We start from the raw sequence: 57,671 nt of genomic DNA, 5'->3' as shown, positions 1-57,671 counted from the left end.
TTGCCTCGGTCATGTTCGACCAGATTTTTACGAGCGGCTTTTTTCATGCCGATCCGCACCCGGGGAACATCTTTGTCACGCCGGTTGCCGATCCATCCACGGAGCGCCCATGGAAGCTGACATTCATCGACTTCGGCATGATGGGCGAGGTTCCGGCGAGCACACGCAGCGGTCTGCGGAAGCTGCTCATCGCCGCCGCTTCGCGTGACGGCAAAGGGTTGATGACCGCGATCAGCGACGTGGGGGTGTTGGTGCCCTCAGCCGACACGGTCGAGCTTGAGCGGGCGATGACGCACCTCTTTGCCCGCTTTGGCGGGATGGGCTTCGCCGAGCTTCGCGAGGTTGACCCCCGGGAGTTCCGTGATTTTGCGGTGGAGTTCGGTGACGTGGTCCGCTCGTTGCCGTTCCAGATGCCGGAGAACTTCCTGCTCATTATCCGGGCGATGTCACTGACGTCGGGTGTGTGCAGCTCGCTGGACGCCCGGTTCAATCTGTGGGACTCGGTCGAACCCTATGCGGCGCAGCTGCTGCGCGACGAGCGCGGCAACATCGTGCAGGACGTTGCCCAGCAGGCGCTCGATGCCGCCGGGATGGCGCTGGGTCTGCCGAAACGTCTGGATGGGCTGCTAACCCGGCTCGAGGACGGTTCACTGTCGGTAGCAAATCCGCGCCTTGAGCGGCAGCTGGGACGGCTTGACCGCACGGCGCAGCGATCGGCATCGGCGCTGATCTTCGGCGCCCTGCTGGTTTCCGGCTCCGTGGTCCGCGCGGATGACATGGTGCTCGGCAATGTCCTGATGATCGCGTCGGTGCTTCCGCTGCTGCATGGGCTGTGGGTGGGGCGCAGCGGCCGCTGATCGAGCCGGTGACGGGGGTTTTGTCGCGCCGGACCCCGTTGGGTTCCGCTGCCGGGGGATATCATCAAACCGTGAAGGAAGGCCAGCCTTTTCGTCCTGCGAACCCCACCGAAACCCCCGGCCCCGGCCCCACAGGGCTCAACCCCACTTCCTGGAAGTCCTCGATCCTGAACGGGAGCGGCGCTCTCGCGGCGGCCGCCCTGATAGTGGTCCCGCTCTGGATGCTGCTCAGCAACCCGGCCGTCCTCGGCGGCCACCCCGCCCTGCCAACTCTCCTGGTGGCCGCCGTCGCACTGGGGATTCTTTGGGCGCTGATTCTGGTCAGACGCTGGTGGTTCGGCGGCAAACAGCAGCGTAGCGGTGACATTTCCACCTGGCAGTTGGTCCGCGGGATCGCAGGCAGGCTCACGGTCCTCGGTTTCGTGGCGGCGCTGATGTGGCTTAGCCCGTTCCCCCACCAACCCGACCGGGAGAAGGCGGTCCCGGCCAATGGACCCACCGCGACCGCGCCAGCCGGGTCAAAGGCTGCAGATGACGCCACTTCGATTACCCTTGCCCCGGCGGGCAAAGCCACCACGGGTATCGTCTTCTACCCCGGCGCCAGGGTCGACGCGCACGCCTATCAGGAGCTGCTGCAGCCGCTCGCGGACGCGGGTCATCTAGTCGTCATCCTGAAACCACCCCTTGGCGTCTCCCTGCTGGACACCAACCAGGCCCGTGCAGCCATGGACCGGCATCCCGAAATCGCTTCCTGGGCCGTCGGTGGTCATTCGTTGGGCGGCGTGAGCGCATCATCCTTCGCGGCGGCGAATCACGACGTCTCCGGGCTGCTGCTCTTTGCTTCGTACCCCGCAGAGAACATGGCGGACGCGCAGGGCCTCTCGGTGCTCTCCATCTCCGGCTCAAACGATGGCCTGAGCACGCCGGACAAGATCGCGGCGTCGAGGTCCCTGCTCCCGCCAACCACCACCTACGCAACGGTTGTGGGCGGCGTGCACGCGTTCTTCGGTGACTACGGTGGGCAGCCCGGGGACGGCGAGCCGGGCATCAGCCGCAACGAGGCGCAGCAGCAGATAGTTGCCGAGTCGCTCCGCTTCATGGACCGGCTCAAGGCTTCCGGCTAGGAAGCGAGCATTCCTCAGCTCCACCGCTACGCACCGCCAACCGCTACCGGCCCGCGGCGTACCCTTGCGCACCGCGCGGATTTGCGGCAGCCTGCAGGATCCCGGTCTCAGGATCCCGCACGACGGCGGACAACCGCCCCAGCGCCCAGTCACCAGCCCGGCTGACCACATGCCCGCGGCGTTCCAGCCCCGCGATGACGTCCTCACCGAGCCGGTCCTCGACGACGGCGCCGCCGGGCTCCCAGGTGCGCGGCCAGAAGGACCCGGGCATCGACGTCGTATGGAACGTCGGTGCGTCGATGGCCTGCTGCGGCGAATACCCGCCCACGATGGTCCGCAGCAGGTACGGCAGCTGCCACTGGTCCTGCTGGTCGCCGCCGGGCGACCCCAGCGCGGTCACGGCGTGGCCGTCCCGCAGCACGAGCGTTGGCGTCAAGGTGGTGCGCGGGCGTTTGCCGGGCGTCAGAGTGGACGGCGTGCCGGGCTCCAGCCAGGTCATCTGCAGCCGGGTGCCCAAACAGAAGCCCAGCTCCGGTATCGCCGGGGAGGACTGCAGCCAGCCGCCGGACGGCGTGGCGGAGACCATGTTGCCCCAGCGGTCCACGACGTCGATATGGCAGGTATCGCCGCGGGTCACCCCCGCGGGTGTCACGGTGGGCTCGCCGACGCCGAGTCCGGCCGCGGAGGCATGGCCCGCGAGCGCCGGCACCGTGTAATTGGTGCGCAGTGGCGGCCTGTACGGCGCCAGCCCGGGCACGGTGCCAGGCCGGAAGTCGTGGGAGGCCCGTTCCGTGATCAACGCCCGGCGGCCGGCACAGTAGTCCTCCGACAAGAGGTAATCGAGCGGCACGTCCGTGTCGCCGTAGTACGCTTCCCGGTCCGCGAGCGCGAGCTTCTGCGCTTCCAGTACGGTGTGCGCCCCGAGCTCGGTGGACGGATCAAGGAACCGGTCCTCGAAGCCGGACAGAATGGCCAGGGTCTGCAGCAGCGCCGGCCCCTGGCCCCACGGCCCGGTCTTGGCGATCGTGTGGCCCCGGAACTCCACGGTGGCGGCCGCCTCATACCCGGCCTCGAATCCCGCGAGATCGTCCAGGGCGAGCACTCCGCGGTGATCCGTGCCCGAGGAATGCCGGTGCGGGGACTGAACCGACGCCACCATGGCGCGGGCCACGAACCCCTCCCGCCACTCGCGGCGGGCCGCATCAATTCCCGCCTCGCGGGTGGATTCCCTAACTCCGGCCTGCACGAGCCGTTCCAGGGTGCGGGCATAGGCCGGGTTCCACACCAGCTCGCCCTCAACCGGGATTCGGCCGCCCGGCATCCACAGCTCAGCGGACGTGGGCCAGTGCGCCTCGAACAGCGCGGACACGGCCGCGATGGTGGTTCCGACCCGGCCGAGCATCGGGTGCCCGTCCCGCGCGTAGCCGATCGCGAAGTCCAGGACCGCGTCCAGCTCCCACGTCCCGTGGTCACGCAGCAGCAGGAGCCAGGCGTCGACGGCGGCAGGCACCGCGGCGGCCAGGGCACCCGATCCCGGAACGAGGTCCAGGCCTTCGGCCACGTAGTGCTGCACGGTGGCCCCGGCCGGCGCCGGGCCCTGCCCCATCAGGACTATGGGCTGCTCCGGCCGGTCCGCGGTGACGAAGATCCCGGTCATGTCTCCGCCGGGCCCGTTGAGGTGCGGTTCCACCACGTGGAGCACGAACGCTCCCGCCACCGCGGCATCGAAGGCGTTCCCGCCGCGCTCCAACACGGACTGGGCCGCCGCCGTCGCAAGCCAATGCGTGGACGCGCTCATCCCAAACGTGCCCTGCAGCGTGGGGCGGGTGGTGAACGCCTCCGGGCGTGTGAACGGCACACTCACCGCGCGCGAACTACCACCGAAGACTTCTGCCACCACGGTGTCAGCCAAACAGGGCCGCCACGCGGGTGAGGGTCTCATAGACGCCATACGCGAGCGGCACGCCGACAAGCCCCCAAGCGATGACCAACCTCCCGGTGGACGGTGTGACCGAACTCTGTGCAGTACTCATTTCAGCCCTCCAAGGCAGGTTCTTCGGCCCGGACGCGGCCAGGACGTGGTTCGTGGAATCGTGCGTCCACCGGCGTGACCAAGAGGTTCGCCACGAAACCGATCACCAGCAGCCCCACCATGGTCAGCAAGGCGGGCTGGTAGGACGCGGCGTTGAGCGCGCCGGGCTTGCCCTGCGCGTCCAGGAAAGCGTTGACGATCAGCGGCCCGGCGATGCCCGCCGCGGACCAGGCCGTCAGGAGCCGGCCGTGGATGGCTCCGACCTGGAACGTGCCGAAGAGGTCGCGCAGGTAGGCGGGGGCCGTCGCGAACCCGCCGCCGTAGAAGGAGATGATGACGAACGCGAGGGCCACGTAGAGGACGGTGGACGTAGAGCCGGCCAGCGCCAGCACGGTGTAGAGCACGGCGCCGACGCCGAGGTAGACCATGTAGATGCGCTTGCGGCCTGTGACATCGGAGGTGGCGGACCAGGCAAAGCGGCCGGACATGTTGCCGATCGAGAGCAGCCCCACGAAGCCCGCGGCCACTGCGGCGCTGGCCAGGGACGTGCCGTCGGGCTGGCGGAAGAAGTCCTGGATCATCGGAGCGGCCTGCTCAAGGATGCCGATCCCTGCCGTGACATTGCAGAACAGGGCGATCCAGACGAGCCAGAACTGCCTGGTCTTGACCGCGTTCCGGGCGGAGACGTTGTCCGTGGTGACCAGCGAGGCGGCCTTGACCTTTGCGGGGTCGAAACCTGCCGGTTTCCAGCCCTCGGCCGGAACTCTGATGGTGAACGCGCCGAACATCATGTAGGCCAGATAGACGACGGCGAGGGTCAGGAAGAGCTTGCCCACCGACTCACCACTGGCCACCCAGCCCTTGGCCCCGGAGTTGGGATCGTACATTTTCAGCAGGGCCGTGGAGACCGGGCTGGCGATCAGGGCGCCGCCGCCGAACCCCATGATCGCCATGCCCGTGGCCAGTCCGGGCCGGTCCGGGAACCATTTGATCAGGGTGGAGACCGGGGAGATGTAACCGATCCCCAGTCCGATGCCGCCGACGACGCCGTAGCCGAGGTAGACGAGCCAGAGCTGGTGGCTGAAGATGCCCAGGGAGCCGATCAGGAAGCCGCTCGCCCAGAACGCGGCGGAGGTGAACATCGCCTTGCGGGGCCCGTTCCTGTCCACCCAGGTGCCCATGATGGCGGCCGAGAGGCCCAGCATCACGATCGCAACGGAGAAGATCACGCCGATCTCGGTCAGGCTCGCGCCGAAGTGCTTCACCAGCGCGGTCTTGTAGACGCTCGTCGCGTAGGCCTGGCCGATGCACAGGTGCACCGCGAGGGCTGCCGGGGGGACGAGCCACCGGTTAAATCCCGGCGGGGCGATGGTTCGTTCGCGGTCCAGCCAACCCATAAGTACTCCCCCTGCTCGTCAACGGACATCGGTGTCCAGCACATTGCGGAAACGGCCCTCTGCCAGGGCCTCTGACCGAGCTTCCGGTAGAGGGCCGTTGCCTCCGGCAATCATGGTGCAGATCGTCAGCAAACGTACTACTTATGCGCCAAGCGGTAGGGAATCCGCGACGAACGGTGGTGCGGCAGCCGCACCGGGCGCTACTTGCCCAGGCCGGCCTTCCGGAGAGCCTCGGCCATCGCGGTGTCGACCGGCGACGGCGTGGGGGTCGGCCTCTGCGGTTGCCTGCCCGGCGTCCGGCGGTCGGCTGCCGGTTTCCCGGACGGCTGCCTTCCGGACGGTTGATTCGACGGCTGGGTCGACGGCTGGGTCGACGACTGGGTCGACTGCGCCTGCGACGCCGGCTGCCGCGGACGTTCCGGCCGCACGTCCGCACGACCGCCAGCGGGGCGGTCTCCGGCACTGCGGCCGCCCGCCGCGCGACCGCCGGACGAGGCCGGTTCGTCGTCGAGCCTGAGGGTGAGCGAGATGCGCTTCCGCTCCGGATCCGCCTCCAGCACCTTGACCCGGACCACCTGCCCGGACTTCACCACCTCACGGGGATCGGAGACAAAGCGGTTGGCCAGGGCCGAGACGTGCACAAGCCCGTCCTGGTGCACCCCGACGTCGACGAACGCGCCGAACGCGGCCACGTTGGTCACCGTTCCCTCCAGCACCATGCCGGGCCTGAGGTCCGAGATCTTCTCGATGCCTTCAGAAAACGCTGCCGCCGCGAAGGCCGGACGCGGGTCACGGCCGGGCTTCTCGAGCTCGGCGATGATGTCCTGCACGGTGGGCAGGCCGAAGGAGCCGTCCACGAAGTCCTGCGGGTTCAGCGCCGCAAAGCTTCCCGCAGCGGGCGCTTTGCCGGCGGCCGCCTTGATTTTCCGCGCCACCGGGTAGGCCTCGGGGTGCACGCTGGAGGCATCGAGCGGTTCCGCTCCCCCGGTGATCCGCAGGAAGCCGGCGCACTGCTCAAACGCTTTGGCACCGAGCCGCGGGACCTTCTTCAGCTCGCTGCGCTTGGCGAAGGGCCCGTGCTCGTTCCGGTACGCCACAATGTTCTCGCTCAGCAGCGGCCCGACCCCGGCCACCCGGCTCAACAGTGCGGGCGAGGCGGTGTTGACGTCCACGCCCACCGCGTTCACGCAGTCCTCGACCACCGCGTCCAGGCTGCGGTCCAGCTTCGCGGCCGTGACGTCGTGCTGGTACTGCCCGACGCCGATCGACTTCGGCTCAATCTTCACCAGCTCCGCGAGCGGGTCCTGCAGCCGCCGGGCGATCGAGACGGCGCCGCGCAGGGACACATCCATGCCGGGCAGCTCCGCCGCGGCGAGCGCCGACGCCGAATACACCGACGCCCCGGCCTCGGACACCACAATTTTCTGCGGCTTGTTTTCCGGCCCGGAGGAGAGCTGCTTGAGCAGTTCGGCGGCGAGCTTGTCCGTCTCCCTCGACGCGGTGCCGTTGCCGATCGCGACGAGTTCGACCCCGTGCTTCGTGGCGAGGCCCACGAGGGTCCGCAGCGCCTCGTCCCATTTCCGGGCCGGGGCGTGCGGGTAGACGGTGTCCGTCGCGACCACCTTGCCGGTGCCATCCACCACGGCGACCTTGACGCCGGTGCGCAGTCCCGGGTCCAGGCCCAGGGTGGCGCGGTTCCCCGCCGGCGCGGCGAGCAGCACATCGCGCAGGTTCGCGGCGAACACACGCACGGCCTCGTCCTCGGCGGCGGCGAACATCCGGCTGCGCAGGTCTGCCGTCAGCCGCGCCAGGACGCGCGAGCGCCAGGCCAGCTGGGCGGTCTGCAGCAGCCAGGCATCGGCGGGCCGGCCGCGGTCGGCAACCCCGAGGAACCTGGCCACGGCAGCCTCGTACCGGCCGCGGGCGGCGGTGAGGGCGGCGTCGTCGTTCGGATCAGCCTCGGCGAGGTCCAGCTCCAGCGCGCCGTCCTTTTCTCCGCGCAGCAGCGCCAGGACGCGGTGCGAGGGCATTCCGGCCGGCTGCTGGGAGAACTCGAAGTAGTCCTTGAATTTCTGGCCTTCGGCTTCCTTGCCTTTCTTCACCCGGGACACCATCCGGCCCTGGGTCCACAGCCGTTCCCGGAGCGTGGCGGCCAGGTCGGCGTCCTGCGCTACGCGTTCCACCAGGATGGAGCGGGCACCGGCGAGCGCCGCGGCCGGGTCCCCGATCGAGTGTTCGGCGTTGAGGTACTTGGCCGCCTCGCGCTCCGGGTCCAGTTCGGGGCGCTTGAGCAGGGCGTCGGCGAGCGGCTCCAGTCCGGCTTCGCGGGCGATCTGCGCCTTGGTGCGCCGCTTGGTTTTGAACGGGAGGTAGATGTCCTCCAGCCGCGACTTAGTGTCGGCGCCGACGACGGCGGCCTGCAATTCCGGGGTCAGCGCGCCCTGGGCGGCAATCGCCTCGAGGATACTCCGGCGGCGGTCCTCGAGCTCGCGCAGGTAGCGCAGCCGCTCCTCCAGCTCGCGGAGCTGGGTATCGTCCAGGGTGCCGGTCGCTTCCTTCCGGTAGCGGGCGATGAAGGGCACGGTGGACCCGGCGTCGAGCAGATCCACGGCGGCCTTGACCTGCCACGGCAGGACGCCGAGCTCGCCGGCGATCTGGGCGGCGATGCCGGACTCCTGGGTGTGCGGCGTGCCGGTCTGTGGTGAGCCGGTCTTCGCGGACGGACCGGAGGCGGGCGAGGCGGGTGAGGCGGGGCGCTGCGGGTGTTGGGTCACCAAACCATTTTGCCTTACCCCGGTCAGCGGCCGGGCTCGCCCGGAGGAGTAAAGGGTTCCTGCACGTCCTGAACAACCTCGTTGCGGCGCAGGAACCACGGCTTGAACGGCGGATCAAAACGGGCGAATCGTGGCGGCCCCACAGGCTTCAGCCCGGCTAGCTTCAGTGCCTCCTGGAGGCCATCGTTTCGCCGTACAAAGGCCGCCTCCGACCCGCTGCCTGAGAACCGAAGGGCGGCTGCCAGGGAACCTGGCTGGGCCCGGACTCTAACGTCGGGGTTCGCCGGGACCGGCGCCGTCTCCGCCGTCACCCCAACGGGGAGCACAAAGGCCACGATGAAATCAGCGGGCTCTGAACTTCCCGGCAGCGGGCCGCTTTGCAGAACCGGCGCGGTCATCGCCAGCTTTTGCGACTGCCCGGGCCCCTGGATCACCGGGGCCGTCATCGCCAGCTTCCGTTGCGCCGTGTTGCTGCCGCTGATGTAGTTGAACAGGTGCCGGAAAGCGGCATTCCCGGCGCGGTCGAAGGTCGCTTTGACCTCTATTTCCGCTACGGCGTACGCGGGATAGCGGCGCAGCTCGAAGTGCGCGTAGCGCTGGACCAGCTCATACGGTTGCTGTTCGGTCATAGTCCTCAGACCCTACGCCGGTCCTGCGACAGGAACCAGAGGACATTGCCTGGTTCCGGTCCCGTGTTTGACTGTCAGAGGGCTTTGATAGCTTGAATAGCGGAGGCACCAACAACGGGGCACCAGCAACGGGGGCACAGTGTTTTTTCTTGAACCTGAGGTACCGGGCTCATCACCGGATCTGGTCTATTCCGCGAGCGACCTCGTGGTGGCAGCGAGTTGCGAGTATCAGCTGCTGCGCAAACTCGACGAGAAGCTGGGCCGGTCCCCCAGGGCTACCTTCGAAGACGACGAGATGCTCAAGCATGCAGCGGTGTTGGGTGACCTCCACGAGCGCAAGGTCCTCGGCGGTTTCGTGGCGGAGTTTGGCCACTGGGATCCGGCCACCGGGCACGGAGTGTACGACGTCGTCCCGGCCGAGGCCATGGACCGCGCCACGCTGGCGGCCAAGCACGCCGAGTCCATTGGGGCGCTGCGCGAGGGAGCCGACGTCGTCTTCCAGGCCGCCTTCTTCGACGGCCAGTTCCACGGCCGCTCCGACTTCCTCGTGCGGCAGTCCGACGGCAGCTACGCCGTGTTCGACACCAAGCTCGCCCGCCACGCAAAGGTGACGGCCCTGCTCCAGCTGGCCGCCTACGGCGACCAGCTGCTGAAGGCCGGGATCCCGGTGGACCCGGCGGTGACACTCGTCCTTGGCTCGACGGTGCAGCTGCCCGGCGGCGGATTCGACTACGTGCGAAGCCACCACAAACTCTCCGAGATCCTGCCGGTTTTCCGCGAGCGCCGCGAGCGTTTCCTCGCGCTGACCGCCGCGCACATCGCACAGCCGGGACCAGTGGGCTGGGGCGCGCCCGGGCTGACCGCCTGTGGCCGCTGCGATTACTGCCAGGAGCAAGTCAAAGCCACCGACGATCTCCTCCTCGTGGCCCGGATGAACTCCGCGCAGCGCAAGAACCTCCACGAACGTGGGATTCGTTCAGTCACTGACCTGGCGCAAGCGGCCCTCACCAAGCCCACCCCTACGCTCCTGCGCCTGCAGGAACAGGCGCGGATGCAGAGCGGCGTTGGCCCTGCCGACGGCGAAGTCTGCTACCGCAAGGACGGCGAAGAGCACACCATCCGCTACGGCGTCCTGCCCGGGAACACCTTGGCCGAGCTGCCCCCACCGAGCCGGGGCGATATTTTCTTCGACTTCGAAGGCGATCCGCTGTGGCAGGACCGCGCCACGGGAGTGTGGGGGCTCGAGTACCTGTTCGGCGTGATTGAGGCGCCCACCGAGCCCGGCAGTCCGGGGATTTTCCGGCCATTCTGGGCCCACAGCCGGGAGGCGGAGAAGCAGGCGTTCCTCGATTTCCTTGACTATGTCGAGAAACGCCGACGGGACCACCCGGACATGCACGTCTACCACTACGCACCGTATGAAAAAACGGCGCTACGAAAACTCTCGGTGATGCACGTTGCCGGGGAGGACATCGTGGACGAGTGGCTCCGCGAAGGCCTGCTGGTGGACCTGTACCAAACGGTCCGGAACAGCATCAGGATCTCCGAAAACTCTTACAGCATCAAGAAGCTCGAGCCGCTCTACATGGGGGCGAACCTTCGAACTGGCGAAGTGAAGGACGCCGGCGCCTCCGTGATTGCCTATGCACGGTTCTGCGACGCGAGGGACAATGAGCGGCCCGACGAAGCGGCCACAATCCTCGCCGGGATCTCCGACTACAACGAATACGACTGCCTCTCCACGCTGGAGCTCCGGAACTGGCTGCTCGGGCTGGCCAAGGAACGCCGGCCGGAGCCGCACGGCGCGGAGGCGGGCGCGGCGTCCGGCGCGGAGGCGGGCGCGGCGTCCGGCGCGGAGGCGGGCTTAGAGGACGGCCCCGACGACGACGGCTCGGCACGAGCCGATGCCGCGCTGGCCCCGGCTGAGCTGGCACTGATGGAATTTGCTGAGCCGGGCGGCGGCTTGTCCGAGGACGACCGTAAGGCCGTCGCCATGCTGGCCGCGGCCGTGAGCTACCACCGCCGGGAGCGCAAGTCGTTCTGGTGGTCGCACTTCGACCGGTGTGAGCACGGTCCGGACACGCACGAACGGGACCGGAACGTTTTCCTCGTCGAATCCGCGGAACTCCTCGACGACTGGCAACAGGCGGGGACCAAACTTCCGGAGCGGCGGGTCAAGCTGACCGGCTCCGTGAGTCCCGGGTCGGACCTCCGCGAGGGCAGCAAGTGGTTCCGCATGTACGAGCTGCCTCTTCCCGCCGGACTGGAGGGTACCGGCAAGAACGGAACCGGGCGGAGCGGATGGTTCGGCACGGAGGTCCTGGAGCTGGGGCATGAGGACGGCAAGGACACCGTCATCATCCGGGACCGGCTGCACCGGAAGATACCGCCCTACAATGACCTCCCCATTGCGCTGACGGAAGACCAGCCCCTCGCCACCAAGAGCCTCGAGCAAGCACTGGCAGCCCTCACTGACACGGTGGTCGCCGGCCTGGGGTCCGGCTCCCTCCTCCGCCATCCTGCGCTTGACCTCGTCCGGCGTCAGCCGCCGAGGCTGGCCGCCGGAGCTTCACTGCCGCAGCCTGGTGCCGGACCGGACCGCTTCATTGAAGCCATCACGGCGGCCGTGCTGGCCCTTGACCACTCCTACCTGGCGGTGCAGGGTCCGCCCGGAACGGGCAAGACCCATGTGGGGTCCCACGTCATCGCCCGGCTCGTGGCCCGCGGCTGGAAAATCGGCGTCGTCGGCCAGTCGCACGCGGTGGTGGAGAACCTGCTGAAGACCGCCGTCACGAAGGCCGGGGTCGACCCGGCGCGCGTGGCCAAAGACGTGAAGCACAACGACGCCCTGCCGTGGGCCCGGCGCACCGGCAAGGACGTTGCGGAGCTGCTGGGTGCGCCTGGAGGCGCCCTCGTCGGTGGCACGGCGTGGACCATGACCGGCGCCACCGTCCCGGCCGGCTCCCTGGACCTCCTGGTGATTGACGAGGCCGGCCAGTTCTCGCTGGCCAACACCCTTGCCGTGGCCCAGGCCAGCAGCCGGCTCCTCTTGCTCGGCGACCCGCAGCAGCTGCCGCAGGTCAGCCAGGGCAGGCACCCCGAGCCGGTCGACGAGTCGGCCCTGGGCTGGATTTCCGCAGGCCACGCCACGCTGCCGCCCGAGCTTGGCTACTTCTTGGCCGACTCGTGGCGGATGAACTCAGGGCTGTGCCTGGCCGTCTCGGAGTTGTCCTACGAAGGCCGGTTACGTTCCGCCCCGCCCGCGGATCTGCGCCGTCTGGAGGGTGCGCCCGCGGGGATTGAGACGGTGATGGTGCCGCACAGCGGGAACACGACGTCGTCGGCCGAGGAGGCTGCCGAGGTCGTCGGGCAGGTGCGCCGCCATTTGGGCCTTTCCTGGCACACCGCAGACGGAGCCCGGCCATTGGAGGCGGCCGACATCCTGGTGGTGGCTGCCTACAACGCACAGGTCAACGTCATTCGCGATGCCCTGGACGCCGCGAATCTCGCCGGCGTGCGGGTGGGGACCGTGGATAAGTTCCAGGGCCAGGAGGCCGCGGTCGTGATTGTGTCCATGGCATGTTCTGCGGTGGCCGAGGCTCCGCGGGGCATGGAGTTCCTGCTCTCGCGGAACCGGATCAATGTGGCGGTGTCCCGCGGCCAATGGCGTGCCGTGATCGTCCGCGCGCCCGAACTGACCAACTACCTCCCCGCCCACCCCGAAGGTCTGGAGCAGCTGGGCGGCTTCATCGGCCTGTGCCAGAGGTCAGTCCGCGCCTAACTGTCTTTGCCGCACCGTCCGGCGAGGGACATGCCCATTCTTCGGTGGCCTCAGCCTGGGACATGCCCATTCTTGCCCCCGACCAGTGGACATCTAGGCATCATGCCCGTCGCACGCCGCCAAGGCCGGACATGTCCACTCTTCGCTGCCCACCCAACGGAACATGCCCATTCTTCGATGGCCACAGCATGGGACATGCTCATTCTTGCCCTCGACCAAGGGACATCTAGGCATCATGCCCGTCGCACGCGGCCAGGGCCGGACATGTTCACTCTTTGCTGCCCACTCCACGGAACATGCCCATTCTTCGGTGGCCCGCACCCTCCAACGAGGGACATGCCCATTCCTCGCCAGCCACAGCGTGGGACATGCCCATTTTTCGCCGCGGCCAAGGGACATCTAGGCATCATGCCCGTCGCACGCGGTCAGGGCTGGACATGTCCCGCGGTGGCGGGGTCCGTCGCGGGGAGGCCCTCGGCCAGCAGGAGTGCCTCATCCAGCACGGCGCCGAAATTCACGGGGTCGTGTGCAAACCGGCCCAGGAACAGGCCCGAGAGACCCTCAAGCGTGGGCAGCAGTCCGGGCTTGGCCGATCCGCCGTAGATGACCGGCAGCCCCGGCACGCCGGCGGCGGTGAGCTGGTCCCGGAGCCGGCTGACGACGTCGGACACGTACGCGGCGGCGGCGGGCTCGGCCGCGCCGATGGCCCAGACCGGTTCGTAGGCCACCACCAGGCGGCCGGCGAGGTCCCAGTCGCCGTCGACAGCCGACTCGATCTGGCGGAACACAAAGTCCGCCGCGGCCGCCGGCTGCCCGCCGTCGCGCTCCCCCACGCACAGCAGCGGGGTGAGCCCGGCGTCGTCCGCGGCCCGGACCTTGAGGGCCACCATGGCGTCGTCCTCGCCGAAGTGCTGCCGGCGTTCGGCGTGGCCGATCTCCACGAGCCGGACGCCGAGTTCCGCGAGCATGGACGGGGCTACTTCCCCGGTCCATGGCCCGTCCGACCAGCCGCAGTTCTGCGCACCGAGCAGCAGCGGTGAACCCGCCAGGAGCCGGGCCGCCGCGGGCAGGACGGGGAAGGACGGGATGACAAACGGGACAACCCGCCCGGCCGCGAGGGCCGGGCGGGTGTCCACTTCGTGTTGCAGCCGCTCGAGCCAGTCCAGGCTGTCCCGGTAGCCGAGGTACATCTTGGTGCTGACCCCCACCAGGATGCGGGTGTTGGAGGTCTGGCTGCCGGGGCTCTGCTGCATGTGTTGGTGCTTTCTGCTGGATCCAGTGGATGGGCGCTGGACGTCGTGCTGGAAGTGAGGCCGGGAGCCTTTACTGCTCCAGCAGCTCGTCGGCCTTGTTCTTGAAGCGGCGGGTCGCGAACATCATGGCCGCTGCCAGGAACGGGAGCACGCCGAGGGCATAGACGCCCATGGTCCCGGTCTCCGAGGCGGTCATCTGGTTGACCGAGGTGCGCAGGATCGGCGCCACGAAGCCGCCGAGGTTTCCGAGCGAGTTGATCAGGCCGATCCCCGCGGCCGCGGCGGTTCCGGTGAGGAACGCCGTCGGGTAGGACCACGCGATGGGGCCGATGGAGAGGAACGAGCACACGGCGAGGGTGATGAAGATGATGCCGAGCGCCGGAATGTGGTTGGCGCCGGCCCACGCGGAGCCGAAGATGCAGAGTCCGGTGGAGATGAACAGCCCGGTGCCCCAGACCCGGCGGCGGATCACGGTGTTCGCGGCCTTGCCAATGAAGTAGCAGGCGAAGATGCCGAAGAACCACGGGATGGCTGCCATCAGGCCGACGGCGATGCCCACCTTCTGGCCGGTCAGCTGTGCGACCTGCTGCGGCAAGTAGAAGGTGACGCCGTAGACGGCGATCTGCAGGCAGAAGTAGATGACGGTGAAGTACCAGACCTTGCCGTTCTTCATGGCCGCCAGGACGCCGCGCGGCCCGGACTCTTCCTTGACGGTGTCCTCGAGCGCCATGACCTCCAGGAGGGCGTTCTTCTCGTCCTTGTCCAGGAACTTGGCGTCCTGCGGGCTGTTGATCAGGAAGAAGTACGCGGCGACGCCGGCGACGACCGCCAGCATTCCCTCGACGAAGAACATGACCTGCCAGCCCTGGACGCCGGGGACCTGGTCGCCGATGTTGATCAGCCAGCCGGAGAGCGGGGCGCCCAGCATCTGGGAGAACGGCTGGGCCAGGTAGAAGATGGCGAACATTTTGACGCGGACCTTGTTGGGGAACCACGCGGCCAGGAACATGATGACGCCGGGGAACAGCCCGGCTTCGGTGACACCCAGCAGGAACCGCAGGATGATGAAGGACGTCTCACCCTGCACGAACGCGAAGCAGGCCGAGACGATGCCCCACGTGATGGCGATGCGGGCCAGCCATACCTTGGCGCCGAATTTGGTCAGGAGCAGGTTGCTCGGGATCTCGAACAGGGCGTAGCCGATGAAGAAGATCCCGGCGCCCAGGGCGAAGGCGCCGGCGCTAATGCCCTTGTCCACGCCCAGGGCAGCTTCGGAGAAGCCGACGTTGGTGCGGTCCAGGAAGGCGACCACATACAGGATCACCAGCATGGGCATCAGCCGGCGGGAGGCCTTGGAGATGGCCGATTTTAGGACCGGTGTCTCCAGTAGGTCCCGGGTGGACGTTGTTGTTACGGTCATCAAAAAACTCCTCGTCGAGCAATCAGTGGTGTAACTCAGGGGGGTGAATCAGTTGCATGAAAGTGGCCGGATGAGGCCAGTCCAAAACGAGCCAGGCCGGCTCCGGCTGGAGAAAACTAGCGCGAAAAAACCATCATCAGGACGCCGGCCGCGCAGGCCAGGATCCCGACGGCGAGGTAGATCTTCCGTCCTTTGCTCCAGGCTGCGAATCCGGACGCGGGGGTTTGGCTGTGTTGTGCCACGAGGCTTCTTCCTTAGTGCATGTAGAGTCCGCCATCCACATTCAGCGTCTGGCCGGAGATGTAGCCGGCGTCCTCGCTGATGAGGAAGGCGATGGCTGCTGCGATGTCCCGGGTGGAGCCGACCCGGTTGACCACGAGGTCTTTGGTGAGTTCGTCCTTGCGTTCCTCGCTGAGGGTGCCGCCCATGATGTCGGTGTCGATGGGCCCGGGTGAGATGGCGTTGACCGTGATGTCGTATTCGCCCAGTTCACGGGCCGTGGCCCGGGTCAGGCCGATCACGCCGGCTTTCGCCACGGAGTACGGCGTCTTGGAGAAGGTGCCGCCGCCACGCTGCGCGGAGACAGAGGAGATGTTCACGATGCGCCCGATCCTGTTCTTCACCATGGATTCCGCGACGCGGCGGGTGGCGTAGTGGACGCCGTTGAGGTTGATGTTCAGCACCCGGTCCCATTCGGCGGCGTCGAGTTCCAGGTAGGGCACCGGAGAGCTGACGCCGGCCACGTTGGCGAGCGCAACGATCTGCGGCAGTTCCGCCTCGATGGCGTCGATTGCCGCGCGGACCGAGCCTTCGTCGGAAACGTTGGCGCCGGCGCCGAAGGCCTTGACGCCGTGCTCGGCTGCCAGTTCCTTGGCCGCCGCCTTGCAGAGTGCGTCATCGAGGTCGATGATGCCGATGTTCCAGCCCTGTGCGGCCAGGTAGCTGGCGGTGGCGCGGCCGATGCCGCGCTCGGACACGGCGCCGGTGATGATGGCGGTGCGTTCTGTTGGGAAAGTGCTCATGGGAAGGCTCCTGAAGTGAAAGAGGAAGATGCGGAATCAGCTGATGGGGGCGGGGCCGAGCTCGTCGATGAGCTTCTGCATGGCCACGTACGCCTTGTTCCGGTAGGCGATCAGTTCCGGCGTGCGCTCCGCCGGGACGTTCAGGAAGCCCGCGCCGGTCTTGGTGCCCAGCTTTCCGGCCTCCACCAGGTCGGTGAGGATCTTCGGCGTCGCGAACCGTTCCGGGAAATCGGTCTGGAGGGACTTGTAGCAGAAGTTGTAGACGTCCAGCCCGGCCATGTCGGCTATGGCGAAGGGCCCGAAGAACGGCAGCCGGAAGCCGAAGGTGGTGCGGACCAGGGTGTCGACGTCCTCCGCGGTCGCGATCTCCTGCTCCACCAGCTGGGCGGCCTCGTGGAACAGCGCGTACTGGAGCCGGTTGAGCACGAAGCCGGTGACGTCCTTGACGACGGCGGTCTGCTTGTTGGCCGCGTGCACGAGGTCGCGGACGGTGCCGACCGTCGCGGCCGAGGTGCCGGCATGGGGGATGATTTCCACGCCCGGGATGAACGGGGACGGGTTGGAGAAGTGCACGCCCAGGAAGCGTTCCGGGTTGGTGACCGGCTCGGACAGGTCCGCGATGGAAATCGTGGACGTGTTGGACCCGATGATGGCGTCCGGGCGGGCGGCCGCGCTGATGCGGGCGAGAGTCTGGTGCTTGATCTCGATGACCTCGGGGACGGCTTCTTCGATGAAGTCGGCGTCCGCCACGGCCTCCTCGATGTCCTTGGCGGGCCAGAGGTTTTCCTTCAGGATTGCGGTGGCGCCTTCCGGGAAGAGCCCGGCGGCAACGAATTCGTCGGATTCGGCCAGGAGCCGCTCGTAATTCTTCTGGGCCACTTCCGCGGACACATCCGCGAGCGCCACCCGGGCGCCACCGAGTGCCAGGACCTGTGCGATCCCGCCACCCATGTAGCCGGAGCCGACGACGGCGATCTTGCGGGCGGCGTTGATGGCGGCTGCGGTTGCTGTTGATTCGGTCATGTTCAGACTGCCTTCGTGTATTCGGGTTCGTACGAGCAGATGGCGTCCACCTTCGCGGCGGAGGAGGAGTTTTCGTCGAAGCGGTGGCTCAGCCATTCGCCCACGAGCTTCTTGGCCAGTTCCAGCCCGATGACGCGCTGCCCCAGCGTGAGCACCTGGGCGTTGTTGCTCAGGACGGACCGCTCCACGGAGTAGCTGTCGTGGGCCGTGACGGCGCGGATGCCGGGGACCTTGTTGGCCGCGATCGCCACGCCCAGGCCGGTGCCGCAGATCAGCAGCGCCCGGTCGGCGTCGCCGTCGGCGATCTTGCGGGCCGCGTCGACGGCGACGTGCGGATAGGCGGTGGAGTCATTGGCGCCGACTCCCACGTCCTGCACGGACGCCACGCGGGGGTCGGCTTCGAGGAGCGCCTTCAGCGCGTTCTTGTATTCGACGCCGGCCTCATCGTTGCCGATGACCACCCGCCAGCCTGTTGCTGTGCTCATGCTTGTGCTCCTTGTTCCGCCGGCTCGGGGGTGCCGGGCCGGGATCCTGTGTCTGTGGTGTGGGTGGATATCCGGGTCGCGATGAGGGCGAAGGACACCGCTCCGGGGTCGGGGTGGCCGAGGCTCTTCTCGGCGAGCGGGCGGGCCCGGCCTTTGAGCGGACGCAGCCCGGCGGTCCGCTCTGCGGCGGCTGTGGCGGCGGCCGCCGCCGCCGCGAGGGAACCGGCCACTGGTGTGCCGGCGTCGAACGCGGTGAGGAACGCGTCCTGGAACGGCAAGAGTGCGTCCACCATGGTCTTGTCCCCCGGCTCGGCCTTGCCGAGCGCGGTGATCGCATCCACGAAGGCCGTGACCGCGGCGGCCGCGTCCTCGCCGCTGTAGCTGTCCTGGTTGCCCAGGGCCTGTCCGGCGGCGATGATCGCCGAGCCCCAGAGCGCACCCGAGGTGCCGCCGGCGCGTTCGCTCCAGGCCTCCCCCGCAGCGGTCAGGACCCGCGACGGCGAGGCGCCGCCGTCGTTCGAGGCAGCCTGTTCGGCCGCGGCGACTGCCGCGTCCACGCCGCGGCGCATGCCGATCCCGTGGTCGCCGTCGCCGGCGACGGCGTCCAGACGGCCCAGTTCTTCCTCATGCTCGACCACCACGTCCCGCGCCTGGCCGAGGAAGTCGGCGGCCAGCCGGCCGAGGGCTGCCGCCGCGGCGGTGGGCCGTTCGACGTCGGCGGTCTCTTCGGCGTCCGGACCGGCGAGTTCGCGGCGGGCACGGGGTGCCAGGTTTCCCTTGCGGAACGCCGGGGTGTCGGCCGGGGCGGCCCAGTACTGCTCGAGTTCCTCGTCCAGCCACAGCAGGGTCAGGGACAGGCCGGACATGTCCAGGCTCGTGACGAGCTCGCCGCATTCGGGTTCGACGACGGTGAGCCCGGCGGCGGTGAGGAGCTTCTCGATCTTGCCGAACAGCAGGAAGAGTTCGTCGTACTTGACCGTGCCAAGGCCGTTGACGATTGCGACCACGCGGGTGCCGGCGTCGTCCGGTTTGTCGGCCAGGAGCCGGCTGACCAGGAGTTCGGCCAGTTCGGAGGCGGTGGGCATGGGGTGGTCGGAGATGCCCGGTTCGCCGTGGATGCCCAGGCCCAGGGACATGTGCCCGGCGGGGACAGAGAACAGCGGGGCCTCCGCGCCGGGCAGCGTGCAGCCGTCGAAGGCCACGCCGAGGGACCGGGTGCGGTAGTTGGTCCGGATGGCCAGCCGTTCGACGTCGTCCAGGCTCAGTCCCGCCTCTGCGGCGGCGCCGGCGATCTTGAAGACCGTCAGGTCCCCGGCGATGCCGCGGCGCTTCTCGATCTGCTCCAGCGGGGCGCTGGCGATGTCGTCGGTGACCAGGACAGTGCGGGTTTCGATGCCTTCGGCGTTGAGGCGCAGCTGGGCCTGGCCGAAGTGCAGGACGTCGCCGGCGTAGTTGCCGTAGCTCAGCAGCACGCCGCCGCCGGCGTTGGCCGTCTTGGCCACGCGGTAGACCTGGCCGGCCGCGGGCGAGGCGAACATGTTGCCGCAGGCCGAGGCGGTGGCCAGTCCGGGCCCGACGAGGCCGGCGAAGGCCGGGTAGTGCCCGGAGCCGCCGCCGACCACCAGGGCCACCTGCCCGGAGGGGACTTCGGTGGAGCGGACGACGCCGCCGTCGACTCGGGCCACGTAGCCGCGGTTGGCCGCAACGAAGCCGTCCAGTGCCTCATCCGCGAAATCAGCGGGATTGTCGAAGATCTGGGTCATGGTTCCTCATTGAATCCGTGTTGGAGAACTGATGGTGTGGGTAGAGAGGTGGGGTGGTGCGGCCGCCCCCCAAGTGGCTTGACGGCCGCACCACGCGCCGGTGTCGGCGCCCGTTCAGGCGCTGAGTTCAGAAGCTGGCTTCAGGCGCCCGTTCAGGCGCTGGCGAGTGCCGTGGCCGCCGGCAGCTGCCGGCCCTGGGCCACCTGGCTCGTGCCGAGGGCGTAGCCGTCGGCCTTCGGCAGGACCTGGCGGCGGAGGTAGTCCTGGTTGCTGGCCGTGACGCTGAGGCCGTCGCCGCCGTAGTGCTCGGTGCACAGGATGCCCTGGAAGCCGACGGAGAGCGCGGTCTTGAACGCCTCGCGGTAGTTGATGAGGCCGCTTTCCATCGGGGCCGGCATCGCCACGTAGGTGTCCCGGGCGACGTCCTCGTCGCGGATGTAGTTCTTCATGTGCCAGTAGTTGGAGTACGGGAGGGTCTTGGCGACCATCTCGCGCCAGTCCTCGATCGGGCGGTGCAGCCGGATGAGGTTGCCGATGTCCGGGTTGATGCCGACGTTGGCCAGGCCGATGTCCTGGACCAGCTGAACGGAGGAATCCGCGGTGCCGAGGTACGTGTCCTCGTACATTTCGAGCGAGAGCAGGACACCGACCTCGGCCGCGTGCTGGCCGAGTTCGCGCAGGCGGCTGACAGCCTTGCCCCACGTTTCCTTGTCCCCTACCGGGTCCTTGTACCCTTCGACGGTCCAGAACCAGAGCTGCTTCTGCTGCTCGGCGGTGATGGCCTGGTGCAGTCCGAACGAGACGACCTCGCAGCCCAGCTCGGCGGCGGCGTCGATGGTGCGGTGGCTGTACGCCAGGTTGGCTTCCCAGTTGCCTTCCTCGATCACGCTGCGGCGGATGGCCGAGATGACGGGGATGCCGATGCCGACGTTGTCCGCGGTCTGCTTGAACTCGGCAAGCCGCGGAGAGCTCAGGTCGCCGGGGCGGACCCAGCTGTCCGTGAGGTCGGCATTGGCAAAGCCGGCGTCCTTGACCTCACTGAGGACCTCGGCCCAGGCGGAGGCGTCGGCGTCGTTGATGTGGCTGCCCTGCGCGTCGGTCCCCGGGAACTGCAGGAGCGCTGCTGTGATGGGCCAGTTTTCGGCTGTATAGGCCATGGGTTCACTCCTTCGTGGAATCCTGTTTCCTATAGGATTTACTATCTATAGGGATGTTGTCAAGGTCACACCCCCGGGTTACGGGCGCTTCGCGGCGAAGGCCGCGGTCGCGAAGACCTCCGGATTCAGGACGTTGGCAGGGCGCTCCCCTGCCGCGACCGCCAGGATTGACCCAATGGCGCTGGCAGCGACGTCCCGCGTGAAGTCCTCGGTCCAGCACAGGGAATGCGGGGAAAGCACCACGTTGTCCAAGGTCAGGAGCTCGTCGTCGGGAAGCAGGGGTTCCGGCTCAAAGACGTCCAGGCCGGCACCGGCGATCCGGGCGTCCCGCAGGGCGTCCCGGAGGGCATCCGTGTCCACGAGCTTTCCGCGGCCGATATTGATCAAGTAGGCGCTTGGCTTCATCCGCGCCAACGCGGCCGCGCCGATCAATTTTTCGGTCGCCGGTGTCAGCGCGGCGCAGAGCACAACGTAATCCGAGCGCTCCAGGAGCTCGTTCAGGCCCAGCAGCTCAACGCCGAGTCCGGCGGCCTCCGCGTGGCGGCCGCTGCGGTTGTTGCCCACGACCTTCACCCCGAGCGGGGCCAGGAGGCGGGCGAGCTCAGCGCCCACGCTGCCGAAGCCCACGATGCCGACCGTCTGGCCCACCAGCGGCGCGCCGCGGTAATGCTCGCGCTGCGCCCAGTCAGAGGTCCGGGTCAGCCTGTCCTTGGCCAGGAGCTTGTGCGAGAGCGCCAGGAGCAGCGTCAGTCCCGCCACCGCCAACGGCCGCCGGATGGCATCCGGGGTGTTGGTGACAACGATGCCGGCGCGGGTGCAGGCGTCCAAGTCGATGGTTTCGTAGCCGGCCCCGAACCGGGCAATCAGCCTCAGGTCCGGGGCGTGGTCCACGGTGCGTGAATCGAAGGCGATGTGCCCCAGGGACAGCACGGCCCGGACCCCGGCGAGGTCGGCCAGCGGAACCGGGTCTGTGTAACTGGGCAGGACGCTCCAGCTGATGCCATGCTCGCTGAGCCGCTGCAGCCCCAGATCCCCGTGAATGGAGCTTCCGTCCGGCCGCGCGGCGTCGGCCGTGACGGCCACGGTGAACGGCGAGCGGGAGGTGCCCGCAGTGGTGGTTCCCGCCGCCGGGGCGGCCGCCGTGAGGGCGACCGCCGTCGTCGTCAATGCATTTGCTGCTGTGCTCATGCGTCGGTTCGGCTTTCTGTCTGCGTTGCTGCGGCCTTGTCCTTGATGGGTTCGCGGACCAGCACGGTGTATGCCACTGCGGCCAGGGCGGCGATGACGCCGCCGATCACGAACGACGGCGCGTAGGAGCCGGTGGCATCGGCGATCACACCGGTCAGCAGAGGGGCAAAGGCGCCGCCGAAGTAGCCGCCGAAGTTCTGGATGGCACCGACGGAGGCAACCTGTGAGTTGTCCACGATGTCGCCGGGCATGGCCCACGCGGCCGCCTGCATGGTGGCGACGAAGCCCAGTGCCACGGTCATGACAGCGATGGCGAGCGGGAGGGAATCTACGAACGGGATGAGGCAGATCAAGATGCCGGCGGCAATCGCTGCAATGGACATCACGTGGCGCTTGGCCAGCAACGGATCGCGGCCGGCCTTCTTCGCGTAGCGCGTCATGACCCAGCCGCCGGTGATGCCGAGGATGGCTGCGCCGAGGTACGGAACAGCCGCAAGCCAGCCGGAGCTGGCGATGCTGGCACCGCGTTCTTCCTGCAGGTAGAGCGGCAGGAAGACGATGAAGATGTTCCAGATCCAGATGACGCAGAAGAATCCGGCCATCATGCCCCAGATTTGGCGGTGCTTAAAGAGTCCGAGCCACGATACCTTCTTGGCAGTCAGGAGCTGGGTGGTGCGCTGGCTTTCAATGTAATCCAGTTCCTTCGCGCTGATGCGCTTGTGCTCTTCGGGAGCGCGGTAGTAAAGGAAGAAGGCCAATGCCAGCACGATGCCTGCGACGCCGAGGAAGAGGAAGATGGCCTGCCAGCCGAACGCGAGCATGATGGCGGTCAGGACGGGCGGCGCGATGGCGGGTCCCCACTTGGAACCGCTGTCCCAGATGGCGGTGGCCTGTCCGCGCTCGGCCCGGGGGAACCAGTCAGCGGTGAGCTTTGCCGACGCCGGCCCGTTGGGGGCCTCGGTGATGCCGAGCAGGACGCGGAAGGTGACGAATTGCCACATCTTGGTGCCGACGGCCATCAGCGCGGTTGCGATGCTCCAGCCCGCGATTGCGAGGAAGTACATCCGTCGGGCGCCCAGCTTGTCCACGAGCCAGCCAGCGGGCAGCTGGGCAAAAGCGTAGGTCCAGGAGAACACGGTGCCCAGGAGGCCAATGTCCGTCCGGGTCATGCCGAAGTCTTTGATCAGTTGCGGCGCGGCGATGGAGATTGCACTGCGGTCCATGTAGTTGATGATGCCGGCGGCCAGCGCCCAGCCGAGAATCCACCACCGCAGATTCTTGATGGTGCGGCGTGTTGCGGACTCCTTGGGCCCTGCGGCCAAAGTTTCTGTTTGCACTCTTCACTCCCTTGTGACTCCCCATGCCGGCACCGTAGCCGTCACAATCGAAGATCCTATAGGGTCTTCGATCAGCTGTGAAGGGGGTCACAAAAAGAGGGCTCAGAAGCCGGGCGCGGCGCGCTGTTACGCGGTGTTGGGCCCGCGTGCGTCAGCCTGGGAAGTGAGTCTTATTCCGCGGGGGCGTCCGCTATGGCGCGGCCGCGCACCTTTTGCACGTGCTCGGCCATGGCGGCTGCGGCCTTCTCCGGATCGCCCGTCGCCAAGGCATCCAGGACGGCCTGATGTTCGGCGATCGCGTGGTCGGCGTCGGTGATGCCCACTCCCCCGAACAGGCGGAAGCGCTGAATCTGTCCGCCGAGAGCGGCATAAGCTGCCACCATGAACTGGTTGCCTGTCTGCTCCGCGATCAGCCGATGGAACCGTTCGTCGGCCTCGAGGTAGCCGCGGAATTCGGCAAAGGAAGGCCCGCGCGGCGCGTCCTTGAGATCGGTGACGGCCTGCGCCAGTTCGGCCAGGTGGCCGGGCGTCAGCCGTGCACACGCCAGGCGGGCGTTCACGGGCTCGATCGCGAGCCGGGCTTCCATGAGCTCGGCGAAGTCTTCCCGGGTGAACACCGGAGCAACCCGGTAGCCCTTAAGGGCCACGCGGCGCACCATCCCGGTGTGTTCCAGCCTGGCGAGCGCCTCCCGCACGGGGGTGGGCGAGACGTCGAGTTCCCGGGCGGTCCCGTCGATGCTGACCGCGGTTCCGGGTTCCAGCCGGCCGTCCATCAGCGACGCCAGAAGTTCTTCATAAACGTGGTCCGCCAGGACCTGCCGGTTGACGGGGCGGCCCGCGGGGCGCCCCTCAGAATGGCTGCCGGTGGAAGCTAATTGCATCTTCAGATCCTATAGGACTAGGCACGGCGAGGCCCCCTCCGGGACATGCCCATTTGCCGCCCCCACCGCTGGACATGCACCTCGCTCCGCACCATGGGCCCACGGGGGACATGCCCAATCCCGGCGCCAGCCACGGGACATGTCCAGTGGCCAATTCGTAGAGGGAACATGTCCCGGCGGCCCCGATGTGCAGGACGGGACATGCCCAGCCACACATGTCACCGCGGAGCATGTTCAGTGTCGGACCTGCCCTGCGAGGGACATGCTCATTGTTAGATGCGACCAGTGGGCAGAATGGCATTCTGCCCACTGGTCGTGGCGGCCGCTGGGCATGCCCCATGGCCATGATGCGCCGCGAGGAACATGCTCTCTCTTGCAGATCATCGCGGCACATGTCCGGCAGCGGGTGCGGCCCTGTGACTCGCGCATTCAGTCTCGGACCTGCCCTGCGAGGGACATGCTCATTGTTAAATGCGATCAGTGGGCAGAATGGCACTCTGCCCACTGATCGTGGCTGCGGCTGAGCATGACCAACCGAGCGTGTCCTGCGCGGCGCGTGCGGCGCCGCCGGAGTCACCGCGCCCGCAGTTGGCCCTAGTTCTGGTAGGCCGGGTAGTCGGTGTAGCCCTCGGCGCCGTCGGTGTAGAACGTGGCCGGATTAGCCTCGTTGACCGGCAGGCCTTCGCGCCAGCGGCGGACCAGGTCCGGGTTGGCGATGGCGGGGCGTCCGACGACGACGGCGTCAGCGTGGCCGTCCGCGACCAGCGCCTTGGCTTCGTCGCGCGTGGTGACGATGCCGAAGCCCGTGTTGATCAGGAATGTCCCGTTGAACCGTGCGCGCAGGTCCTGGACAAGCTCGCTGGTGGGGTCCTTGTGCAGGATGCTGAGGTAGGCCAGCTTCAGCGGAGCCAGCGCGTCCACGAGGTGGGCGTAGGTGGCCCGGACGTCAGCCGCATCGAGTTCGAGGGCACCCTGGACATTGTGCTCCGGCGAGATGCGGATGCCAACACGGTCCGCGCCGACGGCGTCCACCACTGCCTGGGTAACTTCAATCACGAAACGAGCCCGGTTCTCCGGAGAGCCGCCGTAGACGTCGTCGCGCTGGTTGGCGGCCGGAGTGAGGAACTCGTGCAGCAGGTAACCGTTGGCCGAGTGAAGTTCGACGCCGTCGAATCCTGCCTCAACCGCCTTGCGGGATGCCGTCACGAATTCGTCGACAATGCCCGGCAGTTCCTCTGTGGTCAGGGCGCGCGGGACGGGGAACGCCTGCTTGCCCTCGTACGTGCGGGTCTCGCCGTCGATGGCAATGGCGCTGGGTGCGACTACTTCGTAGCCACCGGTAGTGTCCTGGTGAGTGACGCGGCCGGCGTGCATGACCTGGGCGAAAATGCGGCCGCCCTCGGCGTGCACGGCGGCTGTGACGTTGGCCCAGCCCGCGAGCTGCTCGTCGGTCACGAGGCCGGGCTGGCCCGGGAAGCCGCGGCCTGTGTGGCTGGGGTATGTGCCTTCACTGACGATCAGGCCGAGCGAGGCGCGCTGACGGTAGTGTTCGACCACCAACGGGCCGGGGATTCCTTCTTTGCCGGAGCGGACGCGGGTAAGCGGCGCCATGACGAGCCGGTTGGGTAGTTCCAGCTCGCCGAGGGTCATCGGGGAAAACAGCATGCGCAGTTCCTTTCGCAAGGGGTTGGTTCATTGGCGGCAACTGCGAGGCGTCTGCAACTATTCCCGCGTGAGACTCGGATCACTACGGGTGGACGATGATCTTCACCGCGGTGTCGTTGTGGTTGATCAGCGTGTCGAACCCCTTGTCCACCAAGTCGTCCAAGGCGATCCGCCCCGTGATGAAGGGTTTCAGGTCCACTTTTCCTTCCTGGACGAGCTTGATCGCGGCTTCGTGGTCGCCGCAGTAGGCGATGGTGCCGCGCAGGTCAATTTCCTTCAGCACCACTTTCTGCATGTCGACCGTGGCCGGGTGCCCCCAGATCGAGACGTTGACGACGACGCCGGCGGGCCTCACGACGTCGAGCATGGTGTCCAGCACCGCATTCACACCGGCACATTCAAACGCCGCATCGGCCCCCGCACCGTTGGTCAGTTCCAGCACGCGCGCCTTGATGTCCTGGGCACTCGGATCGAGCACGTGATCCGCGACCCCGGACGAAGTCGCCTTGTCTTTGCGGGCGGCAGACAGCTCGGTAACGATCGTGGTGACGCCGATGCCTTTGAGGACCGCGGCGGTCAGCAGGCCGATAGGTCCGGCACCGCCGACGACGGCGACGTCCCCGGCTTTGACGCCGCTCCGGCCGACGGCGTGATACGCCACCGCAAGGGGTTCGATCAGTGCGGCTTCGTCCAAGGGGATGTCGCCGACAGGGTGCACCCACCGGGTGTCGACGACAATCTTCTCGCTCAAGCCGCCACCGCCGCCCGCCAGGCCGATGAAGCCCAACTTGGTGCACAGGTTGTAGTGGCCGCTGAGGCAGGGACCGCATTCATTGCAGACGTAGTACGGCTCCACGACGACGTTGTCTCCAACGGCCAGACCGCTGACGCCTTCCCCCAGTTCCTCGACGGTGCCGGAGAACTCGTGGCCGAGGGTGACCGGGGCGGCCTCGTGGGTGAGCCCGTGGGGGTGGCCGGGCGGCGGGGTGAAAATGGGTCCTTCCAGGAATTCATGGAGGTCGGTGCCGCAGATACCGCACCAGGCCACGGCGATCTTCACCGTTCCCGGTCGCAGCTCCGGCTCTTGAATGTCTTCGATCCGGAGATCCTCGCGGGCGTGGAATCGTGCTGCTTTCATGGTGTTTCACCTTCGCAGTCCAGGACCGTGGATGCGCCCGGTCAGGCGCATCCACGGAATAAAAGTTGGATTTTCACAGCGGGGCCGTAGCCCCAGTCTGGTGGCCGTGCCTGAGATTGTCACGACCCCGTGAGTCGGCGCGTGCGGTTAGCGCGCGTGATGCGTGGGCTGCAGCTCGAAGACCGGCGTCGGCAGTCCTTCCATCCTGGCCTTGAGCTGCAGGGCAAGATAGTTCGAATAGTGCCGGCTCTGGTGCAGATTGCCGCCGTGGATCCACAGGTTCTCGACGTTGGTGGGCTTCCACATGTTGCGCAGTTCCCCCTCCCACGGCCCCGGATCCTTCGGCGTATCCGATCCGAACCCCCAGCACTTGCCGACGGCGTCTGCCACCTCGGGCGAGACCAGATCAGTCAGCCAGCCGTTCATCGACCCATACCCGGTGGCGTAAATAATGACGTCGGCATCCAGCTCCGTTCCGTTGGCCATCACGACGGAGTTGCCGGTGATCTTGCTGACCTGGCCATTGGCCAGCTTGACCCGGCCGTCGATGATCAGCTGCGAGGCGCCGACGTCGATGTAGTAGCCGGAGCCGCGCCTCAGGTACTTCAGGAACAAGCCGGAGCCGTCAACGCCGAAGTCCAGGTCAAAGCCGGCAGCCTCGAGCTGGGAGTAGAACTCCGCGTCCCGGCGGGCCATCTCCGCATAAACCGGGATCTGGGCTTCGGGCAGAATCCGGTACGGCAAGGAGGCAAACAGCAGGTCGGCTTTCTCCGTGGTGACGCCGTTGGCCAGTGCCTCTTCGGAGTACAGCCCGCCGAGAGCGAGGTCCATGAGGGATTCACTGCGGGCAATATGCGTCGAGGACCGCTGGACCATGGTGACGTCCGCGCCGTGTTCCCAAAGGTCGGCGCAGATATCGTGGGCCGAATTGTTGGAGCCGATGACCACGGCTTTCTTGCCGGTCCAGTCGCCACCGCCCGGGTGCTTGGACGAGTGGTACTGGTCCCCCAGGAAGGACTCGGCGCCGTCGAACGTGGGGACGCTCGGGTACCCCGATACACCCAGGGCGAAGACGAGCTGCTTCGGGCGCAGGGTGACCGGTTCGCCGTCGCGCATCACCTCCACCACCCACTCCTGGGACGTTTCGTCGAAGCGGGCGTTGGTGCACTCGGTCTTGGACCAGTAGTTCAGTTCCATGATCCGTGTGTAGTTTTCCAGCCAGTCGCCGATCTTGTCCTTGGCCGCGAAAACCGGCCAGTCGTCGGGGAACTTCATGTAGGGCAGGTGGTCGTACCAGACCGGATCGTGCAGGTGGAGGGACTTGTAGCGGTTCCGCCAGGAGTCACCCGCACGCTCATTCTTTTCGATGATGATGGTGGGCACTCCGAGCCTCCGCAGCCGCGCGCCCAGCCCGATCCCGCCCTGGCCGCCGCCGATGATTACGGTGTAGGGCTGGTCTTCGTAGCCGAGCCTCGCCTCCTGCTCCTCCTTCAGTTCCAGCCAGGATTTGCGTCCTTTGGTGATCTCGTGGGCCACCCCCTTGTCCCGGTTGGGGCCCTTCTTTTCCTCAAAGCCCTTCAGTTCCTGCATGGTGGTGAGCAGGGTCCAGCATTTGCCGTTCCGGAGGCGCAGATGGGCGTAGCCCCGGGCCTGGGCGGTCTCGAAGTTCACCCAGGCCTCGGCATTGGCGGCGTCCCCGGTGGCGTCCTCGGCTAGGGTCCAGTTGCTGGGCTTCACGTCGCCCAGGGTCGCCTCGAGCATGCGCCGGATGTCCTCTTTGCCCTCCAGCGTCTTGAGGTTCCAGGTGAAGGAGACGAAATCGCGCCAGTACGAGTCGTCGTCAAAAAGTTCCAGTGCGGCGTCCGTGTTGTGGCTGCGCAGTGCCTCATCGAACTGCGCCAGCCACGCCCCGACGACGCCGTTTGGTGTCTCAGGCATGTTTCCTCTTTCCATTGCTGACAGGGGGCCGCTCCCGTTGCGTGGCGCATAGACCACGCAGTGACCCGCATCACAAGTAAAAGTCGCAGGGGGTTACAATCGGGTTACACGGAGCTCTCAAGCTGTCGGCGGGCGCGCAGGTTGGCCGACGGCGGCAGGGACCCAGCCGGGTGCGACGATTCGAGGGCGAGTTGAGAGAATGAGCATGCGGCAGGGCAACGGCCCCATCACGCATCCCTCGGACCTCAGGTTTTCTGCACCGGCGGAATACGCCCGAATTCTCCGGGCGGCGCACGAGACCACGATTTCTGGCACTCCGGATCCGCACCTCTCGCCGTCGCTTATCAAGTCCTGGCAGCGTTCCCTGGCTCTGGGCATCAATCCGGACAAGCACCGGCCCCTGCACCGGCATGAAGTCTCCGAAGCGCGATCCCTCAGCGCCGGCCATCGGCTGGCTGCGGTGATGCCGGCGCTGTCACAGCTTCTGGCCGATGAGACCGTGACCGGACGCCATCTGCTGATCGTCACCGACCACGAGGGCGAAGTGCTGTGGCGCGTCGGCAGCAAGCAGGCCTTGCGGCTCGCGGACTCGCTGGAGTTCGTGGAGGGCGCCGACTGGTCCGAATCAGGGGTGGGCACGAACGCCATCAGCGAGGCCTTGGTGACCGGTGCGCCGGCGCAACTTTTCTCGGCCGAGCACCTCGTGCGGACCCACCATGACTGGGCTTGCACCGCATCCCCCATTCGCGACCCTTTGACCGGCGACATCGTCGGCGTCCTGGACGTCTCTGGCCCGTTCGAATCGGTCACGCCGGACAGCCTGCGGCTGGTGCGTTGCGGAGTGCGGCTCGCAGAGGAGCTGCTGAAGTCGGCCCCGTTTCCCGACGGCGGCGTCGGGCGCTCGGGGCAGCGGTCCCCGGGTGGCGAGCGGGCAGTGCGCGACGGCGGCGCCCGACCCCAGCTCGTGCTGCGGCTCCTGGGGGACGCGCCATCCGCGGCGGTCGACGGCGGCATCAGCCGTCCGCTGACTGTGCGCCGCGCCGAGATCCTGGCCCTGCTGGCCTCGCGTGATCAGGGCTGGAGTGCCGAAGAATTGGCGTACGAGATCCATGGCGATGCGGGCACCGGTGCGGCGATCCGGACCGAGATGCACCGGATCCGCGCCATTCTGGGCGATGTCCTGGAAGCGAACCCCTACCGATTCTCTTCAACCCTTAACGTCGTGACCGACGTTTCCGACGTGGCCGGTCATCTGCGGGACGGTCGGGTTGCCGAGGCGTTCGCGGCGTATCCGGCAAAACTGCTCACCCGTTCGGTCAATCTGGCGCTCGGGTTCATGCGCGACGAGCTCAACACGGCCGTGGGAGCTTCCGTCCGGTCAAGCGGTGATGCCCGGCTGATGCTGCAGTGGTGCACGAGCGACATGGGGTCCTTCGATACGGCGACTGCGGCTGCCGTGGCTGCCCTTATGGGGCCGGACGACCCGCGTTGCCAGCTCGTGAATGCCCGGATGGAACGGGTGGACCGGGAATTGCGAGCCTAGCCACGGATTAGGGCGGCGGCGGGGCGACCCCCGGGCAGCCTTGGCCTTGGGGATTCTGCAGGCACGTGTCTGCGTAGTTCCTGGTGATCGTCCGCCAGACACTGACGGTCTGTTGCGGCGAGCTGAATTGCCCTTGGCCGGGGATGGGCAGCGGCGGTCCGCCATTGACGGAGTAGGTTCCCTGGAAATGCGTCGTCAAAACCACCGGGAAGTCGCCGGTCTGGGTGTACACGTGACTCGTCAGGGTCTTCTCGCCCCAGCGATCCTGTGGAAGCGGTCCGCCGGCCACCGCTTGCGGGCCGAGCGAGGAGCCGTCGCCATAGCTCCAGGAGTACTGCACCGGCTTAGCGGTGACGTGGACGGCCTGGGCCAGGATTGTGATGTCGAACTGCTGATCTGCGGCGCTGGCGAAGAAATTGGTCTCGGCGCCCCGGAGCGTGTTGGGGCTGGGTTGGGCCGTAGACAGTCCCGCAGTTATGGGAAGCCGCTGGAACTCCCTCTGGATCATTGCGGCAATTCTGGGCAGCAAGTCCGCCGGCCGGGGGTCGAAGAGGCACGTTGGGCCGGAGTGAAATGACCATGTCGGGTTCGCGATTCCAGCTGGCGCCTTCAGCCAAACGACCGGAATACCTTCTTTGCCGTCGGGGCCGTTCTTGCAATCGACGAGGACTGCAAGACAATCCGCATCAAAGTCGCCTCCGCCCAGATGGCATTGGAGTTCGTATTTGTATTGGAAGGGGTCTGAATTCTGAACTCCAGCCTGGGTTCGAACGAAGTCATTCAATGCTGGGTCCCAAGCCCAACCTCCTACATGCGCGTCCTTGTGCCCCCACCCACCCGAAATAGAAGGGTCCCCCGCTCCGTCCGCAGAGGCTGGGGGAGCCGATGCGCACACCAAGAGGAACACCGCTAGGAGTGCGCGCCCAAGACGGTGAGGTCGAAGAGTCCTCATTGCTTACCGACAATGTTTCCGACATCATCAACATGCCAAGCGTTGTTGCGGTATGCAACGAGGAGAAGGTTGCCCGTATCGTCTCTTTGCTCTCCCTTCTGCGCGACACTCCCGTCGGCCCTGACGTATGTCAACGGGACTTGATGAACCTGGACAGCAACCTTGTAAAGCCCGTCGGCTCCAGCTGAAAATGTCGTTTCCACAGCAGGAGTGGTGATCTGACCACCTATCAGCCAGCGTCCGTCTTGATGCCAAGGGATGATGTCGCGCTTGGCCTCTCCGCATGGAGAGCATGCGGTAGAGGTGACGCTTTCCAGGGGGCCCACGTCGCCGGTCTCGTACCCGTAGCTGAGGAGTTTGAACCAGTACCGCGCAAACGCCTCCAGTCCTTCCTTCGTCTCCGCCTTCGCAGCTTCCGGCAACTCGGGTACTGGGACGTTCTGCGCCTTGCCGGTCGCGTCGGCGGGCTTGTAGCTGGCAGTAGGTGTCGGAGTTGCGCTCGGGGTGGCCGGCTCTGAGGGACTCTGCGAAGCAGCCGGTGGAGATCCGGGAGGCGGCGTTCCACCCTCGCTGCACGCTGTGGCCGACATCAGGGAGATCGACACCCAAGCGACCGCACAGGCTCGCCAGGGACCGGAAAGCGAAGTGCGAGATGTCATGGTCAGCTACTCCCCCGATAGAAAATCAAGACGATTGAAGCCAATTTGTGGCTTAAGGGTAACCGAGATCACATTTTGCCGGTCAAAATTATCCACAGGCGGCATGTGCCCGCCCATCGGACCGGCAGAACACCCCGGCAGTGCCTTGCCAGTCCTTTAGCCCCTAGCCAGCGACGGTCTGATTCAGAACAATGAACCCATGATGTTCGAACACGAAGACGGCAATCCGATCCTCACACTTGACGACGACCAAGCCTGGACATTGATTGAGGGCACAAAGCACGGCAGGCTCGTGGTCACCGTGGCCGGAGAACCCGACATTTTCCCGGTGAACTACGCGGCCAGCGGCCGGAAACTATTCCTCCGCACCGCCCCGGGAAACAAACTGGCCGAGCTCACCATCAACTCGAAGGTGCTCTTCGAAACCGACGGAATCCTGTCCGACGAAGCATGGTCAGTAGTCCTGCGCGGCACTGCGCGCGTGCTCGACCAATCGGCGGATATCGCCGACGCTGAGGCCCTCGGGCTGAAACCGTGGGTTCCGACGTTGAAGGACTTCTACGTCGAAATTACGCCGACGTCGCTCAGCGGACGCCACTTCCAGTTCGGCGAACACCCGGAGCGGGAAATCTAACGCCCGACGGCGGCTACCGCCCGCAGTTCCCCGTCCCCGCACCGCCGCCCCCGGTCCGCTTCAGACCCGCACCCCGAGGCTGCTGCCCGACGGCTGCTGCCCGACGGCTGTTGCCCGGCGCCAAGACTTGGCACCCGCCTAGACTTAAACAATGGCGGACAAGCTGACTCCGGAGCGGCGCAGCTGGAATATGTCCAGGATCCGGGGCAAGAACACCAAGCCGGAAATGCTGGTCCGCAGGCTGCTGCACGCGAAGGGATACCGCTACCGCCTGCACGGCACCGCGGGCGGCGGCAAACTTCCGGGCAACCCCGATCTCGTCTTCGCCGGCCGCCGCAAAGTCATCTTCGTCAACGGCTGTTTCTGGCATTTCCACGACTGCCGGGTGGGCCAGCACGCACCCCAGGCAAACGCCGAGTTCTGGGAAACCAAGCGCACGCGCACCCGGAACCGCGACGCCGCCCAGCGGCTTCAGCTCGAACTCGATGGCTGGGAAGTCCTCACCGTGTGGGAGTGCGAACTGAAGGACCGATCGGCGTTGGAGCTCCGCCTCGATGCCTTCCTCCAGGGCCCTCCCCTCCACAGTCCTTTCCTGCACAGCCCGGCCCGGGACGAGCCCTCCTGAGGATCTTCGCTGAGCAGCAACGCCCCGCGTGTCGCGCGGCCCACCTCCAGTGCAGGCTGAACGACCTCAGCTAATATTCGACTCCGGGGGCGATAGGCATTATTCGGTCAGTACCAACGCGTACTGCAAACACGGGAGAGCGCACGATGCCGCACTTGCTGATGTCCAACGACCAGCCCGAAACGGCTGCTGCGCCAACAGATTCCAGTCCCACAGATTCCAGCCCCACGGATTCAGACCCCACAGTTCTGCCGTTCCGTCGCCTCGGCCACACGAGGCTCCACGGCTTCCGGCCCCGCCCGCTCCGCGGAGCGAACCCGGATCTGGAGCCGCTGCGCCGGCAGGCGGCCTCGATCATTGATGAGGTTCTGGCTGGCACCAACCCGGAAGAAGCTGACGTACGGGAGAAACTCCAGTGGCACGTCGCCAACAACCCGGGCCAGCCGGAAAAGGCGCTCCTGGAACATTTGCGGACAGTGGCCGACCAGCAGGAATCCGCCTAGCCGGCGGACCTGTCGATACTGGCCTGCCGGAGCACTTCGCCCCACGACTGCTGGGCAAGATCTGCCACGGCGGCCAGGATTTCCGACGGCGGTAGCGACAGATCCAGCGGGAACTCAACAATGTCGATGTCGGTATTGAGAATTCGGCGCAGCTTGATTTCCCCGGCTCCCGGGTAAACGATCCACGCCGTCGGCACCCGCAAGGATGTGCAGTAGGCCAGCATCCGGTAATGGTCGCCCGAAAGGGACGCGCCGACGTCGGCCGCGGCCTTGTACTTGGCGTCGTACACCATCACGGGCCGGCCGCCGAGGAAGTGGACGGCACCGGGCTGCACCACAATGCGGTCCGAGTCGCGGACGGCCTCGTTCAGCAAGGCGTTGTAGCGCAACCGCATTTCTCCGGGGTAGGCGGCCATGGCTTCGCGCAGGGCTGTTCCCACGAAGTCCTCGAACACCCTTGCCATGTCCACCACGAACGACGCCGACTGCTGCTTTCCGTCGCCGGCCTCCGCCGACGCGTTCCGCAGGATCAGTTCGGCGAGCCGAAGAGCGGCGTGGTAGCGGGTGTTCATCCGGCTGGGCCGCCACTGCGGCAGCGGCGCGCCGGACTGAAGGCGCGTCACGGCGTCGAGCTTTCCCTTGAGCTGGCGCAGGCGGCTCAGGACTTCCGGCCGAACCCGCGGCACCTGGGACATCCGTTCCAGTGCGGCGCGCAGAATCCGGTTCTCCGCGATGTCCTCGGTGAACTCGTCGTAGGAGACTTCCAGCGGAACCAGCATGCCGGGCCGGCGGGAAATCTGGTCCGACATCCGGATCCGGCCCTTGACGGTCCGGAGGGATTCTTCCACCATGAGATACCCCTGCAGCACGCCGCGGCTCAGCGCCCGGTCTGCGAGCTGCGCCAGGGATTCGGCCAGGGCGCTCCAAAGGTCGGTGTGCTCCACCGCGGCGACAGAATCGTCCCGGAACCCCTGGTCCCCCGCGTAGCCGAGCAGGAACAGCAAACGGCTCAGACCGAGCCGATCTTTCGGTCGCACCTCCAGCTGCACGGCGGGAGTGCGCACCGAGCCGACGGTCCCCACCGGTTCGACCCGGTACAGGCCCATGCCCATCGGCGAGGCCTTCGCCAGGCCGCTGGCGTTGACGTAGGCGGCAGTGTCCGGATCAAGCCGCTCCACGACGCCGACGGAGAGTTCGTCGAGGACAATGTGCCGGCAGGCCTCCGCCCCGCCGCGTCCGGATGAACCGCGACCTGATGAACCGCGCCCGGCCGGACCGGCTCCGGATGAACCCCGGTGGTCCGAGGCCTTGCGGTCCGACGAACTGCGGTCCAGCGCTATGGCGTCTCCGGCCAGCCTAGGCATGCGCCAGGCGGCCCAGGAGTTGTTCCAGTCCGAACCGTTCCTCGAGCTGGGCGCGGTTGAGCTGGCCGTGGTAATGCTCCTCCAGCAGCGGCATGAGCTCGTATTTCCAGATCCTGCGCAAGCCCTTAGGCGTCTGCGCAGACTTCTTCATGAAGTAGGAGGGCCCGATCATGAGGTCGCGGTCCCATTCGTCGATCGCGTCGTTCAAAGCGTCAAGCAGCAGGGCCGGGGTCGTGTCCAGGTCACGGGCCTGGAGGAAGCGCAGCAGCGAGCCCTTCACCGGTTCCGTCTTCGGGTGCAGCTCGATGAAGGAGAAACGCCGCCGGATGGCCGCGTCCATCATCGCGATGGAACGGTCCGCGGTGTTCATGGTGCCGATGATGTAAAGGTTGTCCGGCAGGGTGAACGGCTCGTTGGGGCTGTACTGAAGGTAAATCCGGTCGTCACGGTATTCGAGCAGGAAGTACAGCTCGCCGAACACCTTTGCCAGGTTGGCCCGGTTCATCTCGTCGATGATCAGGAAGTACGGTTTGCTCTCGTTCCCGGGCTTGGCCGCTTCCTCGGCGAGCCGGCGCAGAGGTCCTGCCACGAGCTTGAAGGACACCTGTCCCTCGTCCGTCTTGTCCGGGCGGAAGCCCTCGAAGAAATCCTCATAGGCGTACGACGGGTGGAACTGGACCAGCTTGACCCGCTCGTCCGTGGTGTCGCCGGCGAGCTCGGCGGCGAGGTGTTTGGCGAGGTACGTCTTGCCGGTTCCCGGCGGACCGTAGAGCACCAGCTGCCGGTTCTCCTCGAGGAGTTCGGCGATTTCCTGCAGCGGCTCCAGGTCCATGTGCAGGGACGCGGCGAACTCCGGCGTCAGCGGCCGGAACCCGTCACAGGCCGGTTCGACGGCGGCATCCGGCGCGGCGCCGTCGCCGTCCTCGGCTTCCGCTTCAGCCGGCAGCAGCGCCTCAAGCGCCTGGATCACGCGGGTGATGTCCACGATGTTGCCGGAAGTGGTCAGCTGGCGCTGCACGTGGCGGGGCAGCCCGGTGGCGTCGTGTTCCTCATCGAACCAGCGGACCTTGCGGCGGAGCTGGCGGTTGTCTTTGGCATGCTCCGGTTCCCCGAGGACCACGCCGATCCGGACCTTGCCCGAGCTCTGGTAGAGCGCAAGGTCACCCGGCTTCATGACGGTCAGGAAGGCGAAGACTGCGGTCTTGGTGTCCTCACGCTCCACGTAGCCGAGGTGCTTGTAGTCCTCGTCAACGGCATTCTGGACCAGCCCCGCGGAGACGCCGGGGTCCAGCAGGCGGAGGTGTTCGACGTCGAGCGTCACCGCTTCCTCGTCCCGCCACTCCCCCAGCAGCTCGGCGTTGTCGTGGTGGGTGCGCAGGAGCCAGGCGCGGCGGCCGGGGTCGCCGACCTTCCGCCACTGGCTCACCAGCTGGCGTGAGTACCAGTCGATCCGCTGCCCGGCCTGCTGGTCCAGGTGCAGGCGGATCCGGTGGATGTCCGCCGAAATGTCCTCGTCGCTGTCCCCCTTGGCACCGCCCACGAGGGAAGCGAAAGCGTCACGGATCTCCTGCCGTTCGACATCGGCCACCACGGGTTCGAAATAGCTGGGCCAGACCAGGAACTCAATGCTGCGGCGGATGGCCGGCTGGTCATCCGGGGTGCCGGCGACCAGCCGGTGGAAGGCCAGCGGATCCTTGACCGCGGCCTGGACGACGTGGGCCGGCCGCTGTGCGACATGCTGCACGAAGCGGCAGAGCCATTTCAGGTGGTCCCAGATGGTCCAGTTGAATTCCGCGGTGCGGTCCCGGATCACGCCGTGGTCCGTCATGCCCGCGTAGAGCTCGTCGGGGAGCTCCAGCGCAGGCTCCAGCCAGGATGCCGCCTCGGCGACGCGGGCCCGCTTGACCTTCAGCGACTTGACCTCGTGGGCCAGCGGCAGGGACTGGAGGAAGAGTAGCTCCACGGCCAGTTGCTTCGCCCCGCGGGTGGCGTCTTCCAGATTCTGGCGCAGGTTAGTCATCATCGGCGCCTTGGGATCCGGAACGCCCCGTTCGAGGCGTTCCAGCAACTCCGCGGCAGCCTGGACGGACCACGTTTTGGTGCGGCCGTCCAGTGGGGACGCCTTGCCGAGCAACCCCGGGCCCAGCACAAACCACGCCGCGTCTTCAATCTCCTTGGAGATACCGAGGGCGCGGTGCAGGGCAGGCTTCTTGGTTGGGGTCATACGTTCAATTTACAGGCTTAAACTGAACGCGCCCATTTAACGCCGCCCCTAAACTACCGGCCAGTAGATTATGGACGGGCGGGCAGCAGACCCGATTTCGCGCCGGGCCGGCGCTTCACGCCGAAGGTGAAATACGTGGCCGGACCGATGAAATTCACCAGCGTGGCGAGCCGCCACATGGCCTTGCTGCCGCGGATCTGCGCAGCCGGGCGTCGGCTGATGTCCGTCTGGGCTGCGACCAGCAGCGAGAGTTGGACGATGCCAGCCGAGATGGTTCCGAACCGTGCCATCGGCGAGAGTTCGTTCCACTTCTTCTTGCGGGTGTGCTGCTTGTGGATGTTCTGGTGCAAGGTGTTGCCCAGGTTGTGATGCATGTTCTTGTGCATGTCTTTGCCCATGTTCACGGCGACCACGCCTCCTTATGCGTCGGGATTGTTCATTCTAGGAGCCGTGCCGGGAACCGGAACAGAGGCTATGGGACCGGGTGGGCGCGGGTGTGGGGAGCCAGCCGATCCTTCTGCTCCGGCGTCAGCCGCAACACCCGGCCGGTTGCCTCGTCCACAAAGGCAAGATGGCTCGTGGCCCGGACACAGTCCTCCCGCGTGACGGGATCCTGCACCAGGTAGTGGATGTCGAAGCTGGCGCCCTTAATCGCCCCGATCCACAACTGGACGACGGCGGGCACGTTCCGGTACTCAAGGGTCCTGACGTACCTGATCTTGTGCTCGACGACGAGCGCCAGCGTCCCTTCCGGAATTTCGTTGAAGAGCGGCACCAGCGGTTCGGTTCCCGGCAGCCCGGGACCCCGGGGCGGCCCGAAAGCCGCGATCCGTGCTTCTTCGAGGATCCGGACAATCTGGACGTTGTTGATGTGCCCGTAGGCATCCATGTCGCTCCAGCGCATCGGCACCTCCACCTCGAGGCGCCAGGGCTCCGTGGATGTGTTCTCCTCAGCGGGTCCACCCTTCCCGGCGGGGCCTGCTGCTGTGCCTGCGCTCTCCCTGCCGGGCCCGTTCCCGCCGGCTGCGCCCTTCCCGGCGGGGCATGCGGCGCTCAGCTGTGCACCGCCGTCGCGTCCTCCGCGGAATCCGCCACGGCAGAGTCTGCGTCCTCACCGGCGAACTGGGACATGTACAGCCGGTAGTACGCGCCCTGCAGGGCCAGCAGTTCGGCGTGCCGGCCCTGCTCGACGATCTGCCCGTCCTCCATGACAAGGATGGTGTCCGCGTCCCGGATGGTGGAAAGGCGGTGGGCGATGACGAAACTGGTGCGCTCCGTCCGCAGCGCCGCCATGGCCTTCTGGACCAGGGCTTCGGTGCGGGTATCCACGGAACTCGTGGCCTCGTCCAGGATCAGCAGCGACGGGTTCGCCACAAAGGCCCGGGCGATGGTGATCAGCTGCTTTTCGCCGGCACTGACGTTGTTGCCCTCTTCGTCGATCACCGTGTTGTAGCCGTCCGGCAACGCCCGGACGAAGCGGTCCACGAACGTGGCTTTGGCCGCCGCCATGATCTGTTCTTCGGTGGCGTCCAGCTTGCCGTAGCGGATGTTCTCGTAGATGGTTCCGCCGAACAGCCAGGCGTCCTGCAGCACCATGCCCACCTTGGCGCGCAGCTCCGAACGGCTCAGCCGGGTGATGTCCACACCGTCCAGGGTGATGCTGCCGGAGTTGAGCTCGTAGAAGCGCATCACGAGGTTGACGAGGGTGGTTTTGCCCGCCCCGGTCGGTCCCACGATCGCCACCGTGTGGCCGGGCTCGGCCGTGAAGGACAGGTCCTCGATCAGCGGCTTGTCCGGCGTGTAGCTGAAGGTGACGTGCTTGAACTCGACGTGCCCGTCGGTCTTCGCCGGGAGGTGCTCGGTGGCGGTCTCGGCGTCCTGTTCGTCGGCGTCGAGGAATTCAAAAACCCGCTCGGCGGAGGCCACACCGGACTGCAGCATGTTGGCCATGCCGGCCATCTGGCCCAGCGGCTGGGTGAATTCGCGCGAGTACTGGATGAACGCCGTGGCGTCGCCCAGGCTCATGCTGCCCGAGGCCACGCGCAGCCCGCCGACGACGGCGATCCCGACATAGCTGAGGTAGGAGACAAACTGCATGACCGGCATGATCATGCCGGAGACGAACTGGGCTCCGAAGCTGGCCTTGTAGAGTTCCTCGTTGCGCTCGTCGAAGCGGGCCAGCATGTCGGCGTCGCGGCCGAACACGCGGACGAGGTCGTGGCCGGAGAACGATTCCTCGATCTGGCCGTTGAGCTCGCCGGTGTTCTTCCACTGGGCGGCGAAGAGTTTCTGGCTGCGGGCGCCGATGATGCCGGCGGCCACGCCGGAGAGAGGCAGGGCGACGAGGGCGATCAGGGCCAGCTGCCAGGACACGATGAACATCATGATCACGATCCCGATGACCGTCAGGGCCGAGTTCACGAGCTGGGCGAAGGCCTGCTGGAGCGCCTGCTGGATGTTGTCGACGTCGTTCGTGACACGGGAAAGGATGTCGCCGCGCTGGCGGGTATCGAAGTAGTTCAGCGGCAGCTTGTTGAGTTTCTTCTCGGTGTCATCGCGCAGCGTGCGCACCACGCGCATGACCAGCACGTTGAGGACATAGCCCTGGAGCCACAGAAAGATGTTGGCGACGAAATACATCACCAGCACCACGCTGATGAGGAACGCGAGCTTCTGGAAATCGATGCCGGCGCCCGGCACGACGTCCATCTTGGCCAGCATGTCGGCAAAGTTGTCCTGGCCCTGGGAGCGGAGTCCTTCGATGAACTGTTCTTTGGTGGCCCCGGCCGGGAGCTGCTTGCCGACCACTCCGGCGAAGATCACGTCCATCGCCTGGCCCAGGATCCTCGGGGCAATGACGTTGAGGACGACGGCGACCGTCACCATGGCGAGCACGGCGGTGATGCCGGCGCGCTCGGGTTTCAGCAGTCCCATGAGCCGTTTGGCCGAGGGCCAGAAGTGCTGGGCCTTCTTGGCCGGCACGGCGCCGAACATGCCGCCGTCGGCCTCGCCGGGCGTGTACTCCTCCTCGATGAAGTCATCTTCGATCAGATCGGTGGCGTCCGTATCAGTTGCGTCCGTATCGGCAGTGGTCGCGCCGGCTGCGGTGGCCGGCGTGGTGGAGACTTTCTCGTTGGTGCTCATGCCACTGCCTCCGCGCTCAGCTGGGATTCGACGATTTCCTGGTAAGTGCTGGAGCTTTCCAACAGCTCCTCATGTGTTCCGCGATCCACGATCCTGCCGTTGTCCAGCACGAGGATCTGGTCCGCGTCGGCGATGGTAGACACCCGCTGGCCGACGATGATCACCGTGGCATCGGCCGTCTTGGCCTTGAGCGCCCGGCGGAGCCTGGCGTCGGTGGCGACGTCAAGGGCCGAGAACGAGTCGTCGAACAGGAAGACCTTGGGTTCGGTGACGAGCGCGCGGGCGATGCACAGCCGCTGCCGCTGGCCGCCGGAGACGTTGGTGCCGCCCTGGGCGATCCGCGCTGCGAGGCCACCCTTCTTTTCGCGCACGAACTCCGCGGCCTGGGCGACCGTCAGCGCCTCCCACAGGTCCGAGTCCGTGGCCTCGGGCTTGCCGAAGCGCAGGTTGTGCTCAATGGTTCCGGAGAACAGGTAGGGCCGTTGCGGCACCATGGCCACGCGCTGCGTGATCTCGGCGCGGGCCAGCTGGGTGACGGGGACGCCGTCGAGCAGGACCTCGCCCGACTCGGCGTCGTACAGCCGCGGGAGCAGGGCCAGCAGGCTGGACTTGCCGGCGCCGGTGGAGCCGATGATCGCCACGGTCTGTCCGGGCTCGGCCGTAAAGCTGATGTTGCTGAGCACGGGAGCCTCGGCGCCAGGGTAGGCGAAGGTCACGTTGCGGAATTCGACGCGGCCGCCCTTTGCCGCAGGCGCCACCGGGGTGAGCGATTCGTGGATGGAGGGTTCGACGTCGAGCACTTCACCGATCCGGTCGGCGCAGACCGAGGCGCGGGGAATCATCATGGCCATGAAGGTGCCCATCATGACGGCCATCAGGATCTGCAGGAGGTACTGGAGGAAGGCTGTCAGGGAGCCGATCTGCATCTCGCCGGCATCGACGCGCTGGCCACCGAACCAGAGCACGGCGGCCGTGGAGATGTGCAGGATCATGCCGATGGCGGGGAACATCAGCACAAACAGGGAACCGATCTTCAGCGAGACGTCGGTGAGGTCCTGGTTGGCCGCGCCGAAGCGCTCGGCCTCGTGGGGTTCGCGCACGAAGGCCCGGACCACGCGGATGCCGATGATCTGCTCGCGGAGGACACCGTTGAGCCGGTCGATCTTCTCCTGCATGGAACGGAAGAGCGGCATGAGGCGGACCACGAGGTAGCCCACCACGACTACGAGCAGGGGCACGGACACCCAGACGAGCCAGGACAGGTTGAGGTCCTCGCGCAGGGCCATGAAGATCCCGCCGATGCACATGATGGGTGTGGCCACCATGAAGTTCAGCGCCATGAGCATGAGCATCTGGACCTGCTGCACATCGTTGGTGCCCCGGGTGATCAGGGTGGGGGCGCCGAAGAGGTTGACGTCCCGCGCCGAGAAGCTGCTCACCTTGCGGAACACGCCGCGGCGCAGGTCCCGGCCGAACGCCATCGCCGCCTTCGAGCCGAAGTAGACGCCGGCGATCGCGGTGGCCACCTGGATCAGCGCGACGCCGAGCATGACGCCGCCGGTGCGCCAGATGTAGTCCGTGTCGCCGCGGGAGACGCCCTCGTCGATGATCTGGGCATTGAGGCTGGGGAGGTACAGAGCCGCGATGGTCGAGGCCAGCTGGAAGATGACCACAGCCGCGATGTATGGCAGATACGGCTTGGAATAGCGCCGCATGAGGGTAACGAGCATGCCCACGAGTCCTTACGAAGACTGAATTATAGGGAGACCAAATTATGGGGAGAGCAAAGTATGGGAGAGCTAAATAGTGAAGTTTATTGGAAGGCTGATTGGAGACTAGCCCATGGGACCGACAGCCTTAGCCACCCAACTCTACGAAAACCCTCGCCCGGGAGGAACATCGGGAGCTGAATATCATCCAAACGGCGTACTAAAGCGGCTGCTGTGGTCTCCCCCGCAACCGTCTCGCCGCAAACGAAGGCCCCGCAGCCGCCCCTCGAGGCGGCCGCGGAGCCTCTGCGGTCCGGTACTGTGAGCCGGCGCTACTCGGTCCGGTGCCGCCCATGGGTGGCGATGTAGTCGGCAGCCGCGCGCTGCATCTTGCGCTGCTTGGCGAGCTGCCGGCGCAGGGCCGTGAGCTCCTCGGCAACCCGGGCCTGTTCCGCGGCGATCGCACGCTGCTCGGCGGCCTGCTCCTGCACGGCGCGCAGGGCGTCCGCCAGCAGCAGCTGCTGCTCCGCGAGGAGCCGCTGGGTCTGGAGCATCACAGGTACGACGTCGGCGGCTTCGGGCCGGTCCTCGGCAACCAAGGTCCGGGTCCGCTGGCGGGCGGCATCGGGGAAGCGGGATTCGGCCCGCTCCCGGCTGAGCACCTCGATGAATTCCCGGTCCAGGTCAACGATGCCGGTTCCGCCGGCGGGCGAAGCTGCCCCGGCGTCGTCGTTCCCTGTGGTCCTGGTGTAACCCGTGTTCCCCAGAGCCGGGGCCGTGGCACCGGCCATCGCGGCCATTCCGGCGTCCGGGGCGTCCCCTGCGAGTTCGGCGGGCTCCGGCCGGACGTCGACGGTGCGGCGCAGCGGGCGTTCCTTGATGAACAGGATGGCCACCAGCGCCACGAGTCCGACGACTGCGGAGATCAGGAAGACCTCGGCGATCGCGTCGCCGTAGGCGGCACGCATGATGTCGCGGATCGGTGCCGGCATGTCCTTGAGGTCCATGCTGGCCCCCGCGGATCCGGCGGGAACCTGGATGCCGGCCGAAGCCAGCCCCTCCACGACGAGCTCCTTGACCCGGTTGCCCAGCACGGCGCCGAGGACCGAGACGCCGATCGCACCGCCGACGGACCGGAAGAAGGCCACAGAGGCGCTGGCCGTGCCGATGTCCTTGGCCTGGACCGTGTTCTGGACGGCGAGGACGAGGTTCTGCATCAGCAGGCCCAGGCCGACGCCGAGGATGGCGGTGTAGATACCGGTCAGCCACAGGTCAGTGGTGTGGTCCATGCTGCCGGCCAGGCCCAGGCCGCCGATCAGCAAGATGGCGCCGGCCACGAGGTACCGCTTCCACTTGCCGGTGCGGCTGATGAGCATGCCGGAGGCGACCGACCCGATGAGGTTGCCGGCGATCATGGGCAGCGTAAGCAGGCCGGCCTCGGTGGGGGTGGCGCCGCGTGCCACCTGGAAGTACTGGCCAAGGAAGGTCGAGGAGCCAAACATGCCCACTCCGACGGCCACCGAGGCGAGGATCGCGAGGGCGGTGGTCCGCTCAGAGATGATCTTGAGCGGGATGATGGGCTGGGCGACCTTGGATTCCACCAGCACGAGCAGGCCAAGGAGCACGATGCCGCCGCCCACCATGGCGACCGTCTGCCACGACCACCAGTCGTAGTAGTCGGGATTGCCGGCGAAGGAGACCCAGATGAGCAGCAGGCTGACGCCGGAGGTCAACAGGATGGAGCCGAGCCAGTCGATCTTGGCCGGGCGCTTGACGTGCTGGATCTTGAGGGTGACCTGCAGCAGGATGAGCGCGACCACAGCGAGCGGAACGCAGACGAAGAAGGTCCAGCGCCACCCCAGCGGGCTGTCGACAATGAAGCCGCCGAGCAGCGGGCCGCCTGCCGTGCCCACGGCCATGACGCCGCCCATGTAGCCGGAGTACTTTCCGCGGTCGCGCGGCGGGATCATGGAGCCGATGATGGCCTGGGCCAGGGCGGTGAGGCCGCCCATGGCGATGCCCTGGATGACACGGGCGGTCAGCAGCAGCGGGATGGTCTCGGACAGGCCGGCCATAACGGAGCCCGCCACGAAGATCACGATGCTCAGCTGGACGAGGACCTTCTTGTTGAAGAGGTCCGCGAGCTTGCCCCAGATCGGGGTGGTTGCCGCGTTGGCAAGGAGCGCGGCCGTGATCACCCAGGCGAAGTCCGTCTGGGTGCCCTTGAGTTCGGACATGATGGTGGGCAGCGCGTTGGCGACGATCGTGCTGCTCAGGATGGCGGTGAAGAACGCCGCCAGCAGCCCGGTGAGGGCCTCCATGATCTGGCGGTGAGTCATCGCCACAGGTTCTGCGGCGGTCTGGGATGCGCGGGATGCCCCCTGCGGAACGTCCGACGGGGCCGGGGACGGCCCTGTGGCGGCGGCGTGGCTAGCCATATATCTACTCCTCAACAATTTCGGTCGTATTCGTGGGTCCGGCCGTCGTTGCCCGGGCTGAGGTCCTGAGGGACTCAGCAAGTTTTTCGAGGGTGCGCGCCGTCAGTTCGACGTCGTCCTGGCTCCAGTCCCGCAGCAGGTCCTGGATGGTGGCCGTCCGCTGGTCCTCGATGAGACGCAGTTTCTCCGTGCCGGCGGCAGACAGGGCGATCAGCTGCGCGCGGCCGTCTTCCGGGTCCGGCCGGCGGACCACATAGCCGTGCTCTTCGAGGTCGGCGATGTGCCGGCTGAGGACCGGGGCGCTGACGCCGAGCCGCTCCGCAAGATGCGTGGCCCGGGATTCGCCCTCCCCCACAAAGCGCAGAACGCCCTGAAGCGCCACTCCGGTGTCCTGCCCGCGCAGGCTGGCGGCGGCAACGCAACGGACCGCGCGCTGCAGATCGAAGATCTGGTAGACGAGTCTGGCTGCAGCGTTGGATTCAACTGACATGATGGACACCCCTCTTTTGTTTGCCCTAGGCAACTATATACGAAAATGGTTACTTCGGGAAACTAACTCTCTCGTGGGAGGTGCCGCGCGGCCTCGAAAGACCCTTAAATAGCAAACGCGGACCAGCCGGGTCTGCCCCTCGCGGTGAGGGGCAGACCCGGCCGGTCCGCGCTGCGCAGCGGTGCTGCTGTGGTGCTGCTGTGGTGTTGGTGCGCCTACGTGGCCAGGTGGGTGGGGCCGAACATCTGGAGCAGGGTTTCGACGACGACGACGTTGGGGCCGTCCGCGGCGAAGCCCGCCTTCAGGGCGTCCCCGACGTCCTCCGGGGCAACCCGGACGGCCGGGACGCCGAAGGACTCTGCCAGCTTGACGAAGTCGGGGCGGGCGAGCTCAGTGGCCGTGGCCTTGCCGAAGGCGCCGACCATGTATTCGCGCAGGATGCCGTAGCCGCCGTCGTCCACAATGAGCCAGGTGACCGGGACGTTGTGCTGCTTGGCGGTGGCGAGCTCGGAGATGGAGTACATCGCCGAGCCGTCGCCGGAGACGGCCAGCACTCTGGCGTGTCCGGCAGGTGCGCCGGCGGATGCGCCGGTGGTTTCGAGCCCGACGGCGCCGCCGATCGCCGCGGGGAAGCCGAAGCCCAGCCCGCCGGCGCCCTGCGCGGAGTGGAACTGGCCGTCGCGGGCATCCCAGCAGCTCCAGCCCCAGTAGGCCGAGATGGTCATGTCCCAGAACGTCTGCATGGCCGCGGGAACGGCCTCGCGGATGTCGGCCATGAACTTCAGTTCCTTGCCGAGGTCCTGGGACTCGAGCCGGGCCTTGACCTTGGCCAGGGTGTCCTTGACGAGTACCTCGGGAGCCGTGCCGTGCCAGTCGGCACGTTCGCCGTGCGGTTCAGTCAGGGCGGCGTCGAGGGCGGCCAGGGCCTGGCCGGCGTCCGCCCGGATGCCCAGTCCCGGGCGGTTGGACTCCAGGACGCGGGGCTCGGCGTCGATCTGGATGATCCGGCCGCGCGGTTCAAAGGTGAAGTAGTTGGAGGTGACCTCGCCCAGGGAGGAGCCGATGACGATCAGCACGTCGGCGTCCTCGAGCACCTCCGTCATGTACTGGTCCTCGATCCAGGACTGCAGGGAGAGCTCATGGTTCCACGGGAACGCGCCGTTGCCGCCCGGGGTGCAGATGACCGGCGCCCGCAGCTTCTCCGCAATCGAGAGCAGCGACTTTTCGGCATGGCCGCGGCGGGTGCCGCCGCCGGCGATGATGGCGGGACGTTCCGCCGTCGAGAGCCATTTCACGGCTTCGCGGACCAGCTCCACGCGGGGCGGGTTGTCGGCCGCTTCGGCGAGGGCGTCCTCCACGGGAGGCACCATGATGGGGTCCAGCAGGACGTTCTGCGGGATTTCGAGCCACACGGGGCCCTGCGGCGAGGAGATCGCCTCGGTCCAGGCATCCTGGATGGCCGAGGGGATGCCGGAGGCGTGCTGGATCAGCCGCTGGGACTTGGTGACGTTCGCGGCCGAGGCCTTCTGGTCATCGAGCTGGTGCAGCATGCCCTTGCGCCGGGCGCCAAGGCCCTCGAGCGGGATCTGGCTGGCCACGACCACCATGGGAACGCCGGTGGCGTAAGCCTCCTGCAGCCCGGCCAAGGACGTCAGCGCGCCCGGGCCGGTGGACAGGAACAGCACGCCGACTTCGCCAGTGGCGCGGGAGTAGCCGTCGGCGGCGAAGGCCGAGTTGTTCTCGACCCGGGAGGAGACGAAGTGCAGGTTCCCGCGGCCCATCGCGTCGAACAGGCCCAGGGCGTGCTGGCCCGGGATGCCGAAGACCGTCTTGGCGCCGAGCGCCTCAAGGGTTTCGACGACGAGGTCCCCGCCGTTGCGCACGCCGGTCATCGCGAAGCCACCGGCGAAGCCACAGAGGAGCTGAAGCCGGCGGGTCGGCGGGATTCCTGGCCGAGGGCCTGGGCAGCGTAGCCGTTCGGGGCGCCGAAGCGGTCCCCTTCGACGGCGCGGTCCGCCATCAGTGTTACGAGTTCGTAGGCGACGTGGCTTGCCGCCACGCCTGTGATCTCGGCGTGGTCGTAGGCCGGGGCGACCTCGACGACGTCGGCACCGACGAGGTTCATGCCGCGGAACCCGCGGATGATTTCCAGCAGCTCGCGGCTCGTGATGCCGCCGGCTTCCGGCGTGCCGGTGCCCGGGGCGTGCGCGGGGTCAAGGACGTCGATGTCCACTGAGATATAGAGCGGGCGGTTGCCGATCCGGTCCCGGACCTTGGCGACCGTCTCCAGGACGCCCTGGTAGTAGACGTCGGCGGAGGTGACGATGCCGAAGCCGAAGCGGTGGTCGTCGTCGAGGTCCTTCTTGCCGTAGAGCGGACCGCGGGTTCCGATGTGGCTGATGGCCTCGGTGTCCAGGATGCCTTCCTCGACGGCGCGGCGGAAGGGTGTGCCGTGGGTGTACTCGGCGCCGAAGTAGGTGTCCCAGGTGTCCAGGTGCGCGTCGAAGTGCAGCATGGCTATGGGGCCGCCGGCGCGCTCGGCGGCGGCGCGCAACAGCGGCAAGGCGATGGTGTGGTCGCCGCCGAGGGTGACGAGCTTGCTGCCGGACGCCGTCAGGTCCAAGGCGTTCTGCTGGATGGTTTCGATGGCGTCGTTGATGTTGAAGGGGTTGACCGCCATGTCGCCGGCGTCGGCAACCTGGATGTTCTCGAAGGGGCTGACGTCCCAGGCCGGGTTGTACGGCCGCAGCAGGCGGCTGGCCTCGCGGATGTGGTTGGCCCCGAAGCGGGCGCCGGGGCGGTAGGAGACGCCGGTGTCGAACGGCACGCCGACCACCGTGACGTCTGCCTTGGCCACCTGGTCCAGGCGCGGCAGGCGGGCATACGTGGCAGCCCCGGCGTAGCGTGGGACGCGGGATGAATCGATGGGGCCAAGGTTGCCATTGGCCTCGATGCGCAGCTCTTCCAAAAGAAGCCTCTCCTTCGAGGATTGACCGACGGTTGTGACAGCCATCATACACTCGAAGTTTCGTATTGCGCATCAGTTGTTTACCAACCTCAGGCGATGGCCGACGCGCCCCGCTCCCCCGTGCGGACGCGGACGGCGTCGCGCACCTCGATAATCCAGATCTTGCCATCGCCGAAGCGGCCCGTGCGCCCTCCCTCTTCAATGGCAGCCATGACGGCGCCGAGGGCGCCCTCGTCGACCAGGACTTCGAGCCGCACCTTGGGCAGCAGGTCCGAGCTGTATTCGGCGCCCCGGTACACCTCGGTATGGCCCCGCTGCCGGCCGTAGCCGCTGGCCTGGCTCACGGTCAGGCCGTTGACCCCGGCCCGCTCCAGGGCCGCGCTAACGGCCGCGACCCGCTCCGGCCGCACAATCGCCGTGACGAGCTTCATGACGACACCCTGCCGCGGACGGCCTCACCCTCGGCCTCGGCGTTGGTCCCGGCCGGGACTTCGGCGTGGGTCCCGGCGTGGGCCGTCGCGTGGGCCTCGGCCGCATCAGTCCGGGCATGCGGGTCACCGGGGTGGAAGCTGCCGCCGACCATGAGGAGTTCATACGCCGTTTCGGCGTGCTCCGTCACGTCAATGCCGGAGAGCTCGTCGGCTTCGGAAACGCGCATGCCGATGCTCTTGTGGATCGCGAAGCCAATCAGTGTGGTCATGGCGGCGCTCCATGCCGTGACGATCAGGGCGGTGAGAATCTGTGGCCAGAACTGCGCCAGGCCGCCGCCGTAGAACAGGCCGCCGGCCGTCTTGGTGGACGGAAGCGCGAAAAATCCGAGGGCCAGGGTCCCCCACAGGCCGCCGACGAAGTGCACGGCCACGACGTCCAGGGAGTCGTCGAGCCCGATCTTGAACTTCAGCCCGACGGCGAGCGCGCAGACAGCCCCGGCGATCGCGCCGATCAGGATGGCGCCGATGGGGTCGATGAATCCGCAGGCCGGGGTGACTGCCACGAGTCCCGCGACGGCTCCCGAGGCGGCGCCGAGCGAGGTGGCATGCCCGTCGCGCAGCCGCTCCACGAGCAGCCAGCCCAGCAGGGCGGCGCTGGTGGCGAGCAGCGTGTTGGTCCAGGCCAGGGCGGCCGTGGCGTCGGCGGCGAGTTCCGAGCCGGCGTTGAAGCCGAACCAGCCGAACCAGAGCAGCCCTGCGCCGAGCATCACGAACGGCAGGTTGTGCGGGCGGATGTTAGGGTCTTTCATGAAGCCGAGCCGTTTGCCCAGAACCACGGCAAGCATCAGTCCGGCAATGCCGGCGTTCATGTGGACCACCGTGCCGCCGGCGAAGTCGAGGGCCGAGATCTTGCTGCCGATGATGCCGGTAGGTCCGAAAATGCCGCCGCCCCAGACCCAGTGCGCGATCGGCGCGTAAACGAGCGTGACCCAAAGGGCGGCAAAGAGGAGCCAGGGGCCGAACCTGACGCGCTCGGCCACCGCGCCGCTGATCAGTGCGACGGTGATGATGGCGAACGTGGCCTGGAAGCCGACGAAGATCATGTCCGGCAGGCCTGCCGCCTTGGAGCCGATGCTGGTGGTCAGCCCGCTCAGGCCGAAGTTGGTGAAGGGATCCCCGACGAAGCCGCCCAGCGCATCCGGGCCGAAGGCCAGGCCATAGCCCCACAGGGCCCAGACGACGGCCACCACGCCCATGGCGCCGAAGCTCATCATCATGATGTTGAGGACGGACTTCATTCTGACGAGCCCGCCGTAGAAGAACGCAAGCCCGGGGGTCATCAGGAGGACCAGAGCGGACGCCGTGAGCATCCACGCGGTCGATCCGGGGTCAAGGACCTGCGGATCTGTTGCCATTCCTACTGCAAGCACAGAGAACTTCATAGCGGGAGCCTTCCTCGAGTGCCGGCGCTCCGAGGGCGCCGATGCGGCGAGACCATGTGACGTTTGGGACTGACGAGCGTCCCCCCGCCGTTGACGCTACTCACGGCGTGTTTCGGGAAGGCTTTCCCATTCTTGCGGGCACGTTACGTGCCGGCTCCGGGCATTAAATTGCCGTTTCCGGCAGATTGCCGGAATGTGACGTACATCTCACCGCGGCCGATCTCACCAAGGAAAGCGAGGTCAGCTGTACTTGAGGGTGAGCAGCAGGCGCTTGAGCTGGCTGTACTGCTCCGTGGTCATCCAGGCTTTGGCGGCGTCGACGGAGGCAAACGCCGGGCTGCCGAAGAGCACCCTGGCTTCCGCCCCGCCGTTGGCGAAGCTGACGTAGGCGGAGCCGGAGTCAGAGACCGCGGGCGCGAAGTCGCGTTGCTTGCGCACGCTCATGTGGAAATCGGACTGGTCGGCAAGGGAATCGAACGCGAAGCCGAAGGCCAGCTGTTCGCCGTCCACATCTTTCAGCCCCGGCACCGGGGCGGTGTCCAGCACGGTGCGGGCCACCGGGCCGGAGGCGTTGCTGGCGCTGGTGCTGCTGGTGATGGAAGCCAGTTCGTTGCCGGTGGCGTCGGCGATGACCGCCTGCGGGCCCCGCAGCTTGGCCGCGTTCCCGGGCGAGCCCACCAACCGGACGGACCAGCCGCTCGGATAGGAGAAGGAGAGGTGCCCGTCCGGGAAGGTGAAGGTTTTCACGCCGGCCACCGCGCTGGCCGTGGCCGTGGGCGCGGCCGGGACGGGGGTAGCGGAGGCGCTCGGGGCAGCCGAGGGCAGGGCCGAAGCGGCAGAGGAGGCGGTCGGGGCGGCCGCGCCGGATTCCTGCTGCGCCGGGGCCGCGGTTTCACTGGCGGGACCGCTTGCCGTTTCGCCGGCCCGCTGGCCCGGGGCGGCGCACGAGCTCAGGCCAAGGGCGGCCGCGAGCGCGGCGGCCACGGCCAGGGACAGAAAGACGTTGTTGCGGTTCATGGATCCCCCAGTTGATGACGCGAGCGGCTTCGGCTCGTCCTGTGTATCTCCGGCGTGCGCCGTGCGGATACTTTTGCGGTGGTTACGGATGCGTTCATGTCCTCAGCGGCTGGCGGCGGGCACGAGCACCCACAGCACCTCGACGGCGTCGTCCGTGGGATTGACCCAGGTGTGGGGTTCCCGGCCGGGGAACGTTACGGTGTCCCCGGCGCTGAGCTCGAATTCCTCATTGGTGAGGATCAGGCGGATGCTGCCCTTGACCACATGCAGGACGTCGACGTCGCAGTCCACGGCATAGAGCTCGGACTCGCCGCGCCCGCGCGGCTCGATCACGGCCTGGATGATCTGGACGCGGCGCTCGGAGCGCGCGGTCAGCAGCCGCTCGACGATCCCCTCGCCGCCGAGGGAGATTCGGGGGCCCTCATTCTGCTTCGTGAGGTGCGTTTCGGGGGCGGCGAAGAGGTCGCCGATAGAGATCGACAAAACCTGGCACAGCGTTACCAGGGAGGCAACCGAGGGCGAGGTCAGGTCCCGCTCGACCCGGCTCAGGAATCCCTTGGTGAGCCCGGTGGCGTCTGCGACCTGTTCAATGGTGAGCCGCTGGGACTGCCTGGCCGCGCGGATCCGCGAACCGATGGCAACGGGAACATTGCTCGGTTCAACTGGTAGAGCCTTCATTTAGGAACCTTTCACGGCCGGCCGCTTGGCCCCATCATTGGAGCAATCCTAGCGGGAGCGGGCCTTCGTGACGCGGAGGCGGCGGCACCACGCCCTGCGCCTTGACTGTTACCGGAGTCACAACATACTCTTTGGCAACATGTGTTGCCTATTAGGCAATACCGGGGGTTCCGACGGAAATCCTCCTCTAACCACTTCCCGCAGCAGCGGCCTTGCCGAACATACTGTTGAGGCCCGGCAGGCCCGCATCCGCTGTCAACCAGCTCCAAGGAGCCTTTAATGGACGCAACTTTCGTCAACATCGCAATCGTGGTGGTGTACCTGGCCGCCATGCTGGCGTTCGGATGGTGGGGCAAGTCCCGCACTAAGAACAATAGCGACTTCCTCGTCGCCGGCCGCCGCCTCGGCCCGTTCCTCTACACCGGCACCATGGCCGCCGTCGTCCTGGGCGGCGCCTCGACCGTCGGCGGCGTGGGCCTGGGCTACAAGTTCGGCATCTCCGGCATGTGGCTCGTCGTCGCAATCGGCGCCGGCGTCCTGCTGCTGAGCCTGCTCTTCGCCAGCACCATCCAGAAGCTGAAGATCTATACCGTCTCCCAGATGCTGACCCTGCGCTACGGCAGCAACGCCACGCAGACCTCGGGCATCGTCATGCTTGCCTACACGCTGATGCTCTGCGCCACCTCCACGGGCGCCTACGCCACCATCTTCGTGGTGCTCTTCGGCTGGGACCGCGCCCTCGCGATCGCCGTCGGCGGGGCAATCGTGCTGGTGTACTCGACCATCGGCGGCATGTGGTCCATCACGCTGGCCGACCAGGTCCAGTTCGTCATCAAGACGGTCGGCATCTTCTTCCTGATGCTGCCGTTCACGCTCAACGCCGCCGGCGGCCTCGACGGGATCCGCAGCCGGGTGGACGCCACCTTCTTCCAGATCGACGGCATCGGCGCCCAGACGATCATCACTTACTTTGTGGTGTACACCCTCGGCCTGCTGATCGGCCAGGACATCTGGCAGCGTGTGTTCACCGCCAAGACGCCTGAAGTCGCCCGCTGGGGCGGCGCCACGGCCGGCATCTACTGCATCCTCTACGGCGCAGCCGGCGCCCTGATCGGCCTCGGCGCCCGGGTGGCCCTGCCGCAGATCGACGTCAAGGCCCTGGGCAAGGACGTCGTCTACGCCGAGGTCGCCACCCACCTGCTGCCCATCGGCATCGGCGGCCTCGTGCTGGCCGCCGCCGTCGCCGCCATGATGTCCACCGCCTCCGGCGCCCTGATCGCGGCCGCCACCGTGGCCCGCGCCGATGTGCTGCCGTTCGTTGCCGGCTGGTTCGGCAAGACGGTCAACACCGATGACACCGACAACCCGGAACACGACGTCAAGGCCAACCGCATGTGGGTCCTGGGCCTGGGCATCGTGGCAATCGTGATCGCCATCGTCACCAAGGACGTTGTCGCGGCCCTGACCATTGCGTACGACATCCTGGTAGGCGGCCTGCTCGTGGCCATCCTTGGCGGCCTGGTCTGGAAGCGCGGCACCGGCGTCGCCGCCGCGGCGTCCATGGCGGTGGGCTCGGTCATCACGCTCGGCACCATGATCATCCTGGAAATCAATGCCGAGGTTCCGCTGGACGGCATCTACGCCAACGAGCCGATCTACTACGGCCTGGCGGCTTCCGCGGTCGTCTACATCGCGGTGTCGCTGCTGACCAAGCCGACGGATCCCGCGGTCATGCAGAACTGGCGCCGGCGTGTCGCCGGCCGCGCGGCCGAGGAAGAAAAGGCCCCGGCCCTCACGCACTAGGGCCCAGGCCCGGCAGGGTCTTGACCGCAAGTTAAAGGTCGACGGCGGCGCTCCCCATTCGGGGGCGCCGCCGTCGGCCGTTAGGCAATTTAACGGGCCGCGGGAGGATCACTCATTTGCCTCCGGCGCAAGGAATTCCTCACCTTCCACGGGCACCACCGGCGTCTCGTCGCCCAGGAAGTCTTCCGCGTCCAGGGGAACGAGCCGGTCGGCCTCTTCGAGAAGCTCCTCGTCCTCGGTCTCCGCGGCATCACTGACGGGCGCGTCCTCGGCGTAGTCGTAGGCGGGATCGGACTCGAGTGACTCCCGGGCCGGCTGGATGGGATGTGATGCGGTGCTATCCATGATGCAACCTCCATGCGGCTTCGGTGGCGGCAAGGCCCCGGGGAGCCCGCCCTGGGTTTCATTCGAACACCGCGGACCCGGGCGGTCAAGGGCCCACAATTGCTGCCGGAAAGCGGCTGCGGGCGGGCCCGCCGGGGCAGGGCAGTTACGGCCTCCCTAAACTTTCCACTGAGGATTGCCAGCCGGAAAAGCGCGGAAATACGGGGTAGTCTGGAGTCGCAATGGGGCCGGACCATGCCCGACCAAACCCAGGAGTTTTTCGTGTCTCAGCACACCGAATCGGACCGCAACGATTCTTCGCAGCACCACCCGACACAGCCCTCTTCGGTCCGCGATACGGACCCGCGCCCCGCCTCGCCGCACGCCTCTGCTGGCCCCGGGGCGGCTCCCTCCACTGCCGCTCCCGTCAGCGCACCGAGCCCGTCGCCCGCAACAGACGCGAGCGCAGCGCCCAGCGCAGCGGACATCAAGCGCTGGCGACAGTATCTCGCCGATGAACGTGCCGAGGCGGCCGTCTACCGGGACCTGGCGCAGAACCGCGCCGGGGAGGAACGCGCCATCCTGCTGGCGCTGGCCGAGGCCGAGGGACGCCATGAAGCGCACTGGCTCCAGTTGCTGGGCGATCACGCCGGCAAGGACCGGCATGCCTCCTTCCGGAGCCGGTTCCTGGGCTTCCTGGCCCGGCACTTCGGCTCGGTCTTCGTCCTGGCCCTGGCCCAGCGGGCGGAGAGCCGCTCCCCGTACGCCACCGAATCGTTCGCCACCCCGGCCATGGTCGCCGACGAGCAGATCCACGAAGAAGTGGTCCGCGGGCTGGCCACCCGGGGCCGCAACCGGCTGGCCGGAACGTTCCGCGCCGCCGTGTTCGGCGCCAACGACGGGCTGGTCAGCAACCTGTCCCTCGTCATGGGCATGGCGGCCTCGGGCGTGGGCAGCCAGGTGGTACTCCTCAGCGGCGTCGCCGGGCTGCTGGCCGGCGCACTGTCCATGGGGGCCGGCGAGTTCATTTCCGTGCGGTCGCAGCGGGAGCTCCTCGCCGCGACCCGACCCACCCAGATCACGTTGGCGGCGGCGCCGCTGCTCGATATCGAGCACAACGAACTCCTCCTCGTCTACCTGGCCCGCGGCATGTCCCGGGAGGCCGCCGAGCACCGCGTCGCGGAGCGGATGGGCCTGTTGGACTGCGACTGCGATCCCAGCCTGTCCCTGCGTCCGGAACTGCCCGAAAGCGAGGACCAGCACGAGGCGGTCGGCACCGCCTGGGGCGCGGCGGCGTCGAGCTTCTGCTTCTTCGCCTCGGGCGCGATCGTGCCCATCATTCCCTTCCTGCTGGGCATGACAGGACTCGCCGCACTGGTGGTTTCCGCGTCCCTCGTCGGCTTGGCGCTGCTGCTTACCGGCGGCGTCGTGGGCCTGCTCTCCGGTACCTCGCCCGCCACCCGCGGCCTGCGCCAGCTGGCCATCGGCATGGGTGCCGCGGGCGTGACGTACCTGCTGGGCATGGCCTTCGGCGCCGTGGTTGGCTAGTGGACGGCCCTGAATTTCGGGACCGCGGACCTCGGCACAGCCGGCCAGCCACCGCTCTGCGGATCATCAGGAACCTCGCCGCCGCTGCGGTGATCGCCGCCGGCGCCTTCCTCACCGCCGGACTCGTCTACGGCGATCCGAGGTTCACGGGCCTCTTCGAGGTCTCCCGAGGAACGGGGAACAACGCAGGGCACAGTGCAGAAAACAAAGCAGGCAGTGACCTGCAGGCACAGCCCCAGGCTGGCCAGAAATCCGGCCAGCCTGCCGTGCCGGCCGGCGAAGACCGGACGGACACTCCCCCGCCCGGGCTCGAGGAGCAGGACCACCCCCTCGGCGCGGCCCGGAAACCGGAGGCCGCCAGCACCTCGTACAAGTTCCTCGCAACGAATGACGACGGCACTCCGGTGGGTTACTCGCCGTGCCGCCCGCTGCACTACGTCATCAATGCCGCCCTGGCCCCGCCGGGTGCCGAGCGGCTCGTGGACGACTCGATCCGGACGATCTCCGAGGCCACCGGAATCACCTTCATCAATGACGGCCCCACGTCCGAGGCCCCCTCGTCCACACGTGCGCCCTACCAAAAGAATCTCTACGGGGACCGGTGGGCGCCGCTGCTGATCGCCTGGACCACCCCGGAGCAGGCGCCGCAGCTCAAAGGCCCGGTGATCGGCACAGGCGGAAGCACACACTTCAGTTTCGGCGACGGCCCCAAGAGCTTCGTCACCGGCAGCCTGGAGCTGGATGCCCCGCAAATCGCGGAAGACCTGGACCGCTCCGAGGGAGCGGCCTATGCCACGGCCGTGATCCTGCACGAGCTCGGCCATGTGATGGGCCTGGAGCATGTCGATGACCCGGCCCAGCTGATGTACCCCGAGATCGGAGCCCCGGACGGGCTTGCCGCCGGCGACCTGAACGGACTCTACGAGCTCGGCCACGCCCAGTGCCGCAAGGATCTCTGACCCCCTAGCGCTCCAGCGCCTCAAGGGCTTCTTCGACCGTATCGACCAGGAAGATCCTTCCCTCCATCCGGCGCCCTGACGCCAGGCTATGTAAGAGGGGCCAGGCCGGGAATCGCCGCAGCCAGTGTTCGTGACCCACCAGGACCATGGGAGTGACGGTTTCCGGAGCGGCGTAGTAGTTCTCGCAGGCGTCCTGGAAGATCTCCTGGACCGTGCCGCCCGAACCCGGCAAAAAGACGATGCCGCCGTTGCACAGTTCAAGCAAGATGGCTTCCCGGATGGCATTCGCGAAGTATTTGGCCACATGCGTGGCAAAGAAGTTCGGTGGTTCATGGCCGTAAAACCATGTGGGAATCCCCAGCGACGGCACACCCGCCGGGTGGCGTTGGGCGACCGCCGCGGCCGTCCGCGCCCAGGCGGCCACCGAGGGGCGGAAGGACGGCACCGCCGCAAGGTCGGCCAGGGCCCGCCGGAAGTCCGGTTCGGGGGCCTCGCTGAGGAAGGCGCCAAGATTCGCGGCCTCCATGGCCCCGGGGCCGCCGCCCGTGGCTACCACCCGACCGCTGCGGGCCAGCAGCCGGCCCAGCAGCGCGGCTCCCTCAAAGACGGCGGTGCCGCGGCGGGCAATGTGTCCGCCCATGACCCCCACCATCGTGCGGCCGGCGCGGAGATAGGTGCCGGCCAGTTCGTCGAGGGCCACGCCGATCGAGTGGTCATGCAGGGCGGCGGCCAGTGTCGCATCCAGCCGGCGTCGCTGGCCCGGCCGGATGCTCCACTGGTACACCCGAGCGTCGAGCGTGTCCTCGTAGGGTGAGGTGGCGATCCCGGAATAGAGTTCCTGCGGCGTGTACAGCTGCCCGCGGTAGGGGTTGAACGGCACGGCCGTGAGCCGGGGAAAGATGAGGGCGCCCCGGCCGCGCAGCAAGTCCTCCACACCGTCGTCGAACCTGCAGCCCAGGAAGACCGCGCCCTGGGCCTCAAGCGCCTCCAGTTGGGCCCGGCGGCCCCGCAGGTCCAGCGACTGGACATGCCAGCCGTGCATGCTGCGCGCCCCCGCCGCAACCAGCCGGTCGAAACCGGCAAGGCTCTCGACCTCCAACGTGCGTGGGCTGGGGTGAAGGCTGCGGGCGGCGTTCATGGAGCCAGCCTAGACCGTGGCCAAGCTCCCCCGTTGCGCTATCACTCTTGGTGGCCATTCCGGGATGTGCTGTCTCACCTCATCGTTGACACTTCATGTCTCAACTGATCGTGGACGGTTCATGTCTCAGGACTTCGTGGACGGTTGCCTGCCCGTGCCGTTGAGGCCGATGTAGACGGTTCCTTTGGGCGGGCGCGGGTGGCTGATGATTTCG

The 57,671-nt window shown here is 67.2% G+C and carries 47 protein-coding genes (1 of these 47 running past the window's edge); 10 read left to right on the top strand and 37 right to left on the bottom strand.

The genetic code is table 11. The features are described 5' to 3' along the window. Positions 1-857, top strand: the 3' portion of a protein-coding gene (locus AC1DN2_RS17940) for an ABC1 kinase family protein (RefSeq protein WP_476851413.1). 853 nt of this gene lie to the left of the window's left edge; the window shows 857 of its 1,710 coding nt (coding positions 854-1,710); the start codon falls outside the window, past its left edge; its stop codon occupies positions 855-857. Between the two features lie 71 nt (positions 858-928). Then, entirely contained in the window at positions 929-1,981 is a 1,053-nt protein-coding gene (locus AC1DN2_RS17935) for an alpha/beta hydrolase (protein WP_476851404.1), read from the top strand. 43 nt (positions 1,982-2,024) lie between these two features. Here AC1DN2_RS17935 and AC1DN2_RS17930 read toward each other — a convergent pair whose 3' ends face one another. The 5 genes from AC1DN2_RS17930 to AC1DN2_RS17910 all read right to left on the bottom strand — a co-directional run bounded on the left by AC1DN2_RS17930 (position 2,025) and on the right by AC1DN2_RS17910 (position 8,813). Further along, positions 2,025-3,779 (bottom strand): gamma-glutamyltransferase family protein, encoded by a 1,755-nt coding sequence (locus AC1DN2_RS17930; protein ID WP_476851412.1) that lies wholly within the window; start codon positions 3,777-3,779, stop codon positions 2,025-2,027. A 106-nt stretch (positions 3,780-3,885) separates the two neighbouring features. After that, a complete protein-coding gene (locus tag AC1DN2_RS17925) occupies positions 3,886-4,014 on the bottom strand; it encodes an MFS transporter small subunit (protein ID WP_263407449.1) in 129 nt (42 codons plus the stop codon). 1 nt (position 4,015) lies between these two features. Then, complete coding sequence (locus tag AC1DN2_RS17920) at positions 4,016-5,410, bottom strand: OFA family MFS transporter (RefSeq protein WP_223915547.1); 1,395 nt, start codon at positions 5,408-5,410, stop codon at positions 4,016-4,018. Between the two features lie 200 nt (positions 5,411-5,610). Then, complete coding sequence (locus tag AC1DN2_RS17915; protein ID WP_476851403.1) at positions 5,611-8,184, bottom strand: Tex-like N-terminal domain-containing protein; 2,574 nt, start codon at positions 8,182-8,184, stop codon at positions 5,611-5,613. 23 nt (positions 8,185-8,207) lie between these two features. Continuing rightward, complete coding sequence (locus tag AC1DN2_RS17910; RefSeq protein ID WP_476851402.1) at positions 8,208-8,813, bottom strand: SOUL family heme-binding protein; 606 nt, start codon at positions 8,811-8,813, stop codon at positions 8,208-8,210. A 139-nt stretch (positions 8,814-8,952) separates the two neighbouring features. Here AC1DN2_RS17910 and AC1DN2_RS17905 point away from each other — a divergent pair, with 139 nt between their 5' ends. Continuing rightward, positions 8,953-12,594, top strand: coding sequence for a TM0106 family RecB-like putative nuclease (locus AC1DN2_RS17905; protein WP_476851401.1), 3,642 nt, complete (start codon positions 8,953-8,955; stop codon positions 12,592-12,594). Positions 12,595-13,019: 425 nt separating this feature from the next. On the opposite strand, the gene AC1DN2_RS17900 is transcribed toward AC1DN2_RS17905, so the two are convergent. The 14 genes from AC1DN2_RS17900 to AC1DN2_RS17835 all read right to left on the bottom strand — a co-directional run bounded on the left by AC1DN2_RS17900 (position 13,020) and on the right by AC1DN2_RS17835 (position 28,864). After that, entirely contained in the window at positions 13,020-13,847 is an 828-nt protein-coding gene (locus tag AC1DN2_RS17900; RefSeq protein ID WP_476851400.1) for a triose-phosphate isomerase family protein, read from the bottom strand. Between the two features lie 70 nt (positions 13,848-13,917). Then, complete coding sequence (locus AC1DN2_RS17895) at positions 13,918-15,267, bottom strand: MFS transporter (protein ID WP_476851399.1); 1,350 nt, start codon at positions 15,265-15,267, stop codon at positions 13,918-13,920. A gap of 116 nt (positions 15,268-15,383) precedes the next feature. Beyond that, on the bottom strand, positions 15,384-15,509 hold the full coding sequence (locus AC1DN2_RS17890; protein ID WP_476851398.1) for a hypothetical protein: 126 nt from the start codon (positions 15,507-15,509) through the stop codon (positions 15,384-15,386). Positions 15,510-15,521: 12 nt separating this feature from the next. After that, the gene (locus tag AC1DN2_RS17885) at positions 15,522-16,289 is read right to left on the bottom strand and encodes an SDR family NAD(P)-dependent oxidoreductase (protein ID WP_026539080.1); all 768 of its coding nucleotides are present in this window, start codon (positions 16,287-16,289) and stop codon (positions 15,522-15,524) included. A 36-nt stretch (positions 16,290-16,325) separates the two neighbouring features. Further along, complete coding sequence (locus AC1DN2_RS17880; RefSeq protein WP_476851397.1) at positions 16,326-17,312, bottom strand: 3-hydroxyacyl-CoA dehydrogenase family protein; 987 nt, start codon at positions 17,310-17,312, stop codon at positions 16,326-16,328. Positions 17,313-17,314: 2 nt separating this feature from the next. Next, entirely contained in the window at positions 17,315-17,797 is a 483-nt protein-coding gene (locus AC1DN2_RS17875) for a ribose-5-phosphate isomerase (protein ID WP_018775886.1), read from the bottom strand. Further along, the gene (gene dhaL, locus AC1DN2_RS17870; RefSeq protein ID WP_476851396.1) at positions 17,794-19,560 is read right to left on the bottom strand and encodes a dihydroxyacetone kinase subunit DhaL; all 1,767 of its coding nucleotides are present in this window, start codon (positions 19,558-19,560) and stop codon (positions 17,794-17,796) included. Before dhaL ends, AC1DN2_RS17875 begins: the two co-directional genes overlap by 4 nt. A gap of 152 nt (positions 19,561-19,712) precedes the next feature. Next, on the bottom strand, positions 19,713-20,717 hold the full coding sequence (locus tag AC1DN2_RS17865) for a sugar phosphate isomerase/epimerase family protein (RefSeq protein WP_476851395.1): 1,005 nt from the start codon (positions 20,715-20,717) through the stop codon (positions 19,713-19,715). 78 nt (positions 20,718-20,795) lie between these two features. Next, positions 20,796-21,905, bottom strand: a complete 1,110-nt coding sequence (locus AC1DN2_RS17860) for a 2-hydroxyacid dehydrogenase (RefSeq protein ID WP_476851394.1) — start codon at positions 21,903-21,905, stop codon at positions 20,796-20,798. Continuing rightward, on the bottom strand, positions 21,902-23,242 hold the full coding sequence (locus tag AC1DN2_RS17855) for an MFS transporter (RefSeq protein WP_476851393.1): 1,341 nt from the start codon (positions 23,240-23,242) through the stop codon (positions 21,902-21,904). The genes AC1DN2_RS17860 and AC1DN2_RS17855 overlap by 4 nt, the downstream gene beginning before the upstream one ends. Positions 23,243-23,412: 170 nt before the next feature. Further along, entirely contained in the window at positions 23,413-24,123 is a 711-nt protein-coding gene (locus AC1DN2_RS17850) for a GntR family transcriptional regulator (RefSeq protein WP_476851392.1), read from the bottom strand. Between the two features lie 594 nt (positions 24,124-24,717). Continuing rightward, on the bottom strand, positions 24,718-25,788 hold the full coding sequence (locus AC1DN2_RS17845; RefSeq protein ID WP_230008495.1) for an alkene reductase: 1,071 nt from the start codon (positions 25,786-25,788) through the stop codon (positions 24,718-24,720). Positions 25,789-25,870: 82 nt separating this feature from the next. Further along, the gene (locus AC1DN2_RS17840; protein WP_476851391.1) at positions 25,871-26,926 is read right to left on the bottom strand and encodes a 2,3-butanediol dehydrogenase; all 1,056 of its coding nucleotides are present in this window, start codon (positions 26,924-26,926) and stop codon (positions 25,871-25,873) included. Positions 26,927-27,073: 147 nt separating this feature from the next. Continuing rightward, positions 27,074-28,864 (bottom strand): NAD(P)-binding domain-containing protein, encoded by a 1,791-nt coding sequence (locus AC1DN2_RS17835; protein ID WP_476851390.1) that lies wholly within the window; start codon positions 28,862-28,864, stop codon positions 27,074-27,076. A gap of 205 nt (positions 28,865-29,069) precedes the next feature. Here AC1DN2_RS17835 and AC1DN2_RS17830 point away from each other — a divergent pair, with 205 nt between their 5' ends. Further along, a complete protein-coding gene (locus AC1DN2_RS17830) occupies positions 29,070-30,407 on the top strand; it encodes a helix-turn-helix domain-containing protein (protein ID WP_476851389.1) in 1,338 nt (445 codons plus the stop codon). A gap of 7 nt (positions 30,408-30,414) precedes the next feature. Here the strand turns inward: AC1DN2_RS17830 and AC1DN2_RS17825 are convergent, their stop codons facing one another. Continuing rightward, positions 30,415-30,915, bottom strand: coding sequence for a PKD domain-containing protein (locus AC1DN2_RS17825; protein WP_476851388.1), 501 nt, complete (start codon positions 30,913-30,915; stop codon positions 30,415-30,417). Positions 30,916-31,355: 440 nt separating this feature from the next. Continuing rightward, complete coding sequence (locus tag AC1DN2_RS17820; RefSeq protein WP_476851387.1) at positions 31,356-31,964, bottom strand: DUF6318 family protein; 609 nt, start codon at positions 31,962-31,964, stop codon at positions 31,356-31,358. 253 nt (positions 31,965-32,217) lie between these two features. Between AC1DN2_RS17820 and AC1DN2_RS17815 the strand changes: the two genes are divergently transcribed. The 3 genes from AC1DN2_RS17815 to AC1DN2_RS17805 all read left to right on the top strand — a co-directional run bounded on the left by AC1DN2_RS17815 (position 32,218) and on the right by AC1DN2_RS17805 (position 33,780). Then, a complete protein-coding gene (locus AC1DN2_RS17815) occupies positions 32,218-32,652 on the top strand; it encodes a pyridoxamine 5'-phosphate oxidase family protein (RefSeq protein WP_223915503.1) in 435 nt (144 codons plus the stop codon). Between the two features lie 151 nt (positions 32,653-32,803). After that, entirely contained in the window at positions 32,804-33,277 is a 474-nt protein-coding gene (locus tag AC1DN2_RS17810; RefSeq protein WP_079550431.1) for a very short patch repair endonuclease, read from the top strand. A 146-nt stretch (positions 33,278-33,423) separates the two neighbouring features. Beyond that, positions 33,424-33,780: a hypothetical protein gene (locus AC1DN2_RS17805; RefSeq protein WP_476851386.1), complete on the top strand. Its 357-nt coding sequence runs from the start codon at positions 33,424-33,426 to the stop codon at positions 33,778-33,780. Here the strand turns inward: AC1DN2_RS17805 and AC1DN2_RS17800 are convergent. From AC1DN2_RS17800 to AC1DN2_RS17735, 14 genes are all read right to left on the bottom strand, one after another. Continuing rightward, positions 33,777-35,144: a 5-methylcytosine restriction system specificity protein McrC gene (locus AC1DN2_RS17800; protein WP_476851385.1), complete on the bottom strand. Its 1,368-nt coding sequence runs from the start codon at positions 35,142-35,144 to the stop codon at positions 33,777-33,779. The genes AC1DN2_RS17805 and AC1DN2_RS17800 overlap by 4 nt on opposite strands. Beyond that, positions 35,137-37,368 carry an McrB family protein gene (locus tag AC1DN2_RS17795; protein ID WP_476851384.1) on the bottom strand — a complete coding sequence of 744 codons (2,232 nt, stop codon included), beginning with the start codon at positions 37,366-37,368 and terminating at the stop codon, positions 35,137-35,139. The genes AC1DN2_RS17800 and AC1DN2_RS17795 overlap by 8 nt, the downstream gene beginning before the upstream one ends. Before the next feature lie 68 nt (positions 37,369-37,436). Beyond that, on the bottom strand, positions 37,437-37,781 hold the full coding sequence (locus tag AC1DN2_RS17790; protein ID WP_308288878.1) for a hypothetical protein: 345 nt from the start codon (positions 37,779-37,781) through the stop codon (positions 37,437-37,439). Positions 37,782-37,840: 59 nt separating this feature from the next. Beyond that, complete coding sequence (locus AC1DN2_RS17785; protein WP_476851383.1) at positions 37,841-38,272, bottom strand: acyl-CoA thioesterase; 432 nt, start codon at positions 38,270-38,272, stop codon at positions 37,841-37,843. A gap of 149 nt (positions 38,273-38,421) precedes the next feature. Further along, positions 38,422-40,512 carry an ABC transporter ATP-binding protein gene (locus tag AC1DN2_RS17780; RefSeq protein ID WP_476851382.1) on the bottom strand — a complete coding sequence of 697 codons (2,091 nt, stop codon included), beginning with the start codon at positions 40,510-40,512 and terminating at the stop codon, positions 38,422-38,424. Beyond that, on the bottom strand, positions 40,509-42,242 hold the full coding sequence (locus AC1DN2_RS17775; protein WP_476851381.1) for an ABC transporter ATP-binding protein: 1,734 nt from the start codon (positions 42,240-42,242) through the stop codon (positions 40,509-40,511). Before AC1DN2_RS17775 ends, AC1DN2_RS17780 begins: the two co-directional genes overlap by 4 nt. Before the next feature lie 311 nt (positions 42,243-42,553). Beyond that, positions 42,554-44,560, bottom strand: coding sequence for an MDR family MFS transporter (locus tag AC1DN2_RS17770; protein WP_476851411.1), 2,007 nt, complete (start codon positions 44,558-44,560; stop codon positions 42,554-42,556). Positions 44,561-44,663: 103 nt separating this feature from the next. Continuing rightward, positions 44,664-45,149, bottom strand: coding sequence for a MarR family winged helix-turn-helix transcriptional regulator (locus AC1DN2_RS17765; RefSeq protein WP_476851380.1), 486 nt, complete (start codon positions 45,147-45,149; stop codon positions 44,664-44,666). A gap of 215 nt (positions 45,150-45,364) precedes the next feature. Then, positions 45,365-47,041: a thiamine pyrophosphate-binding protein gene (locus AC1DN2_RS17760; RefSeq protein WP_476851379.1), complete on the bottom strand. Its 1,677-nt coding sequence runs from the start codon at positions 47,039-47,041 to the stop codon at positions 45,365-45,367. Continuing rightward, positions 47,038-48,117 carry an agmatinase gene (gene speB, locus AC1DN2_RS17755; RefSeq protein WP_476851378.1) on the bottom strand — a complete coding sequence of 360 codons (1,080 nt, stop codon included), beginning with the start codon at positions 48,115-48,117 and terminating at the stop codon, positions 47,038-47,040. Before speB ends, AC1DN2_RS17760 begins: the two co-directional genes overlap by 4 nt. Before the next feature lie 89 nt (positions 48,118-48,206). Further along, positions 48,207-48,548 carry a P-II family nitrogen regulator gene (locus AC1DN2_RS17750; RefSeq protein WP_230007931.1) on the bottom strand — a complete coding sequence of 114 codons (342 nt, stop codon included), beginning with the start codon at positions 48,546-48,548 and terminating at the stop codon, positions 48,207-48,209. Further along, entirely contained in the window at positions 48,545-49,990 is a 1,446-nt protein-coding gene (locus AC1DN2_RS17745; RefSeq protein WP_476851377.1) for an ammonium transporter, read from the bottom strand. Before AC1DN2_RS17745 ends, AC1DN2_RS17750 begins: the two co-directional genes overlap by 4 nt. Positions 49,991-50,230: 240 nt before the next feature. Further along, complete coding sequence (locus tag AC1DN2_RS17740) at positions 50,231-51,007, bottom strand: hypothetical protein (protein ID WP_476851376.1); 777 nt, start codon at positions 51,005-51,007, stop codon at positions 50,231-50,233. A gap of 102 nt (positions 51,008-51,109) precedes the next feature. After that, positions 51,110-51,685, bottom strand: a complete 576-nt coding sequence (locus AC1DN2_RS17735; protein ID WP_028275626.1) for a helix-turn-helix domain-containing protein — start codon at positions 51,683-51,685, stop codon at positions 51,110-51,112. A gap of 279 nt (positions 51,686-51,964) precedes the next feature. Here AC1DN2_RS17735 and AC1DN2_RS17730 point away from each other — a divergent pair, with 279 nt between their 5' ends. After that, positions 51,965-53,488: a sodium:solute symporter family protein gene (locus AC1DN2_RS17730; RefSeq protein ID WP_476851375.1), complete on the top strand. Its 1,524-nt coding sequence runs from the start codon at positions 51,965-51,967 to the stop codon at positions 53,486-53,488. A gap of 108 nt (positions 53,489-53,596) precedes the next feature. Here AC1DN2_RS17730 and AC1DN2_RS17725 read toward each other — a convergent pair whose 3' ends face one another. Next, entirely contained in the window at positions 53,597-53,833 is a 237-nt protein-coding gene (locus AC1DN2_RS17725) for a hypothetical protein (RefSeq protein ID WP_476851374.1), read from the bottom strand. Between the two features lie 234 nt (positions 53,834-54,067). Between AC1DN2_RS17725 and AC1DN2_RS17720 the strand changes: the two genes are divergently transcribed. Both AC1DN2_RS17720 and AC1DN2_RS17715 read left to right on the top strand, forming a co-directional pair. After that, positions 54,068-55,360 (top strand): VIT1/CCC1 transporter family protein, encoded by a 1,293-nt coding sequence (locus AC1DN2_RS17720; RefSeq protein WP_476851373.1) that lies wholly within the window; start codon positions 54,068-54,070, stop codon positions 55,358-55,360. After that, complete coding sequence (locus AC1DN2_RS17715) at positions 55,360-56,319, top strand: matrixin family metalloprotease (protein ID WP_476851372.1); 960 nt, start codon at positions 55,360-55,362, stop codon at positions 56,317-56,319. The genes AC1DN2_RS17720 and AC1DN2_RS17715 overlap by 1 nt, the downstream gene beginning before the upstream one ends. Before the next feature lie 4 nt (positions 56,320-56,323). Here AC1DN2_RS17715 and AC1DN2_RS17710 read toward each other — a convergent pair whose 3' ends face one another. Beyond that, positions 56,324-57,457, bottom strand: a complete 1,134-nt coding sequence (locus AC1DN2_RS17710; RefSeq protein WP_476851371.1) for an LOG family protein — start codon at positions 57,455-57,457, stop codon at positions 56,324-56,326. Between the last annotated feature and the right edge of the window lie 214 nt (positions 57,458-57,671).

This window comes from Arthrobacter sp. 01L42 (assembly GCF_056400005.1).
This window is presented reverse-complemented; position numbering and strand designations above follow the sequence as displayed.

Bases quoted from the DNA above. Each gene is read 5' to 3' on its own strand.
- AC1DN2_RS17730 (WP_476851375.1), top strand. From the start codon at position 51,965: ATGGACGCAACTTTCGTCAACATCGCAATCGTGGTGGTGTACCTGGCC.
- AC1DN2_RS17725 (WP_476851374.1), bottom strand. From the start codon at position 53,833: ATGGATAGCACCGCATCACATCCCATCCAGCCGGCCCGGGAGTCACTC.
- AC1DN2_RS17895 (WP_476851399.1), bottom strand. From the start codon at position 15,267: ATGACCGTAACAACAACGTCCACCCGGGACCTACTGGAGACACCGGTC.
- AC1DN2_RS17735 (WP_028275626.1), bottom strand. From the start codon at position 51,685: ATGAAGGCTCTACCAGTTGAACCGAGCAATGTTCCCGTTGCCATCGGT.
- AC1DN2_RS17910 (WP_476851402.1), bottom strand. From the start codon at position 8,813: ATGACCGAACAGCAACCGTATGAGCTGGTCCAGCGCTACGCGCACTTC.
- AC1DN2_RS17710 (WP_476851371.1), bottom strand. From the start codon at position 57,457: ATGAACGCCGCCCGCAGCCTTCACCCCAGCCCACGCACGTTGGAGGTC.
- AC1DN2_RS17830 (WP_476851389.1), top strand. From the start codon at position 29,070: ATGCGGCAGGGCAACGGCCCCATCACGCATCCCTCGGACCTCAGGTTT.
- AC1DN2_RS17925 (WP_263407449.1), bottom strand. From the start codon at position 4,014: ATGAGTACTGCACAGAGTTCGGTCACACCGTCCACCGGGAGGTTGGTC.
- AC1DN2_RS17920 (WP_223915547.1), bottom strand. From the start codon at position 5,410: ATGGGTTGGCTGGACCGCGAACGAACCATCGCCCCGCCGGGATTTAAC.
- AC1DN2_RS17805 (WP_476851386.1), top strand. From the start codon at position 33,424: ATGCCGCACTTGCTGATGTCCAACGACCAGCCCGAAACGGCTGCTGCG.
- AC1DN2_RS17745 (WP_476851377.1), bottom strand. From the start codon at position 49,990: ATGAAGTTCTCTGTGCTTGCAGTAGGAATGGCAACAGATCCGCAGGTC.
- AC1DN2_RS17840 (WP_476851391.1), bottom strand. From the start codon at position 26,926: ATGAAAGCAGCACGATTCCACGCCCGCGAGGATCTCCGGATCGAAGAC.
- AC1DN2_RS17780 (WP_476851382.1), bottom strand. From the start codon at position 40,512: ATGAGCACCAACGAGAAAGTCTCCACCACGCCGGCCACCGCAGCCGGC.
- AC1DN2_RS17720 (WP_476851373.1), top strand. From the start codon at position 54,068: ATGCCCGACCAAACCCAGGAGTTTTTCGTGTCTCAGCACACCGAATCG.
- AC1DN2_RS17930 (WP_476851412.1), bottom strand. From the start codon at position 3,779: ATGAGCGCGTCCACGCATTGGCTTGCGACGGCGGCGGCCCAGTCCGTG.
- AC1DN2_RS17865 (WP_476851395.1), bottom strand. From the start codon at position 20,717: ATGGCCTATACAGCCGAAAACTGGCCCATCACAGCAGCGCTCCTGCAG.
- AC1DN2_RS17825 (WP_476851388.1), bottom strand. From the start codon at position 30,915: ATGATCCAGAGGGAGTTCCAGCGGCTTCCCATAACTGCGGGACTGTCT.
- AC1DN2_RS17775 (WP_476851381.1), bottom strand. From the start codon at position 42,242: ATGCTCGTTACCCTCATGCGGCGCTATTCCAAGCCGTATCTGCCATAC.
- AC1DN2_RS17795 (WP_476851384.1), bottom strand. From the start codon at position 37,368: ATGACCCCAACCAAGAAGCCTGCCCTGCACCGCGCCCTCGGTATCTCC.
- AC1DN2_RS17770 (WP_476851411.1), bottom strand. From the start codon at position 44,560: ATGACTCACCGCCAGATCATGGAGGCCCTCACCGGGCTGCTGGCGGCG.
- AC1DN2_RS17815 (WP_223915503.1), top strand. From the start codon at position 32,218: ATGATGTTCGAACACGAAGACGGCAATCCGATCCTCACACTTGACGAC.
- AC1DN2_RS17850 (WP_476851392.1), bottom strand. From the start codon at position 24,123: ATGCAATTAGCTTCCACCGGCAGCCATTCTGAGGGGCGCCCCGCGGGC.
- AC1DN2_RS17750 (WP_230007931.1), bottom strand. From the start codon at position 48,548: ATGAAGCTCGTCACGGCGATTGTGCGGCCGGAGCGGGTCGCGGCCGTT.
- AC1DN2_RS17845 (WP_230008495.1), bottom strand. From the start codon at position 25,788: ATGCTGTTTTCCCCGATGACCCTCGGCGAGCTGGAACTACCCAACCGG.
- AC1DN2_RS17900 (WP_476851400.1), bottom strand. From the start codon at position 13,847: ATGCAGCAGAGCCCCGGCAGCCAGACCTCCAACACCCGCATCCTGGTG.
- AC1DN2_RS17885 (WP_026539080.1), bottom strand. From the start codon at position 16,289: ATGAGCACTTTCCCAACAGAACGCACCGCCATCATCACCGGCGCCGTG.
- AC1DN2_RS17875 (WP_018775886.1), bottom strand. From the start codon at position 17,797: ATGAGCACAGCAACAGGCTGGCGGGTGGTCATCGGCAACGATGAGGCC.
- AC1DN2_RS17800 (WP_476851385.1), bottom strand. From the start codon at position 35,144: ATGCCTAGGCTGGCCGGAGACGCCATAGCGCTGGACCGCAGTTCGTCG.
- AC1DN2_RS17810 (WP_079550431.1), top strand. From the start codon at position 32,804: ATGGCGGACAAGCTGACTCCGGAGCGGCGCAGCTGGAATATGTCCAGG.
- AC1DN2_RS17760 (WP_476851379.1), bottom strand. From the start codon at position 47,041: ATGACCGGCGTGCGCAACGGCGGGGACCTCGTCGTCGAAACCCTTGAG.
- AC1DN2_RS17880 (WP_476851397.1), bottom strand. From the start codon at position 17,312: ATGACCGAATCAACAGCAACCGCAGCCGCCATCAACGCCGCCCGCAAG.
- AC1DN2_RS17835 (WP_476851390.1), bottom strand. From the start codon at position 28,864: ATGCCTGAGACACCAAACGGCGTCGTCGGGGCGTGGCTGGCGCAGTTC.
- AC1DN2_RS17765 (WP_476851380.1), bottom strand. From the start codon at position 45,149: ATGTCAGTTGAATCCAACGCTGCAGCCAGACTCGTCTACCAGATCTTC.
- AC1DN2_RS17740 (WP_476851376.1), bottom strand. From the start codon at position 51,007: ATGAACCGCAACAACGTCTTTCTGTCCCTGGCCGTGGCCGCCGCGCTC.
- AC1DN2_RS17860 (WP_476851394.1), bottom strand. From the start codon at position 21,905: ATGAGCACAGCAGCAAATGCATTGACGACGACGGCGGTCGCCCTCACG.
- dhaL (WP_476851396.1), bottom strand. From the start codon at position 19,560: ATGACCCAGATCTTCGACAATCCCGCTGATTTCGCGGATGAGGCACTG.
- AC1DN2_RS17785 (WP_476851383.1), bottom strand. From the start codon at position 38,272: ATGCGCTGGAGCGACATGGATGCCTACGGGCACATCAACAACGTCCAG.